Annotated in this window: 41 protein-coding genes (1 of these 41 only partly in view); 30 read left to right on the top strand and 11 right to left on the bottom strand. The window is 35.3% G+C overall.

Going from position 1 to position 49,622, the window contains the following annotated elements; genetic code table 11:
- Nucleotides 1–145: 145 nt before the first annotated feature.
- From Q4500_RS12750 to Q4500_RS12740, 3 genes are all read left to right on the top strand, one after another.
- The gene (locus Q4500_RS12750) at nucleotides 146–883 is read left to right on the top strand and encodes an SDR family NAD(P)-dependent oxidoreductase (RefSeq protein WP_303600028.1); all 738 of its coding nucleotides are present in this window, start codon (nucleotides 146–148) and stop codon (nucleotides 881–883) included.
- Nucleotides 884–887: 4 nt separating this feature from the next.
- A complete protein-coding gene (locus tag Q4500_RS12745; protein WP_303600027.1) occupies nucleotides 888–1,352 on the top strand; it encodes a MaoC family dehydratase in 465 nt (154 codons plus the stop codon).
- 73 nt (nucleotides 1,353–1,425) lie between these two features.
- On the top strand, nucleotides 1,426–3,246 hold the full coding sequence (locus Q4500_RS12740; protein ID WP_303600026.1) for a long-chain fatty acid--CoA ligase: 1,821 nt from the start codon (nucleotides 1,426–1,428) through the stop codon (nucleotides 3,244–3,246).
- 149 nt (nucleotides 3,247–3,395) lie between these two features.
- Here Q4500_RS12740 and Q4500_RS12735 read toward each other — a convergent pair whose 3' ends face one another.
- Complete coding sequence (locus tag Q4500_RS12735) at nucleotides 3,396–3,872, bottom strand: nucleoside deaminase (RefSeq protein ID WP_303600025.1); 477 nt, start codon at nucleotides 3,870–3,872, stop codon at nucleotides 3,396–3,398.
- Nucleotides 3,873–4,112: 240 nt separating this feature from the next.
- Between Q4500_RS12735 and Q4500_RS12730 the strand changes: the two genes are divergently transcribed.
- The 6 genes from Q4500_RS12730 (at nucleotide 4,113) to Q4500_RS12705 (ending at nucleotide 11,000) form a co-directional block, all read left to right on the top strand.
- A complete protein-coding gene (locus Q4500_RS12730) occupies nucleotides 4,113–5,726 on the top strand; it encodes a glutamate synthase-related protein (RefSeq protein WP_303600024.1) in 1,614 nt (537 codons plus the stop codon).
- A gap of 12 nt (nucleotides 5,727–5,738) precedes the next feature.
- Entirely contained in the window at nucleotides 5,739–6,473 is a 735-nt protein-coding gene (locus Q4500_RS12725) for a hypothetical protein (protein ID WP_303600023.1), read from the top strand.
- A gap of 86 nt (nucleotides 6,474–6,559) precedes the next feature.
- A complete protein-coding gene (locus Q4500_RS12720) occupies nucleotides 6,560–7,132 on the top strand; it encodes an NAD(P)H-hydrate epimerase (RefSeq protein ID WP_303600022.1) in 573 nt (190 codons plus the stop codon).
- 18 nt (nucleotides 7,133–7,150) lie between these two features.
- Entirely contained in the window at nucleotides 7,151–9,100 is a 1,950-nt protein-coding gene (locus Q4500_RS12715) for a thiamine pyrophosphate-dependent enzyme (RefSeq protein ID WP_303600021.1), read from the top strand.
- A 10-nt stretch (nucleotides 9,101–9,110) separates the two neighbouring features.
- Nucleotides 9,111–10,352 (top strand): sodium:proton antiporter, encoded by a 1,242-nt coding sequence (locus tag Q4500_RS12710; RefSeq protein ID WP_303600020.1) that lies wholly within the window; start codon nucleotides 9,111–9,113, stop codon nucleotides 10,350–10,352.
- A 9-nt stretch (nucleotides 10,353–10,361) separates the two neighbouring features.
- Nucleotides 10,362–11,000 (top strand): Pycsar system effector family protein, encoded by a 639-nt coding sequence (locus Q4500_RS12705; RefSeq protein ID WP_303600019.1) that lies wholly within the window; start codon nucleotides 10,362–10,364, stop codon nucleotides 10,998–11,000.
- A gap of 2 nt (nucleotides 11,001–11,002) precedes the next feature.
- Here the strand turns inward: Q4500_RS12705 and Q4500_RS12700 are convergent, their stop codons facing one another.
- Entirely contained in the window at nucleotides 11,003–11,362 is a 360-nt protein-coding gene (locus Q4500_RS12700) for a hypothetical protein (RefSeq protein ID WP_303600034.1), read from the bottom strand.
- A 1,029-nt stretch (nucleotides 11,363–12,391) separates the two neighbouring features.
- On the opposite strand from Q4500_RS12700, the gene Q4500_RS12695 reads away from it, so the two are divergent.
- Nucleotides 12,392–13,666, top strand: a complete 1,275-nt coding sequence (locus tag Q4500_RS12695) for a ribonucleotide-diphosphate reductase subunit beta (RefSeq protein ID WP_303600018.1) — start codon at nucleotides 12,392–12,394, stop codon at nucleotides 13,664–13,666.
- Nucleotides 13,667–15,463 carry a ribonucleoside-diphosphate reductase subunit alpha gene (locus Q4500_RS12690; RefSeq protein WP_303600017.1) on the top strand — a complete coding sequence of 599 codons (1,797 nt, stop codon included), beginning with the start codon at nucleotides 13,667–13,669 and terminating at the stop codon, nucleotides 15,461–15,463.
- Nucleotides 15,464–15,675: 212 nt separating this feature from the next.
- Here the strand turns inward: Q4500_RS12690 and Q4500_RS12685 are convergent, their stop codons facing one another.
- The 5 genes from Q4500_RS12685 to pta form a co-directional block, all read right to left on the bottom strand.
- On the bottom strand, nucleotides 15,676–15,939 hold the full coding sequence (locus Q4500_RS12685; RefSeq protein WP_303600016.1) for a hypothetical protein: 264 nt from the start codon (nucleotides 15,937–15,939) through the stop codon (nucleotides 15,676–15,678).
- Between the two features lie 2 nt (nucleotides 15,940–15,941).
- Nucleotides 15,942–16,286 carry a phage holin family protein gene (locus tag Q4500_RS12680; protein WP_303600015.1) on the bottom strand — a complete coding sequence of 115 codons (345 nt, stop codon included), beginning with the start codon at nucleotides 16,284–16,286 and terminating at the stop codon, nucleotides 15,942–15,944.
- A 5-nt stretch (nucleotides 16,287–16,291) separates the two neighbouring features.
- Nucleotides 16,292–16,621 (bottom strand): YtxH domain-containing protein, encoded by a 330-nt coding sequence (locus Q4500_RS12675; protein ID WP_282050528.1) that lies wholly within the window; start codon nucleotides 16,619–16,621, stop codon nucleotides 16,292–16,294.
- A 128-nt stretch (nucleotides 16,622–16,749) separates the two neighbouring features.
- A complete protein-coding gene (locus Q4500_RS12670) occupies nucleotides 16,750–17,934 on the bottom strand; it encodes an acetate/propionate family kinase (RefSeq protein ID WP_303600014.1) in 1,185 nt (394 codons plus the stop codon).
- Nucleotides 17,935–17,944: 10 nt separating this feature from the next.
- The gene (pta, locus tag Q4500_RS12665; protein ID WP_303600013.1) at nucleotides 17,945–20,038 is read right to left on the bottom strand and encodes a phosphate acetyltransferase; all 2,094 of its coding nucleotides are present in this window, start codon (nucleotides 20,036–20,038) and stop codon (nucleotides 17,945–17,947) included.
- 294 nt (nucleotides 20,039–20,332) lie between these two features.
- Between pta and Q4500_RS12660 the strand changes: the two genes are divergently transcribed.
- The 10 genes from Q4500_RS12660 to mqo all read left to right on the top strand — a co-directional run bounded on the left by Q4500_RS12660 (nucleotide 20,333) and on the right by mqo (nucleotide 32,848).
- A complete protein-coding gene (locus Q4500_RS12660; RefSeq protein WP_303600012.1) occupies nucleotides 20,333–21,100 on the top strand; it encodes a TIGR00730 family Rossman fold protein in 768 nt (255 codons plus the stop codon).
- A 58-nt stretch (nucleotides 21,101–21,158) separates the two neighbouring features.
- Entirely contained in the window at nucleotides 21,159–22,109 is a 951-nt protein-coding gene (locus tag Q4500_RS12655; protein ID WP_303600011.1) for a L,D-transpeptidase, read from the top strand.
- A 127-nt stretch (nucleotides 22,110–22,236) separates the two neighbouring features.
- Nucleotides 22,237–22,599 (top strand): hypothetical protein, encoded by a 363-nt coding sequence (locus Q4500_RS12650; protein ID WP_303600010.1) that lies wholly within the window; start codon nucleotides 22,237–22,239, stop codon nucleotides 22,597–22,599.
- A 77-nt stretch (nucleotides 22,600–22,676) separates the two neighbouring features.
- The gene (locus tag Q4500_RS12645; protein WP_303600009.1) at nucleotides 22,677–27,014 is read left to right on the top strand and encodes a CusA/CzcA family heavy metal efflux RND transporter; all 4,338 of its coding nucleotides are present in this window, start codon (nucleotides 22,677–22,679) and stop codon (nucleotides 27,012–27,014) included.
- A gap of 47 nt (nucleotides 27,015–27,061) precedes the next feature.
- Nucleotides 27,062–28,168: an efflux RND transporter periplasmic adaptor subunit gene (locus Q4500_RS12640; RefSeq protein WP_303600008.1), complete on the top strand. Its 1,107-nt coding sequence runs from the start codon at nucleotides 27,062–27,064 to the stop codon at nucleotides 28,166–28,168.
- A 73-nt stretch (nucleotides 28,169–28,241) separates the two neighbouring features.
- Nucleotides 28,242–28,682, top strand: coding sequence for a thioredoxin family protein (locus Q4500_RS12635; protein ID WP_303600007.1), 441 nt, complete (start codon nucleotides 28,242–28,244; stop codon nucleotides 28,680–28,682).
- Between the two features lie 43 nt (nucleotides 28,683–28,725).
- On the top strand, nucleotides 28,726–29,664 hold the full coding sequence (locus Q4500_RS12630) for an FAD:protein FMN transferase (protein WP_303600033.1): 939 nt from the start codon (nucleotides 28,726–28,728) through the stop codon (nucleotides 29,662–29,664).
- Nucleotides 29,661–29,873, top strand: coding sequence for a DUF4266 domain-containing protein (locus Q4500_RS12625; protein WP_303600006.1), 213 nt, complete (start codon nucleotides 29,661–29,663; stop codon nucleotides 29,871–29,873). The genes Q4500_RS12630 and Q4500_RS12625 overlap by 4 nt, the downstream gene beginning before the upstream one ends.
- Nucleotides 29,874–29,896: 23 nt before the next feature.
- Nucleotides 29,897–31,222: a DUF3570 domain-containing protein gene (locus Q4500_RS12620; protein ID WP_303600005.1), complete on the top strand. Its 1,326-nt coding sequence runs from the start codon at nucleotides 29,897–29,899 to the stop codon at nucleotides 31,220–31,222.
- Between the two features lie 150 nt (nucleotides 31,223–31,372).
- The gene (gene mqo / locus Q4500_RS12615) at nucleotides 31,373–32,848 is read left to right on the top strand and encodes a malate dehydrogenase (quinone) (RefSeq protein ID WP_303600004.1); all 1,476 of its coding nucleotides are present in this window, start codon (nucleotides 31,373–31,375) and stop codon (nucleotides 32,846–32,848) included.
- A 313-nt stretch (nucleotides 32,849–33,161) separates the two neighbouring features.
- On the opposite strand, the gene Q4500_RS12610 is transcribed toward mqo, so the two are convergent.
- The 3 genes from Q4500_RS12610 to Q4500_RS12600 form a co-directional block, all read right to left on the bottom strand.
- Nucleotides 33,162–35,366 (bottom strand): xanthine dehydrogenase family protein molybdopterin-binding subunit, encoded by a 2,205-nt coding sequence (locus tag Q4500_RS12610; protein ID WP_303600003.1) that lies wholly within the window; start codon nucleotides 35,364–35,366, stop codon nucleotides 33,162–33,164.
- A gap of 46 nt (nucleotides 35,367–35,412) precedes the next feature.
- Nucleotides 35,413–35,877, bottom strand: a complete 465-nt coding sequence (locus Q4500_RS12605; RefSeq protein ID WP_282050515.1) for a (2Fe-2S)-binding protein — start codon at nucleotides 35,875–35,877, stop codon at nucleotides 35,413–35,415.
- A 284-nt stretch (nucleotides 35,878–36,161) separates the two neighbouring features.
- Nucleotides 36,162–36,614 (bottom strand): PA2169 family four-helix-bundle protein, encoded by a 453-nt coding sequence (locus Q4500_RS12600; RefSeq protein ID WP_303600002.1) that lies wholly within the window; start codon nucleotides 36,612–36,614, stop codon nucleotides 36,162–36,164.
- A gap of 239 nt (nucleotides 36,615–36,853) precedes the next feature.
- Between Q4500_RS12600 and Q4500_RS12595 the strand changes: the two genes are divergently transcribed.
- The 7 genes from Q4500_RS12595 (at nucleotide 36,854) to Q4500_RS12565 (ending at nucleotide 45,769) form a co-directional block, all read left to right on the top strand.
- The gene (locus Q4500_RS12595; protein WP_282050508.1) at nucleotides 36,854–36,997 is read left to right on the top strand and encodes a hypothetical protein; all 144 of its coding nucleotides are present in this window, start codon (nucleotides 36,854–36,856) and stop codon (nucleotides 36,995–36,997) included.
- Between the two features lie 155 nt (nucleotides 36,998–37,152).
- Complete coding sequence (locus tag Q4500_RS12590) at nucleotides 37,153–38,379, top strand: cell envelope biogenesis protein OmpA (RefSeq protein ID WP_303600001.1); 1,227 nt, start codon at nucleotides 37,153–37,155, stop codon at nucleotides 38,377–38,379.
- Between the two features lie 66 nt (nucleotides 38,380–38,445).
- Complete coding sequence (locus Q4500_RS12585) at nucleotides 38,446–40,221, top strand: type IX secretion system membrane protein PorP/SprF (RefSeq protein ID WP_303600000.1); 1,776 nt, start codon at nucleotides 38,446–38,448, stop codon at nucleotides 40,219–40,221.
- A gap of 682 nt (nucleotides 40,222–40,903) precedes the next feature.
- Complete coding sequence (locus tag Q4500_RS12580) at nucleotides 40,904–41,545, top strand: response regulator transcription factor (protein WP_303599999.1); 642 nt, start codon at nucleotides 40,904–40,906, stop codon at nucleotides 41,543–41,545.
- Nucleotides 41,546–41,779: 234 nt separating this feature from the next.
- Nucleotides 41,780–43,267: a xylulokinase gene (locus tag Q4500_RS12575; RefSeq protein ID WP_303599998.1), complete on the top strand. Its 1,488-nt coding sequence runs from the start codon at nucleotides 41,780–41,782 to the stop codon at nucleotides 43,265–43,267.
- Between the two features lies 1 nt (nucleotide 43,268).
- A complete protein-coding gene (xylA, locus tag Q4500_RS12570) occupies nucleotides 43,269–44,594 on the top strand; it encodes a xylose isomerase (protein WP_303600032.1) in 1,326 nt (441 codons plus the stop codon).
- Nucleotides 44,595–44,752: 158 nt separating this feature from the next.
- Nucleotides 44,753–45,769 (top strand): LacI family DNA-binding transcriptional regulator, encoded by a 1,017-nt coding sequence (locus tag Q4500_RS12565; RefSeq protein ID WP_367275148.1) that lies wholly within the window; start codon nucleotides 44,753–44,755, stop codon nucleotides 45,767–45,769.
- Between the two features lies 1 nt (nucleotide 45,770).
- On the opposite strand, the gene Q4500_RS12560 is transcribed toward Q4500_RS12565, so the two are convergent.
- Nucleotides 45,771–47,144, bottom strand: a complete 1,374-nt coding sequence (locus Q4500_RS12560) for a Gfo/Idh/MocA family protein (protein WP_303599997.1) — start codon at nucleotides 47,142–47,144, stop codon at nucleotides 45,771–45,773.
- A 143-nt stretch (nucleotides 47,145–47,287) separates the two neighbouring features.
- On the opposite strand from Q4500_RS12560, the gene Q4500_RS12555 reads away from it, so the two are divergent.
- Nucleotides 47,288–48,667 carry a sialate O-acetylesterase gene (locus Q4500_RS12555; protein WP_303599996.1) on the top strand — a complete coding sequence of 460 codons (1,380 nt, stop codon included), beginning with the start codon at nucleotides 47,288–47,290 and terminating at the stop codon, nucleotides 48,665–48,667.
- Between the two features lie 130 nt (nucleotides 48,668–48,797).
- On the top strand, nucleotides 48,798–49,622 hold the 5' portion of the coding sequence (locus Q4500_RS12550; protein ID WP_299323835.1) for a GMC family oxidoreductase. Its footprint extends 897 nt past the window's final position; 825 of the gene's 1,722 nt are visible here — the first part of the coding sequence; it begins with the start codon at nucleotides 48,798–48,800; the stop codon falls past the right edge of the window.

The raw sequence follows: 49,622 nt of genomic DNA, 5'->3' as shown, positions 1-49,622 counted from the left end.
TTATATTCTAAAATTATCTAACTAATATCAATAATATACTAACAACAACCAACAACCAACAACCAACAACCAACAACCAACAACCAACAACCAACACCTGTGCTGAGCGAAGCCGAAGTAACCAACAACTAAAACTAAAAATAAAATGAGATTAGAAAATAAAGTAGCAGTAGTAACTGGTGGATCGAGAGGAATAGGTCAAGCTATTTCCGAATTATTTGCTAAAGAAGGCGCAACGGTAATCATAGTAGATCTTTTACCAGAAGGTCAAGAAGTTGCCGACGGAATCAATACGAATGGAGGAAAAGCAGAATTTCATTCCGTTTCCGTAACAGATAAAGCTGCGATAGAAACCTTGTTCGCATCGATAAATGAGAAACATGGTAAGCTAGATATTTTAATAAATAATGCGGGAATCACCAGAGATAGAACCCTTGAAAAAATGAGCGAAGCAGAATTTGATTCTGTTGTTGAGGTGAACTTAAAAGGAGTCTTTTTATGTACACAGGCAGCAGCTGTGTATATGAAAGCGAACAAATATGGAAGAATTGTTAGTGCTGCTTCAAATGTAGGCTTACGAGGTAATTTTGGACAAACAAATTATGCGGCTACTAAGGCCGGCGTTATTGCCATGGCAAAAACATGGACTATGGAACTTGGTAAATACGGTATAACAGCCAATGCTATTGCACCAGGTTTTACAATGACTAATATGGTAGATAAGATTCCGAAAGAGCATTTCGCAGCAATAGAGGCTAGTATCCCTTTAAAAACAGTAGCGCAACCTATTGATATTGCCTATGGTTATTTGTATTTGGCATCAGATGAAGCGCGTTTTGTTTCGGGTATTTGTTTAACAATCGACGGCGGAACTTCAAGATAAAATTATGGCAAAGTTAGAAATCGAAAATTTTGAAGAATTTAAAAAGGTAGAAGGGAAACAGCTTCCAGATGGCGATTGGATGACTGTTACCCAAGACATGATCAATGATTTTGCTAAAGCCACGGGAGATTTTCAATGGATTCATGTAGACGTTGAAAAAGCAAAAAAACATTCACCCTTCAAAAAACCGGTAGCTCATGGTTTTATGTCGGTATCATTACTTTCAAAAATGTTAGAAGGCTCAATTCATGTAAAATCGGCACAAATGGGCGTAAACTATGGCTTGAATAAAGTCCGTTTTCCTAGTCCGGTATTAGTAGATAGCCGACTTCGATTAGTGGGAAGTATTTCAAATATCGAAACTTATGGCGACACTGGGTTAAAGGTGACATGGAACTGTACAATAGATATAGAAGGCTCAGAAAAACCGGCATGTGTTGCTGAGTTTTTGAGCCTAATGTTCGAATAACCTTTTACAATGGGTTTCTCAAGAGATACCTTTTGTAATTATTAAATGATTAACTTAAACAAAATAACAAACAATGACTAGACTGTTCGATCTTCTGTACCATCAACTAGAAAATCATCCACTTGAGAAATCGTTAAGTGGTCGAGATTTAAAAGGAAATTGGCAATCATATAGTTCGCAGGCGGTAGTTGAGGCAGCTGAGCAAGCCGCTTCGGGTTTGTTAAGTTTAGGTTTACAGCCAGGTGATAAGGTCGGTATTGTGGTGTACAAAAACAGACCTGAGTTTGTAATCATGGATTTTGCTATACAGCTTGCAGGTATGGTAAGCGTTCCTTTATACCCAACTATTAGCGTAGGTGAGTATGAGTACATATTAAATGAGTCAGAAGTAAAAGCAGCGTTTTGTGGAACTGGCGATTTATTTGATAAATTAACAGAAACCCAAAATAAGGTAAACAGCTTAAAACATATTTTTACTTTTGATGAACATTCAAAAGGAACATTTTGGAAAATTATTTTTGATTCAAAACATACCGATAGAATTTCGGAAATAAAAAAAGGTATAGAAGGGCAAGATTTAGCCACTATTATTTATACTTCGGGTACCACAGGAAACCCAAAAGGGGTAATGCTGACACATAACAATATCATGCATGTGGTAAGGGAAACAGAGCCCCATATGGCGGCAAAAACAGGAGATCAGGTATTAAGTTTTTTACCGATCTGTCATATTTTTGAAAGAGCCGTTCTGTTCGTCTACATTCTAAAAAGTACGAATGTATTTTTTGCAGGAACCGATAATTTAAGTGGCCCAGAAGGTGATTTGGCATTTGTAAAACCAGTCACTTTTGCAACGGTACCTAGATTGCTTGAAAAAATATATGAAGCCATTTATAACAAAGGATTATCGCTTGAGGGAACAAAGAAAAAACTGTTTTTTTGGGCATTGGCATTAACTGATGAATGGGAGCCAAATCAAAAATTATCTTTTGTAAAAAAAATTAAATGGAAAATTGCCGACAAGCTTATTTTTAGCAAATGGCGAGAAGCTATGGGCGGTAATATAAATGCAATTGTTACTGGTGCAGCTCCCTGTCCTGTAAAAATTATGCGAGTTTTCTGCGCAGCGGGAATCCCGATTCGTGAAGGTTATGGACTAACCGAAACATCGCCAACGTTGACTGTAAATACTATGGAAATTGATGGGGTAATGTTAGGTACAGCAGGACCAATTATAGACGGAGTTTACATATTGATCGATACAGAAAGTGGAGATTATCAAGAAGGTGAAGGTGAAATTTTAGCTCACGGACCAAATGTAATGTTGGGTTACTATAAAAAGCCAGAAGTTAATGCAGAGGTTTTTTGTGAAATAGACAATAAACGATGGTTTCGAACGGGTGATATTGGTAAGTTGGTAAAAGGTCCTACAGGTCGTGAATATCTAAAGATTACGGATAGAAAAAAAGAGTTATTAAAAACTTCTGGTGGTAAATATGTTGCTCCGGCTCCTATAGAAAACAGATTGCGAGAAGAGTTTTTGGTAGAGCAAATGATGGTAATTGGTGATAAGCAAAAATTCGTTTCGGCATTAATTGTACCTGCTGAAGAGGCACTTAGAAACTATTGCGGTAAAAAGGATATTTCTTGGACCAGTTTAGAAGAAATTATTCAACATAAAAAAGTAATAAAAAAGTATCAAAAAATAATTAACAAATATAATCCGGAGTTTAGTCACGTAGAGCAAATAAAGAAGTTTAAGCTTATTTCGACTCCATGGCTACCAGTTCATGAAAATGGTTCAGCTGCAGAGTTAACGCCTACACTAAAATTAAAGCGTAGAGTTATTAGAGAAAAGTTTCAAAAAGAAATAGCTGAAATTTATTCAGAATAGTGTGCTATAAACTTTGTTCTAAATGTTGAAATAAAGTTTATGGTTAATACCTTTTGGTTGACATGTAGCTAGAAGCAAAAAAAAGAGAGAAAAACGAACATTGTTTTTCTCTCTTTTTTAAAATAGACACATAATAATCTATAATTTATCTAATACCTCGTTTTATCATTTTTAGAAGCCCAGTTATTAAAAACTTCTACAGCTTCTTCTTGTAGCATTTGTTTAAAGTGAATTTGTCTGTCATGCATACCAACTTCTAATTCATCGTAAATAAATTGGTCATCAAAATCAATCGCCTTTGCATCTGCTTTATCGCAACCGTAATATACAGCTTTAGGTCTAGCCCAATAAATAGCGCCAAAGCACATAGGGCATGGCTCACAAGAGGTGTAGATAATACAATCAGTAAGCTGAAAATCATTCAATTTTTTACAGGCATCTCTAATGACTACCATTTCTGCATGAGCCGTAGGGTCGTTTGTTGAAGTTACCTTGTTATGGCCTTCGGCAATAATTTCTCCGTCTTTGACAACTACGGCACCAAATGGTCCCCCAGCATTTGAGTTCATTCCTTTTACAGCCATTTCAATAGCTCTACGCATAAAAAACTCGTGATCATTCTTCATATATTCTTTTTATTTTTTAGATAATTGGGATGTAAAATTACGGTTTTTGAAGGCATTTAGACTGTTTTGTATAAATCATCTTATTTTGATTTTCTCATAAATCTTGGTAGCTTGAAAGAAATCATTACTATTCACGACAAATATTTGACAATTAAGTCATTTCATTTATGACATAGCTTCTTGTTATTATAGTTGTGCAAAACAATGTTTTTGACTTAAATAATCATAAACCAATCTCCCATGAAAAAACCAATCGCAATTGCCCAAGTAGACACATTAGAAAACAAAAAGCCAGAACACGCTTTAGTTAATGGTTTAGATTTAGTAATCGTAAAGTTCGATGAAGACATTTCAGTACTTTACGGTCGTTGTTTGCACAGAGGCGCTTTAATGTCTGACGGGCATATAGATGGTCATAATCTTATTTGTGGTCTTCACGGTTGGGATTATAGAATAGATACCGGTGTTTCAGAATATAATAATGCAGAGGTACTTCATAAATTCACTACTAAAATAGAAGACGGAAGTCTTTTTGTAGATGAAGAAGAGATAGATGCCTATTTAGTAGATAGTCCGCAACCTTTTAATAGAGACGCTTATTTAGGTGCTTATGCAGATACGCACCCTGAAGAAACGGAACCCTACACCGGCTATATCAAAGAATTGGCAACAAACGGATTGAAAAATCTAGGTCACCATGGTGCTTCGGCTTCGATGGGAGTAGATAGAAATACGTTACCTAAATGGAGCGATATTCAGTTTTTACCAGCACAATTAGCAAGCAGACCTTTGTTAGATGAAGATGCAGTGGCAACCAAAGTTGTAATAGGACCTAAAGCTAAAAAGCCCCTACATTTAGATATTCCTTTGTTTGTGAGTGATATGAGTTTTGGTGCTTTATCACGCGAAGCAAAAATCGCGTTGTCTAAAGGAGCAGAACTAGCAGGTACAGGTATTTGCTCAGGAGAAGGCGGCATGTTACCACATGAGCAAGAAAATAACAGCAAGTATTTTTATGAATTGGCTTCGGCTAAATTCGGATTTTCCTGGGATAAATTGGATAAGGTACAAGCCTTTCATTTTAAAGGCGGGCAAGGAGCTAAAACAGGAACAGGCGGACATTTACCAGGTGTTAAGGTGAGTAAAGAAATTGCTGAGGTTAGAGGATTAAAAGAAGGGGAGACGGCAATATCACCAGCAACTTTTCCAGATTTTCACGGTGTGGATGATTTTAAGTCCTTCGCTGCTCAAGTAAGACAACGCACAGGCGGTATTCCGATCGGATTCAAAATTGCTGCCAGTCATATAGAAAAAGATATTCAGTTTGCACTTGATGTAGGTGTCGATTATATCATTTTAGATGGTAGAGGAGGCGGAACAGGTTCTGCACCTACCATATTAAGAGATAATATCAATGTACCAACAATACCTGCTTTGGCAAGAGCAAGAAAGTATTTAGATAAAGTTGGTGCTTCAGATGTCACCTTGGTTATTACCGGAGGTTTACGAGTTGCCGAAGATTTTGGTAAAGCCCTTATGTTAGGTGCCGATGCTATTGCCGTATCAAACTCGGCTTTACAGGCTATTGGCTGTTTGGGTATGCGTGCTTGCGGTAGTAATAACTGTCCGGTTGGTATTGCAACTCAAAAAAAATCGTTACGTAGTAGATTAATAATAGATTCTTCGGCAAAACAATTGCATAACTATTTTGATGCTACAAATAACCTTATTAAAGTTATTGCAAGAGCTTGTGGTCATGATGATGTCTCTAAATTTAATTTTGATGACCTATCTACTTTCAATCATGATATGCATCGTTTAACAGGAATTAATTATGGTGGTGTTAACCCCTAAAACAAAATAAAGATGGAAAAAATGATGCATTTAGCGGCACAATATTTAGCTGCAGCAGGAATAAGTTTTGTAGAGAAGAAAGCAGATGATAGTCACACTAATCTTGGTTGGTCAACTGATAAACAACGTTTAGAAACACACCCATTATCATCAAACGGAGATGTACTTGCTTTAAACTATACTACGTTTTCATTAGAATGGATTTCACCTAAGAACAATGCTTCCTTTCCATTAGATGGTAAAACCCATCAACAAGTGTTGAAATGGCTAACAAGTTCTGCGGATGCATTTTTGGGTAAGAAGTATACCTATGATTTTCATTACGAGCTACCATATTCAATTTATAATTCTTTCACTTTTAAACTAAATGCCTCAAAATTAAAAGAGCTTGCAGATTTGAGAACTTTGGCGCAATCTAGTTTAGAACAAACACTTAACAAAACGGGTTTGGCGTCTAGCATTCGAGTTTGGCCACATCATTTTGATTCTGGAGCATATGCAAATTTAGCGGATACTATTACCGTGGGTCTTGGGCTGGCAATACCTGATGATGTAGTAAGGGAGCATTATTTTTATATCAGCGGATACAAAGGTCATAACGGTTTAGATACTTCTAAGTTTGATTCTCTTTCATTAGGTGAATGGAAAAACGACGGATTTAAAGGAGCAGTTTTACCTGCTACAAAAATTAATGAAGAACAAGTGGTACAGTTTTTCACGGAAGCTATCAATACCTATAAAAAGTAAATATGCAGGTAACCAGTCTTTCATTAGAAGCCTTTAAAGAGATGGATTATTGGGCGGTTGAAAAATACAACCTGTCCATTGAATAGATGATGGAAAATGCGGGGCTTCAACTAGCAAGATTAATCGCCAAAAAGGCAACTGAGACCTCTGTTATCACTATTGGCGTTGGTAATGGAAACAATGGCGGTGGCGGTTTAGTAGCTGCTCGCAGACTTGCTGCTTGGGGGTTTAAAGTGAATTTAGACTTGGTAGTTCCTATTGCCAAAGACCTCCCAAAAGCACAATTAGAAAGAGCGTTGTTATTTGGAGCTAAAGAAGGTATTCCAGAAACAACGGATATTTGGGTAGATGCCTATTTAGGATTCTCTCAAAGATTACCGTTGTCAGATGCATTTGTAAAAAGTATTGCATTAGCAAACGCATCAACGGCATTTAGAATATCATTGGATATTCCCGTTGGTATTTCTAAAGATGGTGAATTGTCAGGGTTTAAAGCGAACCAAGTAATGACCTTGGCAGCTCCTAAAATTCTTTTAGAAAAATTACCAAACGGAGTAGAAGTATTTATGGCTGATTTAGGAATTCCAAAATCGGTTTATGAGCATTTCAATATTCAAATGCCTGATTTTAAAGAATACCAATTGATAAAAATAAAATAACCAGAAAAACCCGACCCCATGGAAAAGAAAGTAGTGTGGCATAAAGTGTTAGATAATAAAAAGAGATTGGCAGAAGGTCGTGTAATGACCGTTACTGCTGCTCATAAAGGTATTTGTTTAACACATTTTAAAGGCAAATTTTCTGCTCTAGATAATAAGTGTCCACATCAAGGCGGTCCTTTAGGCGAAGGTTCTATTGAAAACGGATTGTTACGTTGCCCGTGGCACGGTTGGGATTTTGACCCTTGTACCGGTGTGCCGCCAGGTGGTTTTGATGATGGTATAGAAACTTTTCCAACAAAAGAAGAGGACGATGAAATTTTTGTGGGTATTGAAGAGGAAGAGAAGCACGCAGAAACTATTTCTGATGTGATGATAGAAACCATGATAAATTGGGGCGTTGATACCGGTTTTGGTATGGTTGGTCACTCAAACCTAGGGGTTGCCGATGCCATGATGCGTCAAGAAGAAAAAGGAAATTTCAGGTTTTTCGGAATACGTCATGAAGGCGCTGCAGCATTTGCGGCATCTGCTTATGGTAAACTAATGGGGAAACCCGCAGTTTGCTTTGGTATTGCAGGTCCGGGTTCTACCAATATGTTCACAGGTATGTGGGATGCTAAAGTAGACCGTTCACCAATGCTGGCTATTTCTGGTCAGGTAAATACACAAGTACTGGGAACAGGTGCTTTTCAAGAGGTAGATTTGGTAGGTGCTTTTCAAACCGTAGCCAATTTTAACCATAGTGTACAACAAAACTCTAAGCATAGTGAGTTAATGAGCTTGGCTATTAAAAGCGCATTGATAAATAGAGATGTATCTCATATTACTTTCCCAGATGAGGTTGCGTTTATGCCAAAGCCAGAGAACGAAGAGGCACAGACTCCAGAAGATAGAATTACACCTTTTAATATTTCACCACCAAGACAAATGGTAGCGAAAGCAGTAGGTATGATTACAGATTCAGAACGACCTGCAATAATCGTAGGGCATGGCGCTCGTTTTCAAATGGATGCTATAATCGCATTTGCAGAAAAATTAAACTGTCCGGTAATCACCACCTTTAAAGGAAAAGGACAAATTTCTGACCATCATGAATTAGGTTGTGGAGTACTAGGAAGAAGCGGAACGCCCATAGCTTCATGGTTTATGAACGAGAGTGATTTATTGATTGTTTTTGGAGCATCGTTTTCTAATCATACAGGTATTACGCCTAAAAAACCTATTATACAGGTAGATTATGACCCAGCAGCTTTAAGTAAATTTCATAAAGTTGATGCTGCCCTATGGGGAGAGATTTCTGAAACCTTGACCATTATTGAAGAACAAACCGAAGGAAAAATAAATACGGTAGATAGACGCCCAGAAATTGCAAAACGATGGGAGATATGGCAAGAAGAAAAAGCAAGTAGGTTACAAGATGAAAGTACGGTTGGTCTAAGTTCAATTGCAGTATTTGATGCAATGAACAAAGTAGTGCCAGACAATGCGGTTATTGCCGTAGATGTTGGTAACAACACCTATTCTTTTGGTCGTTATTTTGAGCCGAAAAATCAATCTGTATTGATGTCGGGTTACTTGGGTTCTATAGGTTTTGCATTACCTGCAGCAATGGGCGCTTGGGCTGCTCAAGGCAACGAAAGACCTATTTGGTCGGTCTCAGGTGATGGTGGCTTTGGTCAGTATTTAGGTGAGATGATGACTTTGGTGAAATACAATATGAACATTAAGCATGTGCTTTTAAACAACTCGGAAATCGGTAAAATTTCAAAGGAACAAAAAGCGGCTGAATTGAATGTTTGGAAAACTTCTTTACACAATGCTAATTTTTCAAAATATGCTGAGAATTGTGGGGCACTTGGTATTAGAGTTACCAAAATAGAAGAATTAATATCTGCTTTAGAAAAACTAAAAGCACATGATGGTCCGGCATTACTGGAAATAATCACTGACGCTAGTTTGATTTAAATAAGAAAACATGTTTCAATCATTTAGTATCATATTCTTAATTGCCGCCTTTTTTAGTTACGTTAACTATAAGTGGTTAAAGTTGCCATCAACCATTGGGTTAATGATTTTAGCTTTGTCAACGGTCATTTTAATTACATTGACTCAAAATATATTTCCTGCATTTTATCTTTACTTCTGCGATGTGGTAATCAATACAGATTTTAGAAGTCTGTTAATGGACGGTATGTTGAGTTTCTTGCTTTTTGCTGGATCTTTACATGTTAATATAGATGACCTAAAAAAAGTACGGAAATCCATACTATTGTTTGCAACGTTCGGGGTGCTTATTTCTACCACTATTGTCGGGTTTTTAACCTATTATCTTGCTCAATCTTTAAGTATAGAATTACCTCTTATACATGCTTTGCTTTTTGGAGCATTAATTTCGCCAACAGACCCCATAGCGGTAATGTCAATTTTGAAAAAGGCAAATATTCAGAAAAGTTTGGGAGTAAAAATTGAAGGCGAATCATTGTTTAATGATGGTATTGGTGTTGTAGTATTTTCTGGTTTGTTGATTGTAGCACGCTTAGATGAAAATAGCAATGAATCCGTAAGTAGTGCAATTGGCGAGCTATTTTTAATGGAAGCCGTTGGTGGAATTGTCTACGGTTTGATTTTAGGTTATATAGGATATAGAGTTATTAAATCTATTAATGAAAATCCGCAATTAGCGGTTTTAATAAGTTTAGCCATTGTCATAGGCGGTTATGCAATAGCTTCGTTACTTCATGTATCTGGACCTTTAGCTATGGTGGTATCAGGAATGGTCATCGGAAATAAAATTAATATAGCATCAAATAAAGGAATGACCCGGAAAATGCTGAATGAGATTTGGGAAGTTCTAGATGACGTGTTCAATGCTATTCTATTTGTTCTAATAGGGTTGTCAATACATCTTCTTAAATTTGATTCGTTATATCTTACATTAGGCTTTTTGTCTGTATTGGTGGTACTTTTGGCTCGTTTTATATCGGTATTATTACCGTATAGCCTACTTAAACATGAAGAAAGTAAACCTATAAAAACAGTAGTAATTTTAACTTGGGGAGGCTTGCGCGGTGGTATATCAATAGCGCTGGCACTTAGTTTATCAGAAGACCTTTCTGCAGAAATTATATTATACATAACCTATGTTGTTGTAATGGTGTCGGTACTTGTGCAAGGATTAAGTGTTGGTAAAGTAGCAAAGAAAATATATAGCGAGTAAAATTATTTAATGATGGACGAATCAGAAAAAGTAATAAAAAAGCAGGGAAAAGCGATTGATAAACAATTGATTGCCGAATTGGGTATTGATAAAGAGAAACTAAAAGAACTGAAGAAGAAACTTTCAAAAGTTGAACCTCGTTCAGAACGTGGTGCAGAAACTTTGTTTCGTTTGGTATCTAAAAATCAGTATACTTTGAATGCGATGATCGATAGAAAATCGAACATTCTTATTTCCATCAACGCACTTATTCTATCTATAATCCTGGGAACCGTATTAAGTCAGTTAGATAAAGATCCACATCTTATATATCCGGCAATTATAATGCTTGGTACTAATCTTATATCTATTGCATATGCAGTATTTGCTACTAGACCAGAACTTACGCATGGAGATAGGAGTACCAATAACCTTTTGTTCTATGGTAATTTTAATACTATGAATGAAGAAGAGTACACAGAAGAGCTTACAGGTCTAATGTACAAAGGAGACGAACTTTATAAGACCATTGCAAGAGATACGTTTCACTTAGGGAAGACAATTGATAGAAAGTTTAAACTTCTTAGAACTTCTTTTCATGTTTTCTTAGTAGGTATTATTTTGGCAGTGGTAGGATTTATAGCTTGCCATATCATGTTTGCTATGTAATCTTAATTTAATGGTACAGCGTTCGTTTTAATTCTAAAACAACGCTCTTCTCCTAAGAAAAGCGGATTTCCATGCTTTTCAGACCAAAATCCGTCTAGAACATCTTTACTGAGGCACTGGTAAACAGCAACACCTTTGTAAATATTAAGGTCTTCGCCTTCATAACTAAAGTTTATAACCAGAATATTATTCTTGAAGAACCCGGTACCAGTTTGTTCTTGGTTGGTTCCAATACTCCAATTGGCAGTTATTCTGGTATTATCATCTAAAGACAAAATCAGTTTTCCTTTGTAAGAATGTTGTTCGGCATCTTGGTTGCTTCCTAAGATATTATATTCTCCAACTAAATCTTCAATGGTCATATATGCTGTTTCCTTTTTCAAAAGTATTAAATATTAAATGGATTTATTTTCTGATTCTGTTTACAAAATGAATGGCATAACCTTAGTTTACAGTATATACTATCATCATGGCAATTTTAAGAATACACAATCAAAGTAAAAGCTTCAATTAATTTTGATGATAGTTATACTGGTAGTAGTTTATTATTTGAAGGAAATGACGATGCTGATATTCCTTTAGATTAAAATATAAAATTTAAAGTAGTCGTAAAAACAAAAGGACACATTTGGTTAGAAGTATATTGCCAGTTATCTAATAGTGAATTATCGCTGATATCTACAAAAGAAACAAAGCTATCAACATCTACATTTAAAGTTCAAACTTTTTCTCACTAAAATGGACTGAAGTATATGTTCGTTTTACTTCTAATTCTGAAAAAATACATCATAATTTGTACTATGTAAGTGCTAAAAGTGAAAAGGTTTGGCTAGGCAAAACTCCTTCACAAGATTTTTATATTTTGAACATTCTTACAAAAAACAGCATAATTAATTTAGAAGTGCAATCAGAAATTTTTGGAGGAGCAAAAGGTAGAATCATCCGGAAAAAGGCGTATCTGTCACAGTAGCTAAAGTTGTTGTTTAAGTAAAAAACATAATGTTGAGGTTGATGTCAATTTTGCTAAATAATTGAAGAAAAACTACTTAGCGATACATAAAATTAAATAGAAAAAATACCTCAAGGTTGATAGTATATTATTTTTATAATTTACCTATGAGAAACTTCGTAAAAAATATTTTACAAAAGTTTTAGCTGAAGTATTTCTTTAAGGGTATTTCACTTCTGTATTCATATAATTTATTTTAAATACTTGTTTTTTAGTTAGTTATAGGTTTATTCTAAAGGGGTTTTTAACAGGTTGTTTTGATCTGAAAATGAAATTGTTGATAACCCTGTTAAAAGCTTAAAGGGGTATATGTAAAATTAAGGTGATTAATTTTCGACCTTTACATCTCTCTTATTAACCAGATCATTAACTTTATATTAACATGAAAATCACAGAAGTCATTAAAAGGGATTTTGCAACAAAACCCTTTCATTTGCACAAGATAACAAATGCCATTTTAAAGGCTATGACAGCTGTTGAACATGGTGGACCCAGTGAAGCTGAAATTATCTCTAATAATGTTCATTTAGCACTATTAGAAAGAAAGCAAGCTGATGCCAATTATATTCCTACAGTAGAGGAGGTACAAGATTTCGTTGAGAATAAATTAATGGAAGGCGGTTACTTCGATGTAGCTAAGGGGTACATTCTTTACAGAAATGAACAAGCGCAAAGAAGAAAGTCTAATGTCTTCGAAAAACGTGTAAATCTTAAGCCATATGAATACCCTGCATTGTATGATTATGTATCAGCAATAAGACATTCATATTGGATCCATACGGAATTTAACTTTACAAGTGATATTCAGGATTTTAAAACTGGGTTGACCGATATTGAGAGAAATGCAATAAAGAATACCATGTTGGCAATTTCTCAAATAGAGGTTGCTGTTAAAAGTTTTTGGGGAGATATCTATCACAAGATGCCAAAACCAGAAATAGGTTCTGTAGGTGCAACTTTTGCAGAAAGTGAAGTAAGACATCATGATGCATATTCACACTTATTAGAAATATTAGGTTTAAACGAAGAGTTTAAAAACTTGAAGAAGAAACCTGTAATAATGAAGAGAGTTCATTATTTAGAGACGGCTCTTAAAAATTCTAAGAGTGAGGATAATCAAGAATATGCAGAGTCGGTTTTATTGTTCTCTTTATTTATAGAACATGTGTCTTTGTTTTCTCAGTTTCTGATTATCATGGCTTTTAACAAGCATAAGAATATGTTTAAAGGTATCTCTAATGTTGTGGAGGCTACTTCTAAAGAAGAGCAGATTCATGGCGATTTTGGTATCGATATTATAAATATTATTAAAGACGAAAATCCTACATGGTTCAATAAAGAATTTCACAGTACTGTACAAGAAATGTGTAAAGAGGCATTCTTATCGGAAAGTGATATTATAGATTGGATTTTTGAAGCCGGTGAAATTGATTTCTTACCTAAGAAACTAGTAAAAGAATTCATTAAAAAGAGATTTAACGATTCTATCGAAAGTATTGGAATCGAAAAAATATTCGACGTTGACGAAGAGTTACTATCGCAAACAGAATGGTTCGATGATGAAATTATCGGAACCAAACACGGCGATTTCTTCGTAAAACGCTCTATCAACTATAGCAAAAGAACACAAAGTATAACCAGTGACGACTTATTTTAAATGAACGATTCAAAAATTAATTTAGAGACTAGCATTCAAGAAGAAGTAAAATTGAATGGTTCAGATGAACTTGTACAAGCTAGAAAAGAAGCCCTTGATAGCTTAAAGAAAGACAAAGAAGAAGGTTTTAAGTGGTTAAATGAAGATAGCCGTAACTTTTTAGGTTCTGGCTATTTAACTCCGGGAGTATCAGCAGAAACACGTATTCGTGAAATTGCAGATAGAGCTGAGAAAATATTGGGCATGCCTGGTTTTTCAGACAAGTTCTACGGTTACATGAGCGAAGGTTTTTACTCATTAGCATCGCCAGTTTGGTCTAATTTCGGGAAAGAAAGAGGATTGCCAATTAGTTGTTTTGGATCTAATATATCTGATGACATGGGTAACATTTTGTATACCCAGTCAGAAGTAGGTATGATGTCTAAATTAGGTGGTGGTACATCTGGTTACTTTGGTAACATTAGACATAGAGGAGCAGACGTTAAGAATAATGGTAAAGCTTCAGGAGCGGTACATATTATGCAACTTTTCGAATCTATGGTAGATGTAGTAAGCCAAGGTTCTGTTCGTCGTGGTCGTTTTTCTCCGTATTTACCTGTTGAGCATGCAGATATTAAAGAATTCTTAGAAATAGGTACCGAAGGTAACCCTATTCAAGAATTAACTCATGGTGTTACCGTTACCAACGAGTGGATGCAAGAAATGGTAGATGGCGATAATGAAAAACGTTCTATTTGGGCAAAAGTATTACAAAGAAGAGGTGAAATGGGGTACCCATATATCTTCTTTAAAGACAATGCCAACAACGGTGCTTCTGATGTGTATAAAGAAAAAGGACACAAAATTCATGCAAGTAACCTTTGTACAGAAATCATGTTACCATCAAGTGACGAATGGTCGTTTGTATGTGTATTATCTTCTGTTAATGTTCTTCATTATGATAAATGGAAAGATACCGATGCTGTTGAAACAATGGTATTCTTTTTAGATGCTGTTATTACTGAGTTCTGTGAAAAATTAGAAGCATACCGTGATTCTGAAAGTCGCGAAGATCGTCAAACGTTCATGTTTATGGAGCGTGCTTATAACTTCGCAAAAGACAACCGTGCTTTAGGTTTAGGTGTTTTAGGATGGCATTCATTACTACAATCAAAAATGTTGCCTTTTAACAGTCAAGAAGCATACAACTTGAATAGTGAAATATTCAAAACTATTAAAGAAAAGTCATACAGTGCTTCAGAAGAGTTAGCCGATAAATTTGGTGAGCCTGCAGTATTGAAAGGTTATGGTAGAAGAAATGCAACGTTGAATGCAATTGCACCAACAACATCTTCTGCGTTTATTTTAGGTCAAGTATCTCAAGGTATTGAGCCAATATGGTCTAATACTTATGTGAAAGATATCGCTAAGGTGAAAACTACGATTAGAAATCCTTTCTTAGTTGAGCTTTTAGAGGAAAAAGGAATGAATACAACAGCTGTATGGCACAGTATTCGTGATTTTGACGGATCTGTACAGCATTTAGACTTCCTTTCAGACTTAGAGAAAGACGTATTTAAAACATATTCTGAAATTGACCAGATGGATATTATCTATCAGGCAGCGAACAGACAAAATCATATTGACCAAGGTCAGTCGGTAAATATTATTGTTCACCCAGATATGCCAGTTAAAGAAATCAATAAGATTCACGTAACTGCATGGAAATTAGGTTTGAAGTCATTATACTACCAACATAGTATGAACGCTGCACAAAAATTCAAGCAAAAGAAAGATTGTGCTAGTTGTGAGGCTTAAGTCTTTTATGAACTAGAATAGTATTAAGATTTAAATCTGGTGTTTTAGCAAGCAAATAATGATTGTTTAAAGTACCAGATTTTTTTTATGGCAAAATGGTTTACTTTACGAACATGTAGATATAAAGAGATTATACCCGTAGGTAGTTAAATTGAATAATTAAAACAAGACAACTCCTACCAATAAACTGCTATGTGAGCTTTAAACAAACTTTAAGAACGGTCTCTATTTCTAGATTTACGTTTACTCTTTATAAAATCAAGTAGTTTACCAGAAAGGAAAGTGATTATTAAGCTTTTAATAGTCCCTTTTTGACTAAAAGTAGCTCCTAATCCCTGTCTTAGTTGATGTGGTACTAAATCTGTTTTAGCGCTATTAAATTGTAACTTAATGCTTTCTTGGGCGATTAGACGTTGAAGATTAAGAACTTTCAAGCGTTCATCTATTTCTTCAAAAGAATGGTATTGCGTGCTCATAATCAGTCAAAATAATATTTAGATAATTTTTTAAGTACAGGTTTGTTTAGTTGCTCTCTAAATATATAGAGCATAACTGCTATCAGAATATAAAACCCAGCTACGATAATAAAACCAATGAAGTAACTATTCATTAGTTCAGACAACCATAAACAGGCTGCGAATGAAAGAAATAATAATGCAAACAGACTACTGATACCTATTAAAAAAAGCTTTAATATGCCGGTAGCATTTTTTGACAAGACTTTGAAAATTTTAAGTCTATAGTATTCGTCACTATGTTCTAAATATGACCCCATTTCGGTTTTTAGCCCCATGAGGTCATTTTTTAATTCTTCAAAAGCCATAGTTGCTATTTATGTAGTTGAGCGTTTTGTGCTTTTAATTCTTCTAATTTTTGTTCTAACTTATCAATGATATCATCTGCCTTGTAACTCATCGTTGAAATTGCCTCGTCTAATTTTCTATCAAAAGCATCTTTTTGTTCATTAGCAGTTTTTGTTAGCTCATCTTTTGCGTGAGAAACTCTTTCAGCTATATCATGACTAGTGTCTTCAACTTTTCTTTTGATTCTATGGCGTGTTTCAATTCCTTTATCAGGTGCGTATAAAATTCCAATTCCGGCACCAATAGCAGCTCCAGTTAATATCGCCAATAAAGTATTTCCATTATCGTTTTGCATAATATTGAATTTAATATTTCAATATAAATTTAAACATTTAAAAATGCCTGACATATGATTTAAATCATATGCAAAAATTATACTAGCGTAAATAGAAAAACAAAACTGCGATTACATTTCACTGAAAATTAGTGAAGTAACTCATAGACCTGCTTTGCAATTTCTAATTCTTCATTTGTAGGGATGACTAAAATTTTAACCTTAGATTCTGGGGTATTTACTTCTCTAATATTTTTTGATCTTAGTTCGTTTTTTGAATCATCTAATTCAAAATTAAAATATTCCATATCCTTACAAACTAATTGACGCATAAGGCTAGAATTTTCACCAATACCTGCAGTAAATATAATGGCATCAAGTCCGTTCATTGTCGCGGTATATGTTCCGATATATTTCTTGATACGATAAGCATTCATTTCTAAAGCTAAAATACAGTTAGCATTACCATTGCTAGCTTCCTCTTCAATATCACGTAGGTCATTAGAGCTGGTAAGACCAAGCATACCACTTTTTTTGTTTAGTAATTCGTTGACATCATCTAAGCTATATCCTAAGGTATTCACCATATAATAAATGATAGAGTGATCAATATCTCCACTTCTGGTACCCATTATAAGTCCGTTCGAAGGAGCGAAGCCCATACTATGGTCAATACTTTTTCCGTCTTTAATTGCGGTAATACTACACCCGTTGCCTAAGTGAATAGAAATTAGTTTTGTGTTTTCTTTATGCAGATACTCATTTGCTTTTTCAGAAACATATTTATGACTAGTACCATGAAATCCGTATGCTTGAATTCCGTCTTTCTCATATAATTCATTAGGAATAGCATATTTTTTAGCTTTAACAGGAACAGTACCGTGAAAGGCGGTATCAAAAACCACCACTTGTTTTGCTGTAGTAAAGATTTCTTCTGCCATAACGATACCTTGCAAATTAGCAGGGTTGTGTAAAGGAGCTAAACTAGAGAGCATTTTAATCTTACTCTTAACCTCTTCGTTAATTAAAGTGGTTTCTGTATAATCGCTACCGCCATGAACAACGCGATGCCCTATAGCATCAATTTCTTCGGTACTTTTTAGTATACCAATTTCAGCATCTAATAAGAGTGAGGTAATTCGTTCTAGACCGGCTTTATGGTTTGCAATTTCATAAATTTTTTCAACCTTATTGTTATCGGTTTTATAGTTGGATATGGCATCTGTACTACCAATACGCTCTATGGAGCCAACGCAAATAACTTTGGTGGAAGGCATTTCTAAAAGTTGATATTTTATAGAAGAACTGCCGGAATTGATAATTAAAATATTCATGAAAATTGGTTTAAAATCCTTCTGCTTGAATAGCAGTTATTATTACGGTATTAAAAATATCATCTACGGTACAGCCACGGCTTAAATCGTTAACAGGTTTGTTTAAACCCTGTAACATTGGTCCGATAGCCAAAGCACCAGTTTCACGTTGAACAGCTTTGTATGTGTTGTTACCGGTATTTAAATCAGGAAATATAAACACGCTAGCTTGCCCTGCAACTTCAGAATCCGGCAATTTACTGAGTCCGACTTTAGCATCTACCGCAGCGTCATATTGAATAGGACCTTCAACTTTAAGATCGGGTCTTTTTTCTTTAATAATTTCCGTCGCTTTTCTAACTCTGTCAACATCTTCACCCACACCAGAAGCACCTGATGAATAAGATAGCATGGCTATTTTTGGCTCAATACCAAAGGCAGCACTTGTAGCAGCAGATGAAATAGCAATTTCAGATAACTGCTCAGAATTAGGGTTAGGGTTTATGGCACAATCTCCAAAAACGGTAACCCTGTTTGGTAGGCACATAAAAAATATAGAGGATACTATAGAAACGCCAGGTTTTGTTTTAATGAACTGAAGTGCTGGTCTAATGGTATGTTGAGTAGTATGTATAGCACCCGATACCATACCGTCGGCATGACCTTTATGTACCATCATAGTACCAAAATATGATACATCTTCCATTAAATCTTGGGCCATTGCCAAGTTTACATTTTTATGTTTACGCAATTCAAATAGGGTAGTGGCGTAATCTAAAAAACGGTCAGATGCAGTTGGATCTATAATATTGATATCATTGGTGTCTAAATCGATATCTAATTCTTTAATTTTAGAAATAATCTGTTCCTTATTTCCTAAAAGAGTAATAGAAACAGCATCGGCATCGATCAGTTTTTTGGTCGCCAATAAAATACGTTCATCTAAACCTTCGGGTAAAACGATATGCTTCTTCGAAGATTTAGCCTTTTGAAGAAGGTTATATTGAAACATTCTAGGGGTTATACCTTTCGCTTTAAACGTAATTAGCTTTTCAGCCAATTCTTCGGTAGGTACATACTTCTCGAAATCTTGAATAGATGTTTGTATTTTTTCAGTGTTTTCGGCGTAAATACGTGGTCTAATAGTACCTATTTTATTGGTGACATAGAAAGTTCCTCTGGCAACCGATAGAATAGGAATAATATCAGAAAGACCTTCTATTAACTTAATAATAGAATCTTCGGGAATAAGACCACCAGTTAAAACAATACCAGAAAGACTAGGGTAATTTGTTGATATATTCGCCTGTAGTGCTCCTAATATAATATCTGCACGATCACCAGGTGTTATAACAAGACTATCGCTTTTTAAATGCGTCAGGTAATTACGTAACTGCATAGCGCCAACGCTAAAACTACCGACTTGGTTGTTTATATAATCTTCGCCAAAAAGAACTTTAGCATCTAGCTCTAGAGCAATCTCTTTCAATGTTGGGCTACCTAAAACATTATTTACGGGTATAGTACCTACCAAAATATCATCAGGCAGTTTTTCTTTTAATCCGTTAGAAACAATAGTAATATTTTCTGGTTGTACCTTGTTGGCTACAATAAGCAGTACCTCAACACCTTTCTCTTTAAAAGAGTCGTAAGCCATGTAAAGGTTGCCAACTAACTCATCTAAGGTTTTATTCTTTCCGCTTGCGAGAATTACAGCCGGTATACCTAAATTTTTAGCAATAAGCACGTTTATATCCCACTCAATAATTGCACCTTCTCCAGAAAAATCGGTTCCTTCCACTAAAACAAAATCGAATTTATTTTCAATGGTTTTATACTTGTGTATAATATGCCCTACAATTTCGTCGTCTTTGTCCTGGTTCTTTAATTGAACCACTTGGCTACGCGTATATGCATAAGCCTCTTCTGGTTTCATATCAACATTAAAGTAGCTGAGAACAGTATCAATGTGGTTATCAGTTTTACCATTGCACACATCGTCGATAATAGGTCTGAAATAGCCTACTTTGGCAGTTCTACCTAAAAGTAGTTGCATAAGACCTAATGAGACAATAGATTTTCCACTATTGGGTTCTGTAGTAACAATATATATAGCTTTACTCACGTGTAAAAGGGATTAGTGTTTAACAAATTTATAGGATTCTTTACGGATTAGGGCTTACAATGTGAAAATCTGACACTTTAGGTTAAAGTTGATAATTCTAAAGTTGTATTTGAAGTCATGGTTTCTATGGTTTTAATAATACAAGAAGCTTAAGCATCGCATTTGAAGTGTCAAAAATAGCTAGGATACTCATGCTTAAAAATGACTTATCTCATATTATAAACATGAGATAAGTCATTTTCACCTTTGTCGGTAACAACTACATTTGGTTCTATTAAAAATTCAGATTACCAAATGCCGAACGAAACAAAAACAAGTACTAATTCTTTCTTTTTAAGTGAAGAACGTTCTTTTCTTGACGGACCACGAAGTCGGTTTAAAGAATTGTGGTTTACGTTTAAGGTACAGTATCAGTTTATTAGGGCGTTTAGAAAACTACATTTTATTGGTCCGTGTGTTACCGTATTTGGATCTGCCCGTTTTAAAGAAGATAATCCATATTATAAACAAGCAGAGGAAGTAGGTAAAGCTTTATCTGAAATGGGCTTTACGGTAATGACAGGTGGCGGACCCGGTATTATGGAGGCAGCAAATAAAGGAGCTTACCTAAATAATGGATATTCAATAGGATGCAATATAATACTGCCGCATGAGCAAAAACCGAATCTGTATTTACATAAATGGATAAATATTCCCTATTTCTTTATTAGAAAATTTTTACTACTCAAGTACTCCTTCGCATTTGTTGTATTGCCTGGTGGCATTGGTACCTTAGATGAGCTTTTTGAAGCAGTCACCTTAATACAGACAAAAATGATTCAAGATTTTCCGGTAGTCATTTTCGGAAAAGAATATCATAAAGAGTTATATCATCAAATACAAACGATGGCAGAAAATGAAAGTATATCTAAAAAGGATATGGACTTAATGTTCTTGACCGATTCTGTTGATGAAATGAAAGAACATTTAAAAGAACATGCCGTCAAAAGATTTAAACTTATTAAAAAACCAATGCGAACCAAGTGGTGGTTTGGCGAGAAAAAGTCAGTTAGAACTACTTAAAAGCACTCTCTAAAATCTCAATATTAAATTTTCAGGAATTATCAAATAAGAATACCACATGCTTAAAATCAATAGTATAAAAATAGTTTTATTCATTTTCACCACAGTAATGTTTATTTCTTGCCAGTCTAAGAAACAGACAGATATTGGAGCTTTACAGATAGATAGTACAGCAGTACTAATACCCCCTAAAGAAGTGGCAAAAAAGTTTGAGAGCGTAAAAATTTCGAAGAATATTAAGGTTGCCAGCTATTTTCAATTCATGGATTCTGTAGTGAGCAAATATGATACACTAGTGCCATATGCGCTATCTGAACATTTATTGGTACGTAATAACCCGTGGATTATTGATACTTTGGCGAATACAGATTATTATAGAGTGATGGCGCGTGATTCTTTTGTTTATGACCAAAAGCAAATGATTGTTTTGCCAAAAGGTAGCGAGTTGATGTTGCCAGATTCAATTACAGCTTGTAGAATACTGGAAGATTTTTTAGCTACCCAAATTGACGTTAATATACCAGAATATAAATTACGTATATATCAAGATTCTGTTTTATTAGAAACATTTCCGGTGAGAGTGGGGCAGTATCGAGAACGGTATTTAAAGTTTGGCGATCGGGTAACAGATTTAAGAACAAAAACAGGCAAGGGTACGATAGTAAGGCATGAAAAGCATCCAGATTTTTATAATCCGGTAAATGGAAAACGTTTTTATGTAACCAGAAGAGATGATGGTAAAACCACTATGATGCCTCAAATACCATGGATCGAAACTGAGATAAATAATATTAGAAATGGACAGATGATTCATCCAACTACAAATCCTAAAACACTAGGCAAGGCATATTCAAATGGCTGTATTGGTCTTGGTGAAGGCGATGCTTGGCGGGTATATTATTATGCCCCATTAGGCACAAAACTTAAAATTAGGTATGATTTAAAAACGTATGATGAGGGTATGGTTATTTCAGTACTTAGAGATGTATATCACTTAACTGATGATTAATAAAATGGAAGTGTTTTAAAGCTAAATCCGATTTAGTTTAAACTGAATTTAAATAATATGAATTAATAATTTTATTAATTTTACTAACGTGAACAAACTGTTTTCCATATTGTTATCATCGCTCATCATGCTGCAAAGCTTTGGTGTGCATTATGATGATATTGTTCAGTTAGATGAATTGATTGAGCACGCTCAATTTCATAGTGAGCAATATGGCGATAATGTAATTGTTTTTCTATCTAAGCATTATGGTGAGTTAAAGGCAGACCATCAACGTGATCATCAAGAGGAAAAGAAAGATCACGAAAAATTACCTTTTAATCATAGTGGTGCATCGCATATTTCTGTTGCCGATGTCATTTTCAGCACGTACAAATCAGAATTAAACGAAGTAGAATTTTCAGATTATACAGACGCAAATTTCTATTATCAAGCACCATCTTCTTCATTACACTCACAAGGCATTTTACAGCCGCCCCGCATTTCATAATACAATCGATTTTTTAATTTTTTAGTTCAAATTCATGTTTATGAATTTGAGCGATTCACGTTGATTTATATGAAAAGATGCTATCACATATTATTAATTTCAGTTTAAAGAATAAGCTCATTATTCTTTTGTTTACGGTATTCATTATTGGGTATGGGCTATTTGCACTTTCACAAATACCTATTGGGGCAGTGCCAGATGTCACCAATAATCAGGTGCAGGTAATTACGACATCACGTAATTTATCTACGCAAGATATGGAGCAATTCATAACATATCCCGTAGAACTTGAAATGGCAAACTTACCTGGAGTCAAAGAAATTCGCTCGGTATCTAAATTTGGTTTGTCTGTGGTCACCATCGTTTTTGACGATGATTTAGGTACGTATTTGCCGAGACAACTTATAGCAGAGAAAATAGCTTCGGCTTCAGAGAAAATTCCAGCCGGTTTTGGTACGCCACAAATGGGACCGATAACTACAGGGTTAGGTGAAATCTACCAATATGTTTTAGAAGTAGAACCAGAATACAAAAATGAATATACCAAGACCGAACTGCGAACCATACAAGATTGGATAGTAAAACGCCAATTGTCTGGTATACCCGGTGTGGTTGAGGTAAACACCTGGGGCGGATTTCTAAAACAATACGAAGTTGCTATAAATACCCAAAAACTAAATGCCATGAACATTACTGCTAGTGATGTTTTTAAAGCGCTGGAAACTAACAATAGTGTTTCGGGTGGCAGTTATATCGAAAAGGTGAATCAGGCTTTCTTTATTAGAGGAGAAGGGTTGGTTTCATCTCTTGAAGATATTCGAAATATTGTAATTAGCACTAAAGATGGATTACCAATTTATATTAAAGATGTCGCTACCGTTGACTTCGGTAGCGCAGTTCGTTTTGGTGCTATTACTGGTAATGGCGAAGGTGAGAAGGTATTGGGCCAGGTAATGATGTTGAAAGATGCGAACTCTAAAAAAGTGATTGAAGCGGTAAAAGAACGCGTGGCCGAAATTTCAACTTCGTTACCAAAAGGCGTTTATATTAATCCGTTTTTAGAAAGAAGCGAGCTTATTGCAAAAACTACATTTACGGTAAGCGAGAATTTAATACTAGGGTGTTTAATTGTCATTTTTGTAGTGGTATTACTGCTGGGTAATTTTAGGTCAGGTTTAGTAGTCGCATCTGTAATTCCTTTGTGTTTGTTATTCGCATTATCACTCATGTACATATTTGGTGTCGATGCTAATTTAATGAGCTTAGGTGCTATAGATTTCGGTATTATTATAGATGGCGCCGTAATTATTGTAGAATTTATAGCCTTTGAAATCACAAGAAAGCAACAGGAGATTAATAGTTTGCACAAAACAGAACAGCAGCAGCTAAAAGATGAAATAACTTTCAACGGAGCTTCTAAAATGATGAATTCTGCCATTTTTGGGCAGTTGATTATATTAATTGTTTTTATTCCCATTCTATCTTTAAGCGGAGTAGAAGGTAAAATGTTCAAGCCTATGGCATTGACTTTTAGTTTCGCATTAATTGGTGCAATGATATTGTGTTTTACTTATGTACCCGTAGCTGCATCGATATTCTTAAAACCGTCAAAAGAGTCAGATAAAAACATATCTGTTCGTTTAATGAAATGGTTGAATAAGAAGTATGAACCTATTATAAATTGGGCTTTGCAGAGCAAGAAATTGGTTTTAGGAATTGCGGCGATACTACTTATAGGCGCTACTATTTTATACACTACCATGGGCGGGGAGTTTGTGCCCACTTTAGATGAAGGTGATTTTGTTATTCAACCGGTTTTAAAAACAGGAACTTCATTAAGTAAAACCGTAGAGATAACTACCGAGATTGAGAAGATTTTACTCGAGAATTTCCCAGAGGTTCAGCAGGTAGTCACTAGAATTGGAGCTGCCGAAGTACCCACCGATCCCATGTCTATGGAAGAAAGTGATGTCATCATCAAGTTGGCACCGAAAGGGGAGTGGACAAGTGCCAAATCTAAAGATGAGCTTGCAGATAAATTCAAAGAGGCATTAGTCATTATTCCGGGTATGGAAGTAGAGTTCACTCAGCCCATAGAGATGCGTTTTAATGAACTAATTACAGGTGTTCGTGCAGATATTGCTATAAAGATATTCGGTCCTGATTTAGATGTATTAGCTAAAAAAGGAAATGAAATCGGAGCATTGATTAAAGACGTTGAAGGAGCTGCAGATATTAGCGTAGAGAAAATAGCGGGATTACCTGAAATGAGTGTTGATTATGACCGCGCTAAAATTGCCCGCTTCGGATTAAATATTCGAGAACTGAACGATTTGGTCTCTATGGGATTTGCCGGTAAAACTGCCGGTAATGTTTTTGAAGGAGAAAAGCGGTTCGATTTAGTCGTGCGATTAGATAAAGCAAAACGACAAGATATAGATGACCTTAAAAACCTATATGTTGATTTGCCCGATGGAGGAAAGATTCCTTTAAGCGAGCTGGCAGATATCACGTATAAAATAGGTGCTGCAAAAATATCAAGAGATGATACCAAGAGACGAACGGTAGTGGGAGTGAATGTTCGTAACCGAGATTTACAATCGGTTGTAGATGATGTTCAAAAATTAATTAATGAAAATGTAAAATTACCAGCAGGGTATACCATTACCTATGGTGGTCAATTTGAAAATTTACAAAGTGCCCGAGACCGGTTATTAGTGGCAGTACCTATAGCACTTGTACTCATTTTTGTATTGCTATACTTCGCATTTAAGTCGGTAAAAGAAGCCCTAATGATTTACTCGGCAATTCCGCTGGCAGCAGTTGGTGGAGTATTGTTATTATGGATGAGAGGCTTACCGTTCAGTATTTCTGCAGGGGTAGGTTTCATAGCATTGTTCGGTATTGCAGTATTAAACGGTATCGTTTTGATAGAGCATTTTAAAGAGTTAAAAAAGTATTCTTTTGAGAGTTTAGACGATTTAATAAAGCAAGGTACAAAAGACCGTTTACGAGCGGTATTATTAACAGCATCTGCTGCAGCACTTGGTTTCTTGCCCATGGCAATTTCTACAAATGCAGGAGCAGAAGTTCAACGACCTTTAGCAAGCGTTGTAATAGGTGGGTTGTTTACGGCAACCATATTAACCTTGGTGGTGTTACCGGTGTTGTATTCCATTTTTGATAAACATGAAAATTCAAGAAAGCCAATACCAAAAACAACTTTACAAAATGGTATTGCTTTTATAGCATTGCTTATATCCATTGGTGTATCGGCACAAGAATCAAATAGTCAGAATCTTGATGAATTAATTCCTCTAGCTATAGAAAATAACATGGGTTTAAAAGCTGGTCGACTAAAAGTTGATGAATCTGAAGCATTGATCAATAGCGCACTTATGTTCAATAAAACCCATGTGTATTATGAATATGATGAGAATAACCTTGCCATCAATGATGTACCGTTAAAAGTATTTGGTGTTCAGCAAGATTTTCGTTTTCCGACTGCCTATTTTTCGGAAAAGAAAGTCAATAAGGTGAAAACTACTTTGGTGCAAAGTGAATATGATATTCAGCGTAAGGCACTAACTAGAGATGTTACCAGAGGTTATTACGACTATCAAATTGCAAGAGAAAAAGTTAGGGTTTATAAAAGGCTAGATAGTTTGTATGCCAATTTTTCAAAGGTAGCAGCTAGAAGGTTTGAACTAGGGGGAACCAATTATTTAGAGAAAATAACCGCAGCCTCTAAACAACGAAAAATCAACCTGGACTATCAGCAAGCTATACAGGAAAAGTTTGCTGCGTATTCCAATTTACTGCAATTAATTCAGGTAAAGGATAGTTTGGTTATTTCTCAAGAAATGAATTTAAAAATTGACATTAAAGATGTAAAGGTAGATGCTTCTCCTGAGTCTGTGTACTATGAGAATAATATGCAACTAATTGCCGCAGCCCGTAAACTAGAAAAACAGCAACTATTACCAGATATTAGTTTAGCCTATTTTCAAGGTACAAACTCAAAATTGAACGAAAATCTTTTGGGTTATCAACTTGGCCTAAAAATTCCGCTAATATTCAGTGGTAATGCCTCTAGAATCAAGGCGTCTAAAATTGCTAAAGAAAGAGCGGTAGCTGAGTCCGTTGCATATAAAATCCAGATAAAATCGAAGCAAGAAATCTTAGAGCAGCAAATCCTTCAAATTCAAAATTCACTGAATTACTATGAGAACGAAGGTACAGAGCTATCAGATGAAATATTGAAGACCGCAACCATCAGTTTTAGAAATGGTGAAATTGATTTCTTTCAATATATACAAAGTTTAGAAAGTGCCTATGATATAAAATTGGGCTATTTAGATAAGTTAAAAGCGTATAACGAAACCGCTACAGACATTAATTTCTTAACATTATAAATAAGGGCATCATGCAAAAATATAAATTCAAAATAATAATGCTTTTCATGTTCATCATAATTTCAAGTTGTGGGGACAAGGCAAATAAATTAAACGAGAATGGCACATCTGAAGTACAAACAGATGACCGAATTCAAATTACGCAAGCACAATTCGACCAGAATAAAATGGAGATTGCTAGTATGACTGAGAGTGATTTTCCGGTAATGGTAGCGACCTCTGGTATGATAGATGTGCCCCCAGAAAATAGGGCAGTGGTGAGTGCTACAATGGGTGGTTATATTAAAACTACACCTTTGTTAATTGGGGATAAAGTACGTAAAGGGCAGTTGTTGGTTACTATTGAGAATCCGGAGTTTGTATCCTTACAACAACAATACATGGAGGTCAATGGGCAGCTGGGTTATTTGAAGTCAGAGTACGAACGTCAGCAAACCATGGTAACCGAAAATATAACATCTCAGAAAAGCTTTTTAAAAGCAGAGAGTGATTATAAAACTGGGGTAGCAAAGTACAACGGACTACGAAAGCAACTAAGCATGTTGAATATATCACCAGAACAAGTAGAAAAAGGAAATATAAGTTCGGTAGCCACCATTTATGCACCTATTGAAGGTAGTATTACAAGCGTAAATGTTTCAAAAGGTACATATGTTTCTCCCGCAACTTCAATTATGGAAATCATTAATAATGACCATATTCATTTAGAACTTTCGGTTTTCGAAAAAGATATTATGAAAGTAAAAAAAGATCAGGAAGTCGTATTTAGAATACCAGAAGCTTCAAAAGAGGAATATATGGCAGAAGTTCATTTGGTAGGTACCTCTATAGGTAAAAATAGAACGATAAAGGTTCATGCACATATAGAAAATGAAGATGAAGCTAACTTTCTAACTGGTATGTTCGTAGAGGCGAATATTATTACAGAAACCTCGAAACAAATGTCGCTTCCATCAGTGGCTATTGCAGTGGTTGAAAACGAATCGTTTGTACTACTTTTAGAAGAGAAAAAAGGAAATACGTATTATTTTAAGCAAGTACCTGTCAAGATCTTAGGTAGTTATAAAAATAAAACCTCGTTCAGTAATTCATCGACTTTTAAACAAGATGCACAATTTTTGGCAAAAGGTGCGTTTAGCCTGATAGGAGCGTAACTTTAATATAGTAGTAAAAAGAAAGTTATTGATGGAATAGTTGACTTAATAAAGGTTAGTTTAATAAATAGATATGAAAAAATATATAGTGTTTCTGTTATTTACGGTAATTAGTGTTGGTACAATAACAGCGCAAGACTGGAATACAGATTTTACAACAGCTAAAGAGCTTGCCGAAACTAATGATCTGCCAATAATACTAGTTTTTCAAGGTTCAGATTGGTGTGCACCTTGTATTAAATTAGATAGGGCAATATGGTCTACAAATGAGTTTAAAGACTATGCAAAAGAGCATTATGTAATGTTACAGGCAGATTTTCCTCGTAGAAAAAAGAATGCGTTGCCAGAGGAGCAATTGAATAAAAATAAGGTATTGGCTGAAAATTATAACAGACAGGGGATTTTTCCCTTTGTTGTGGTTATGAATGCCAATGGTGAAGTTTATGGTGAAACCAGTTACAAGAAACTGACACCGAAAGAGTACATAGAAGAATTAAATTCATTTATAAAATAGATTGAAGAAACTAACTCTCATAGTATTATTTTTTTCTGTTGGTATGCTGTATGCTCAGGAGCCTTATAAGCGTACCATTAAATTAATGGGTAGCCGTTTTGATATTACTGTAGTGGCTAAAGATCCTGTTGAAGGAAATGTGTTTATTGACATGGCTATCAGTGAAATAACAAGAATAGAAAAGCTGATTTCTTCTTGGGATATAAACTCGCAGACATCAAAAATTAATAGAAATGCTGGCATTAAGCCAGTGCAAGTTAATATAGAATTATTCAATTTAATACAACGTGGAATAGGTATTTCTAAGCTGACCGATGGGGCTTTTGATATTAGTTATGCCTCGATGGATAAAATTTGGAAGTTCGATGGCAGCATGATCTTTATGCCTTCAGAAGAGTCCATTAAAGCGTCTGTAGTTAAAGTAGGCTATCATAATATAATTTTAGATAAAGAGAACCATACCGTTTTTCTGAAGTTAGCCGGAATGAGAATCGGTTTCGGAGCCATTGGCAAAGGCTACGCTGCAGATAAGGCAAAAGATTTGTTGAAATCTAAAGGAGTAGTTGCAGGTATAATAAATGCATCTGGCGACATGAATACCTGGGGAAAACAACCAGATGGAAAAGAATGGAAGGTAGCTATTACCAATCCTATGGATAAGAACAAGGTTTTTGCTTTGTTACCTATAACCAAAGGGGCAGTAGTAACATCTGGCAATTACGAGAAGTATGTGAATTTTAATGATGTAAGATATACCCATATAATTGATCCTAGAAGTGGTTATCCGGCAACGGGTATTATTAGTGTTACGGTATTTGCTCCTAAAGCAGAATTAGCAGATGCTTTGGCAACATCGGTATTTGTTATGGGCATTGAGGTCGGCTTAAATAGAATAGAACAACTGCCACAGGTAGAATGTATTATTATAGACGATAAAGGAAATATTATCACATCAAAGAATATAGAAATAGAAAAGTCATGATGAAGAAGATTTTAATTTTTGCCTTGATAGCAGCTTCTTTCAGTAGCTGTACAGTGTTGAAGGAGTACGAGAAAATAAATATTAATGATCCAGATATGGTTTTGCAAGATAAAAAGGTAGACCGCAATTTAACAACGGCTCATTCCTACAGAGAAGCTGCTGCAGGTGCAAACGGAGGAAAAACCGGTGGAGGTTGCGGCTGTAATTAATATTGAATTCAATTATTTACAAAATGAAAATATTCAAAATAACAGTTTCTATAGCTGCCTTATTCGTGTTCACGATAGATTATGCCCAGCAAACGCAAGACTCTGTAAAGACCTATAAAAAACGTGTTTTAGAAACTACCGAGGTAGATTTTTTAACAAGTTATTATTCACAAGATGGTGATAATGCTGCGGTAAGCGGAGGTTTAGGTACTGAAGAGTTAACCGATTTTACGGGTACGTTCTTAGTTGCGATTCCTTTAAACGATGACGATATTCTTACCATAGATGCTGGTGTTTCGGCATATACATCTGCTTCTTCTAGTAATGTAGATCCTTTTGATGGTGGCCAGCCAGCAGATCCATTTGTAGCAAGTTCTGGAGCTTCTAGTTCAGATACATGGGCAAGTATATCTAGTTCTTATAGTCATAGTTCAGACGATAGAAATACTATAGTTTCAGGTAAACTATCCGCCTCTAGAGAATATGATTACACCTCTTTAGGTTTCGGTGGCGGATTAACAAAATTATTCAATGAAAAGAATACTGAGGTTAGTGTAAATGCTAGTGTTTATTTAGATTCGTGGACGGCCATTTATCCTAGAGAATTAAGACCTTTTGTTAGCGGAGGAAATGGTTTGTCTAATGGTTTTTTTGATGATAAAACAATCACCGGAAATGCAAACTATAGTCCTATTTTTGATGAGTTTTCAGACGAAAAAAGAAATTCCTACGCCCTAGGATTCGGATTTTCTCAAATTCTAAGTAAAAACCTGCAAGGGTCATTGGCATTAGATTTTATTAAGCAAGATGGCTTGTTATCTACTCCGTTTCAACGTGTTTATTTTAGTGATATAGCAGATTCGTTTATTGAAAACTTTCAGTTGGCAGACGCAATAGAACAGTTACCAAATAGACGATTTAAGGTAGCTGCAGGCGGTCGTTTAAATTGGTATATCAATGAAACATTTGTCGTTAGAAGCTTTTATCGATATTACTACGATGATTGGGGTATAAACTCACATACGGCAAGTGTAGAGGTGCCTATTAAGCTTACCGATAAGTTTACAATTTATCCATCTTATAGATATTATCAACAATCGGCAGCAGATTATTTCTTTGGTTATGAAGAAGCACTTTCTACTGATACGTTTTATACCTCAGATTATGATTTGTCGAAATATTCGGCAAACCAATTTGGTTTGGGAGTCTCCTACACAGATATTTTTACAAAAATGAATATTTGGAAACTCGGACTTAAAAGTATTGATTTAAAGTTCTATAAATATGATAGGGATACAACCTTTAGCTCTAGTATCGTCACCGCAGGGTTTAAGTTTGTGATGGATTAAAATTTATGATACTTGATATACAAAAAAAGCTGGTCTATAGACCAGCTTTTTGTTTTTATGATATGGTTTTAATTTTGGCATCGTTCAGAATTAACCAAAAGAAATAGCTAACTTTTCAAGCGTATAAAGCAGTACTAAAATTTGATTTTGATGGAATTGAGAAAAGAATACGACCTTATTTGTGTAGGTGCAGGTATCATGAGTGCAACGTTAGCATTATTGGTAAAACAGTTAAAGCCAGATCTTAATGTGCTGATCGTTGAACGATTAGATAAAGTGGCACAAGAAAGTTCTGCAGCTTGGAACAATGCTGGCACAGGTCATTCTGCCTTATGTGAACTGAATTATACCCCAGAAGATGAAGATGGTCATGTGAATATTAAAAAGGCAATAGACATTTGTACACAATTTGAAACCTCTAAACAGTATTGGTCTTTTTTAGTGAACGAGGGACTTATAAAAGATCCAAAATCATTTATTACTCCAGTGCCACATCACAGTTGGGTAAAAGGGAAAGACAATGTCGACTACCTTGAAAATCGATATCAAGCTTTTAAAGGGCATTTTATGTTTGATACCATCGAGTTTACCAGAGCAGCAGATAAAATGGAGGAGTGGTTTCCGTTGATGATGCATGGCAGAACTGAAGATGAGGTTATGGCAGCTTCCAGAATTAATAGAGGAACAGAAATGAATTATGGTTCTTTAACCGAGCAATTATTCGATATTCTAGAAAAAGTGTATAATACTAAAGTGTTGTTCAATACCGAAGTAGAAGATATTGATCCCGATCATGATGTAGAATGGTTGGTGAAAATGGAAAATATAAATACAGGAGTCAAGAATACTGTAGATTCCGAGCATGTCTTTATAGGTGCTGGGGGAGGTAGTTTGTTATTATTACAAAAAGTAGAGATAGAAGAAAAGGATGGTTATGGTGGTTTCCCGGTAAGCGGGGAGTGGCTGGTATGTAAAAATCCAGATATAATTAATCAGCATAATGCGAAGGTATACAGTAAAGCAGGTATTGGTGATCCACCAATGTCGGTACCACATTTAGATACTAGGTTTATTAATGGTAAAAGAGAATTGTTATTCGGTCCGTTTGCAGGGTTTAGTCCCAAGTTTTTAAAAGAAGGTTCATATTTAGATTTATTAAAATCTATCAATTTTGAAAATATACCTTCTATGTGGGGTGTGTTTTGGCACAATTTACCGCTAACGAAATATTTGGTAGAACAAGTAGCCATGAGTTTTGAAGATAGAATGGATTCATTACGAGTATTTCTTAAAGATGCCAAAAGCGAAGATTGGGAGATAATGGTTGCCGGTCAACGTGTACAGACGATTAAGAAAGATGAGTTTGAAGGTGGTTCGTTAGAATTTGGTACACAATTGGTAAGTAGTAAAGATGGTAAAATTACTTGTTTGTTGGGCGCATCGCCAGGTGCTTCTACATCGGTAAAGATTATGTTAGATGTACTCGAAAAGGCATTTCCTGAAATAATGGAGTCTGAGTTTGGTAAACAACAGTTAAACGAAATGGTACCTTTTTATAAAAAAGAAGTAACCGAAGATTTGTTCAACAATGAACTTGCCCGAGTAACGAATGTTTTAGATTTATAAAAGAATGTTTTATTTAAGATAAAGATTATACTTAATAACATTAAATTAATTCAATATTAAGGTTGTATTTGCATTTTTCTAGTTTAGTGTAGAAATTACGAATCATTAGCAATTAGATTTGTGGCAGCTTATATTTTTAGTTTAAATAATAAATTAAAAGATGCTAACGATAAAACCATTCTAACCATTAACAATGATTCAATAGGTTATTTCATGGTGGTTTTGAAATTTAAAATATAACATCCCTTCCAAATAATTAAAAACGCCTAAATCTAAAATTTAGGCGTTTTTATTTTGAATCAGCATAAGAATGTTAGCCAATTACCGATTTTTCAGTAATAAATGGTTGATTGTAATATCTTTTACCAGTTGCTTTATATAATGCATTTGCCAATGCACCCATAATTGGAGGTAAAGAAGGCTCTCCTAAACCAGTAGGATCTATTCCATTATCTACAAAAAAAGTTTCAATTTCTTTCGGTGCTTCTTTATGTCGTATTAAGCGATAGGTATCAAAATTCTTATGTTGAGGTTTACCATCTTCAAAAGTCATTTCGCTATAGGTAGCGTGACCGATGCCATCAATGATTCCGCCTTCAATTTGATTTTTTGCAGCCATAGGGTTAATGACAATTCCGCAATCTACGGCACACCATACTTTAGTGACCTTTGGTGATTTTGTATCGGTTGCTAAGTCTAAAACTTGCGCAACATAAGAGTTGTGGCAGTAATAAGCCGAAACACCTCTTGCGGCTCCGTTTCTCTGACTTCCGTCCCAACCAGCTTTATCTCTCACTAATTTAAGAACACCTGCATAACGCACTGGGTCGTAATCGTTCTTTTCAGGTTCACCAACAGGGTTTTTGATAGCTCTGTCAAATAACTCTAATCTAAATTCTATTGGGTCTTTACCAGCAGCTTCTGCAACTTCATCTAAAAATGCTTGTTCGGCACCGGCAATAAAGTTAGAGCGTGGCGCACGCCAAGCACCTGTGGTTACATTTGTTTCTAAACTGAATTTTTCAGCTAAGTAATTATCTACAGCACCTGCCGGAAATCTATTTTCAAAAAGTAAATCATCATTAGATCCTGCACCTTTAACATGCCAGGCAATTAAATTACCTTCTTTGTTTAAACCTGCTTTATATTTTACTTTATAGGTAGGACGGTAGGTACCTTGGGTCATATCATCTTCACGCGTATACACCAATTTTATAGGTGCTTTCATGTGTTGAGAAATTACCGCAGCTTCCACACCGAAAGTTCCATATAGACGACGACCAAATCCGCCACCCATACGGCTCATTTTAATATCAATTTTTTCAACTGGCATACCTAATCTAGAAGCCAGTGTCTTTTCTAAAAACTCAGGAGTTTGTATTGGTCCATTGAACAAAGCTCTTTCAGCAGTAACATCTGCATAAAAGTTCATTGGCTCCATCGTATTGTGTGCTAAAAAAGGAGCACTATATGTGCGTTCTATAACCTTATCTGCTTTTTTAAATGCACTAGCTACATTACCATCTTTACGAGCTGGCTGTTTAGAAGAAGTATTCAATAATTTAGTCAATGCTTCATCATGCCCTTCTGTACTTTCTAAAGCCGTTGATTCTTCCCATTCCACATTCAATGCCTTTTTTGCCTGCATACATTGCCAAGTGCTCTCACCAACAATGGCAACAAGCTTATCAATAGAACCGGCATCAGACCATTGTTTCTCCGTATCATCTTTATATACATCAATAGGGAAAACATCTTTAATACCTGGCATAGATTTTACAGTATCTGCATTCATCGATTTATAGGTCAGGCCGAACGCAGGCGGATGAACGATCATGGCGATCATCATTCCTTCTTCTTGAATATCAATACCGAATAAAGGTTTACCAGTTATAATATTTGGACCATCAACATTTCGTCTATCCGTTCCAATAATATCAAAATCATTTGTTTCTTTAAGTTTCACCTCTTCAGGTACAGGCATTGTAGCTGCTTTTGAAGCCATATCACCAAATCCGGCTGAGTTGTTTGATGCGGTATGACCTATAACACCTGCATCAACCGTAATTTCAGAAGCATCAACCTGCCATGCATCTGCAGCTGCGGCAACTAGCATATGTCTAGCAGTAGCACCTGCCATTCTTAATCCAGACCAACCAACTCGAATAGATTGACTACCACCTGCCAGTTGTCTTTGAAAAATATCGGTATTTAAAGGCGCTTGTTCAACGATTACATTTTTCCAATCTACACCAAGTTCATCTGCGACAATCATGGGCATAGAGGTCTTTACATTTTGTCCTATTTCTGGGTTAGGCGACATAATAGTTACCATACCGTTATCGCCAATTTTAAGAAAGCTATTAATATCGAACCATTCTTTAGGTATATTACTTACTTGCTCAGGAGTTGGTTTACATGAAGCTAGCCAACTGAATCCTAAAATCATACCGCCACCGGCAAGCGAACCGCTTTTTAAAAAAGAACGTCTGTTATATGTTGTTTTAATAAGTGTCATTTGTATTTTTTTTGAAGGTTAAAATCCCAAAATTGTGGGGTTATAATTACGCGTTAGAAATACTTGAAGCATTTTTAATTGCTTTCTTAATTCGCGTATATGTACCACAACGACAGATATTACCGTTCATAGCATCTTCAATTTCAGTATCAGTAGGATTAGGATTTCGCTTTAAGAATGCGCTAGCATTCATAATTTGACCTGCTTGACAATATCCGCATTGGTACACATCTTCTTCTAACCAAGCCTTTTGAACAGGATGATCTCCGTTTTCAGAAAGTCCCTCAATAGTTGTAATTGATTGTTCGCCTACAGCAGAAACTGGCAGTTGACAAGAGCGCACTGCATTATCGCCTAAATGAACGGTACATGCACCACATTGTGCAATACCACAACCAAATTTTGTACCTACCAATTTTAAATGATCTCGTAATACCCAAAGCATTGGTGTAGTGGGATCTACATCTACTTCTTGAGTTTTTCCATTAACTTTTAAACTGAAATTTGCCATTCGTTTTTCCTATTTGTTTGAGTCCTTTGAAATTAGGAATTTTTTTAGAGTAAACGGAAGCAATGAATCATAAATTATCATAAAATTAATATGAAAGCTAATTTTGATATAATGTTGGGTCAACTGAAGTAATTGTAAAGTTAATGTATATTAAAAGACCATAATTTTTTCTATTTTATTTGAGCATTTTTATTCATGTGTTAAATTTCGATATTTGTATTTAATTAGACATAAAAAAAAGCCCTTGCAATTTGCAAGGGCTTTTTACTTTATAAATATATCTACTATCTGTGATGTTCTAAGATTTCAGTAGTTTCTAAATCATTCTGCAAAAAATATTTTTGCGCTCTAATAATTTCTTTTAAGCGGTGTGTCATCATAACTTCTGCAAGTGCATTATCATAATCATTAATTGCTGCTTTATCGCCTCTAACAGCTTCTTCTAACATTGCTTCGTCATTATCTTCTGCGAAAAATGCTTTTACATCCATCCAAGTTCTGTGTAAAGTACCAGCTGCGCTTCCTTCAATTTCTACGCTACCTAAATCTAGTTCTGGCACCGCTGCTCTAAGTTCTCTTAAGAATTGCATGCGATCAATAACTTTTTTCTCAAAGTAACTTTTGATTCCTACTTCTTTTGAATTTTCAGATGCTTTTTCAAAACCTTTAATGGCATCTTCATTTTTACTTACCAAGTCTTTTAAATGGTCTTCAATTTTTGCTATATCAGTATTCATATTTTAAATTTTATAAGGCGGTTAAGCCTTTGATTAAATAAATTTTATAGTACTAAGGTACAAGCATTACATCAGTAAGCTTAGCTATAAAAAATAGTAGTTTTGCTCTATTCAATAATCTGTAAACTACTGTAATCATTAGTGTTTGTTATACTTGTTAGCATATATTTTCTACGGATAGAGTTAAGTTTAAATAAGCTTAAATACTATTTTAGAGGGTAACAATTAAAAAGAAGATTATGGGATTATCACCACTATTTGGAGTAGCGAAATTATTAGTAAGAAGTAGAAAATTGAAAATGGCAGCGGTAGGCTTACAGTTGGCATATTTAGGTTATACCTACATTTCAGATAAAAGAAAAAATAAACAGGTTCAAAAATAATTTAATTGTCTATTTAAATAATTGATTATAAGTGTATTATGGTAATTTATCGATTGTATGGTTCATTAAATTTTTAAAAACCTATGAATTTTTATTAATAATCAATTGAATGAGTTACAAGACCTTTGGAGTATTAATCCCCAAAATCTAGTAACATGAACAATTCAATTAAAATCAGCCTTTTGTTTGCTTGTATGGCAACCATGGGCTATGGCCAAGATTTGGCCTACAATGACAACGGTACAAGTTTTCAACAAAGAAAGGTTGAAGAAGTAACTAACCGTACAGAAAATTATAATCAACTAAAGACACTTGGTTTTTCTGATGCAGAAATCTTTGAAGATTTAGGTAATGCCAATTTCCTGACCAAAAAATATGCAAATGCATTATACTGGTACGGTAGATTGATGGAAATCTCTGCAGATGGTACTTTAAAAAGAAGCTATCAGAAAAGATTTGACCACGCAGTTTCTCAATTAGGTAAAGAAGTTCAGAATGAGTTAGCAGATGAAAACTGGACGGAGTTAGTTAAAGACGATTACAAAATGACACGAACAGTTGTGCCATCTCGTCTTACCACTAATAATAGAAGAAATTTTTTACCTTGGGATGATCAAGGTACCACTAAAGAGTTTGCGTCAAACAATGCAGCTCCAGTAAAAACTACTGGTGAGTATGCCCCACCGGTAGCATTGACAAATGGTGGTAACACTGCCTACTACAGTAAAACAACATACCGAAAACCTACAACAGGTATGTTCTCAAAAAAGAAAGAAATACACAAAATTTACAAAGCCGATAAAGTTGGTGGTAAGTGGCAAAAAATTACCGAAGTGGCTGTATGCCCTGGTGATTACTCTGCAAAGCATCCGGCAATTTCGCCAGACGGTAGTCGATTATTCTTTGCATCTAATATGCCAGGTAGTTTTGGCGAATATGATATATATGTAGCAACAATTCAAAAAAACGGAATGTTAGGTCAGGCAAAAAACTTGGGTTCGAAAGTAAATACAGCGAAGAATGACGTTCTCCCTAATCCTGTTTCAAATGGTAGTTTAGTATTCGCATCAGACGGTAGAGATGGTTATGGAGGCTTAGATGTCTATATGGTAGAAGTTGGTCAACGTAGTGTAGGTCTTGCCGTAAACATGGGCAACACCATAAATAGTTCTTATGACGAGTACTCGGTAAATCTTTTACAAAGCGATGGTTCTGGTTATGTAGTTTCTAACAGAATGGAACAAGGTAAGCATACACAAAATGTAGCTTTCAATTTAAGTGATAAGCCTATAAATGATAAAGATAGAGACGATCGCTTCTTAGAAGCTTTTAACTCAGATAGACGAACACAGTATTCAAGTTCTGTTTTCGAAGATGAATAACCACCCATTATTCATTTCCCCCAATTCATTTGACAAATTCAATTCTAATCATTTAAATCAATCGTTATGGAAAGTCCTTATAAAATCAATAGTTTTCTTATTGCTTTATTCTTATTGGCTCTTGTCCAAACAGTAAAAGGTCAAGAAACCAATGCAAATTTAGGATCAAGCAGTACGTACCACAACCAATTATTCTTCAATAGGTTTTTTATAAACCCAACGTTCTCTTTGGTACGTGAGAACAAATCATATTTAAACATTCTACATAGAAATCAATATGCAACCTTCGATGATAATAGTCAAAACTATTTTCTAGGGTTTAGCAACAAATTAAATGACCATACTGCTGTAGGTATTGGTGTTTACAGTCAATGGTCTGGTGTAGTTCAGGAATTTGGATTCAATGCCAACTACGCATCATCAGTACGATTGGGAGAGAAATCTGTTTTAACCTTTGGTACGAACGTTACCTATTTTAATCAAGGTTTAGATAAAAACAGGATTGTCGTTGGTGAAGAAGATCCTCAATTGGCAGATGCAAGAAAAGAAAGTAAAATTGCCATTCAACCAGGTATGAACTTGTCGTTAGGTAAGTTCGATTTCGGATTCTACGCAGAAGACCTTTTTAAATACAATCAAACAACGAACGAATTTTTAACCGAATTGTCTACAAAAAGTGTAAAGGCTTCGGTACAGTATACACACTCATTCGAACATTCAAGAGGACTTTTTACAGATGCTCGCTTAATGCCAATGGCGCAAGTGGGTCAGAACTATGATGGTAGTTTATATTACTTTGGATCGTTATTATTAGACATGCCAAACTACGGTTGGTTACAAACAACGGTAGACGAGGAGTATGGAGTAGCCGCAGGTGTTGGTTTTAACCTAAGTGATAAAATGTCTTTAGGATATTTAATGGAGAAAGACTTATCAAGTGAAGATGCCAATTTAGGATGGAATCATGAAATCACTTTAGCTTACAAATTTAAAGATGATGATTTGGCGATATCAGTAGCAGATAACTCATCAGATAATCAAATAGATAATATAGTACGTAATTATGAAGAGCAGATAGCTCATTTAATTGAAGAACGCGATAGCGCTAGAAAATCGGGTCGTAAGAGACAAGATGCATCTTCTAATACTACTTCTACGGCTTCAGAAAGTAGTTTAGCATATGAGAACAAGATTATTTTAGATGAGTTGATTCTACGTCAAGATTCTATAGAAATTGAAAGAATAGCAGCATTTGAAGAACGATTTGAATTAATTGTTAGAATGTTACGTAATGATATTGATACAACGATTAAGAGCTCTTTACAAGACTTTAGTGTAGAGGAAAACACATCTTATGCATCTAATGATCTAAATAATGATGCTATTGACTTTTTAACAGAGCCTGCTAATGCTTTTGTTGCCGAAACTACAAAATCAACAGTCGCAACAACATCTTCTTCAAGAAGAGCGAATTTTAAAGAATTTCCATCTTCAAGAGATAATTTTAAAGAGTTACCGGTTAAAATGATGGTAGATGCTAATGTTATCGATATGAATTCTGGTTACTATGTAATTGCAAATGTATACAGCCAAACAAAGTATATGAATGCATTTATGAAAGATTTACGTGAGAAAGGATTAGATCCTAAACAATTTTACAATAAAGAAAACGGTCTGTACTATGTGTACTTAGCAGATTACGATTATAAGAACGATGCACAAATGGCAGCAAGTACAGATTTAAATGGAAAATACAATAAAGAGAAATGGATCATGCAAGTAAGCGAAACAACGGCTACAGCATCAAATACTTTTGAAGATGATGATATAAGTATAGAGTAATATTTTAAAATCTATAAACCGTTACGGTTATATGGTTGATTTGAATTGTCAATAAAAGGAGGGGTTGTTGTCCGGGGGGATAACTGGGTTCCCTCCTTTATTTTTTGGTTTACAATTGTGGTGATTCTCGGTTTTAACTTTATGTTAACTATCGATGAATTACCTTATTTTTTATTAAAAGTTGGTATTTTAACGAAAATTCTTATGTTTTCAACGGGTATATTGTATTAATATATATATTTCAATCAGCAATAAGATTCAAACCCAATTGTATAACCCCAAATCCCCCCACAACCATGAATGTATTTTACCTACTAAATTCCGGCTTCAAAACACATTTTATTCTTCACAAGATTTCTATCATTTTAGAGCTCCGAAATCTCATTAACTCAAAGTTTGGCAAACGCCTCAGTTTTCAGAATTGACTCACTAGCGGTAATCCGTTTTTTGATTTAATTTTTACTAAACAATTGCGAAGTACAATCTAAATATTTTGATTGTTCTGTAAGGCATCCCTTGTCATTATATATGTAAAAGTGAATGTATAGCATATACTATTAGTTCATAATACATGTCTATTGTTTAGTTATTCAATCCTTGTAAAAGTTGATTGAAATTACGCAAAACTAACTGTAGTTATTGTTCTTTTTTAGAATGATAGCTTCAAAAAACTATGGAGATTATGAAAAATTCAAGCATTAGAATAATAGTATTAGAAAAAGATACCTCATTACATTCTGTATATAAAAATCACTTCGAGGAAATTAATGGTTATGAAGTGGTAGGCAGCTATACATCTGCCAAAGATGCCATTAAAGATTATAAGTTTACCAAACCTCATATAGTACTTTCAGAAATTGAATTGGATGATATGAATGGGGTAGATGCCATTAAACTTTTCAAGAAAAAAGACTGGGAAGTAAAAATCATCATGTTCAGTGAAATCAATGATTTTGACATTATTAAAAATGCATTCAAGAAAGGAGCAAATGGTTATTTAACAAAACCATTGACCTTAGATAAATTAGAACATGCATTACGTAGTATGGAGAAAGAAGGTGCAGCGATGAGCAATGATATTGTTAAGAAGATTATTAATAACTTTCATAGAAAGACATTTGCCTTTTTCTCTGAAAGAGAAAATCAAATTGTAGACTTTTTATGTCAAGGAGCTACTTATAAAATGATTGCGCAAAAGTTATTTGTAACTCCCAGTGCCGTAAATTTCCATATACAGAATATCTATTTAAAGTTAGATGTAAACTCTAAATCAGAAGCGCTTTCAAAGTTAGAGCAGCTTCAAAATCAGTTAGAACAGTATTAAAGTGCTTTTTGTTAAGTATTGATTTCTAGAGTAGTGCGAAAACCTTTTCGAAAATAAAGTGTTTTTTAAAATAGATTTAAATAACTGATAATCAAATTATTATAAAATATTATTGAGGTCGTTATATTTCTGAAAATTCTATTTACGATAATATTTCGTAGTACAAATATTGAATGGTCAGTATAGTAACTATTTTTGGTTTAACTTATTACAGCAAACCAATTTATACTATTTATGTACCATTTAGGATTAGATATCGGAAGTTCATCTATTAAGATTGCTTTGGTAAATGCTTCAACAGGAAAAAGTGTTGGAGTAATTACAGAGCCAGAGACAGAAATGTCAATGGAGGCTGTAAAAAACGGTTGGGCAGAACAAAGTCCAGAAGATTGGTGGCGCTACGTTTGTAGTGGTATCGACAAATTATGTGTACAAGAAAGTATTGGTAAATCTGATATTTCAGGCATCGGTATATCATATCAAATGCACGGTCTAGTGCTTATTGATAAAGAAGGTAATTCTCTAAGAAAATCTATAATTTGGTGCGATAGTAGGGCAGTAGGCATTGGTCAACAAGCCTATGAAGAAATAGGTGCAGAAACCTGTGATACCCATCTATTAAATTCACCTTCAAATTTTACGGCATCTAAGCTAAAATGGGTCAAAGAAAATGAGCCAGAAATTTACGCACAGATTTATAAGACGATGCTTCCCGGAGATTATATCGCTTATAAATTATCTGGAGTAGTAAATACGACCGTATCTGGTCTATCAGAAGGTATTTTTTGGGATTTCAAAAAGGATGCAATTGCTGATTTGGTATTAGATCAATACGGATTGGATAAAGAAATGATTCCCGATATCGTAGATACTTTTTCAGTACAATCTAAAGTAAATGAAAAAGGGGCAACTGAAAGCGGATTATCAACGGGTACACCCATATTATATAGAGCAGGCGATCAGCCAAATAACGCATTGACATTAAATGTTTTTAACCCTGGTGAAGTTGCGGCTACTGGTGGTACCTCTGGTGTTGTGTATGCCGTGACAGATAACCTTTCTGTGAAAGAAAGTTCACGAGTAAACAACTTTGCACACGTAAATTATTCACCTGGTAAACCAGCCAGAATTGGTAAACTACTTTGTATTAACGGAGCGGGTATTCAATATAGATGGTTATTGAATAATCTTAATGTTGAATCTTACGAAGAGATGAATACATTGGCAAATGAAGTACCAATTGGTTCAGATGGTGTCACAATGATTCCGTTCGGTAACGGAGCCGAAAGAATGTTGAAAAGTAAAGATGTAGGTACAAGAATTCTTAACCTAAATTTAAATAATCACGGTAAAGGTCATTTGTGTCGTTCTGCATTAGAAGGCATTGCTTTTTCGTTTGTCTACGGAATGGAAATAATGGAGTCAGACGGTATAAAAGTTAATGTTATGCGTGCCGGTAACGACAATCTTTTTCGTTCAGAAATATTTTCGAATACAGTGGCAACCTTAATAGGTTATGACATTGAAATTTATGATACTACTGGGGCAATTGGCGCGGCAAGAGCAGCGAATCTTCACAAAGGCGATTTTGAGGCATTCGGTAAGGCAATTTTAGATAATGATTACGTAATGACTTTTAGTCCTAAGAAAGATAAGAAAGCATACCAAGACGCATATGCAGTTTGGAAAAAAGAATTAGAATTAATATTGAACAACTTATAAAATCAACATAATGGCAAATAAGGAATATTTTAAAGGAATAGACAAAATTAAATTTGAAGGAAAGGAATCTGACAATCCGCTAGCCTTTAAATATTATAATCCGGATCAAGTAGTGGCAGGTAAAACCATGCGTGATCACTTTAAGTTTTCAACGGCGTACTGGCATACCTTCTGTGGTCAAGGTTCAGATCCATTTGGTCCCGGTACACAGAGTTTTGAGTGGGATAAATCTTCAGATGCAATACAAGCAGCAAAAGACAAGGCAGATGCCGCTTTTGAATTCTTTGATAAAATAGGATTTGATTACTACTGTTTTCATGATTTCGATTTAATTCAAGAAGGGTCAACATTTGCAGAATCTGAAAAAAGATTAGCAACGATTACTGACTACTTAAAAGAAAAACAAAAAGAATCTGGTAAGAAATTACTTTGGGGTACAGCAAACTGTTTCTCAAACCCAAGATATATGAACGGGGCTTCTACCAATCCTGATTTTAATGTATTGGCAAGAGCAGGTGGTCAAATTAAATTGGCTTTAGATGCTACCATTGCTTTAGGAGGTGAAAATTATGTTTTCTGGGGAGGTAGAGAAGGTTATATGTCTTTGTTGAACACAGATTTAGGTCGCGAAGTCGATCACATGGGTCAGTTTTTGACTATGGCAAGAGATTATGCTCGTAGCCAAGGATTTAAAGGAAGCTTCTTTATTGAGCCAAAACCAATGGAGCCTATGAAACATCAATACGATTTTGACAGTGCTACCGCAATAGGGTTCTTAAAAGAGTACGGCTTAGAGAACGATTTTAAAATGAACATCGAAGTGAACCATGCAACGTTGGCGCAGCATACTTTTCAGCATGAAATTGCTGTAGCAGCAAAAGCGGGAATGTTAGGTAGTTTAGATGCCAATAGAGGTGATTACCAAAATGGATGGGATACCGATCAGTTCCCAAATAACATTCAAGAAACAACAGAAGCAATGTTGGTATTTTTGGCTGCTGGTGGATTACAAGGTGGTGGAGTAAACTTTGATGCTAAAATAAGAAGAAATAGTACGGACTTAGAAGACGTGTTCCACGCACATATTGGTGGTGCTGATACTTTTGCAAGAGCATTGATCACTGCAGATAGAATTATTGAATCATCTTCATATAACAAGTTACGTGAAAACAGATACAGTTCTTTTGACTCAGGTAAGGGAAAAGATTTTGAAAACGGTAAGTTAAATATGAAAGATCTTTACAATATCGCCAAAGAAAATGGCGAGTTAGAATTACAGAGTGGTAAGCAAGAATTGTTTGAGAACATCATCAATCAATACATATAAATTGTATCTCGCCAACTCTAACCAATAATCATTGGTAATTTTGGTTATGGTATTTATAAAATATGAAAATAACTGTCCCTTGGTTTACCATTAGGGACAGTTTGCTTTTACGAATTATTTAAATGTCAATTTAAATCTGTTCTTTTGTAGTATTAATTATGAAAAAAGTAACTCTAAAAGATATAGCTGGGCATTTTGGTGTTTCTATCTCTACCGTTTCTAAAGCGATAAATGATAGTCACGAAATTAGTAATGACCTAAAGATAAAGATTCAGGCATACGCTAAAGAGAAACATTATAAGCCTAACCGGCTAGCACTTAATTTATTGAATAAGAGCACCAAGACTATTGGTGTAATCGTGCCCAATATTTTAAACTACTTTTTTGTTCAGGTGCTATACGGAATTGAAAAAGTGGCAAATGAAAGTGGCTATAATATTATTAGTTGTATTAGCAACGAATCTAAAGCCAAAGAAACAAAAACACTTGAATTTTTTGATGCAGGTACTGTAGATGGTGTTATCATGTCTTTAGCAGAAGAAAGCCAGAATGAAGACACGCATGAAGCATTAATAGATGTTATTAATAATGATATTCCTGTAGTACTTTTTGATAGGGTTTCAGAAAACGTGCAATGCGATAAAGTCGTTGTTGACGATTTAGAGGCAGGCTATAAAATAACCAAGCACTTAATAAATATTGGCTGTAAAAATATAGCGGTAGTTAACCCTATATCAAGTTCAAGCGTTGGTAAATTAAGACTTTTAGGATATAAAAAAGCATTAGAGGAATTAGATATTCCGTTTGATCCTAAGTTGGTTATCAATCTAACGATTAAAGATGATTTAGATTTATTGATGTCCTTTTTACTGAATTATAAGACGATAGATGGAATTATAGGTATAGATGAACTAATTGCTGTTCAAGTCTTAGAAGTGGTAAAGGCAAGAGGATATAATGTACCAAATGATATTTCGATCATTGGTTTTACAAACGGACAGTTATCTAAATACGTAACTCCGTCACTGACAATGGTAAGTCAGCATGGTAAATATATAGGGGAGCAAACAGCTAAATTGTTGATTAACAGAATTAAAAACCCTGGGTTACCTTACGAGACTAAGGTTGTGAAAACCAGCTTGTTGGTAAGAGATTCCACCAAAAAATTACAATAATTTACACCGTATCTGGGTGTGGGTGCACCCATTGACCACGATAATTGCGGTGCAATAATGCAGTAGCTTCTGGGTCGTTTATGACCGTTCTACTTTGTGGATCATACACTAAAGGTCTTTTTAAATCCATCGATAAATTAGCTAAAATACAGCTAGCGGTAGAAATGTGTCCGTTTTCAATATCAGCAACAGGCTTGGTATTGTTTTGTATAGCATTCAAAAAATCTATCATATGCTTACGAGTAGCGGGTGCGGCATGTAATTCAATGTCTTTTTCAGATAAGTCTTCAGGATATTTCTCTTTCTCATAAACAACATCGTAACGAATAGATTCACTACCATCTACGGGTACAAATTCAGCTTTCATGACATCACCCTTTAGAACACCTTTTGATCCATATATTTTAAAAGCCCAAGGGTAATCAGCATCATCTGGGTTTCCCCATGTTCTGTGTTGCCAATTGCAATTATGATAGTCATACTCGAATACGGCAGATTGTGTGTCAGATATGTTCGATTTTCCATCCTTCTGAACAAATATTCCACCTTCAGAAGTTATACGTTTGGGCCATCCTAAATCAAGCATCCAACGAACGGTATCTAGCATGTGTACACACATATCACCTGTAATTCCGTTTCCATATTCTCGAAATGTACGCCACCATCTTTTATGAGGCAGACCATCGTAAGGTCTCATAGGTGCGGGACCTGTCCACATTTCATAATCAAAGAAATCGGGCACTTCTTGCTCTGGCGGATTTCCATTGGCACGCATATGGTAATAGCAACTCATATCTACGTGACCGATAGTTCCAAGCAAACCCTTATCAATAATTTGTTTTTTAGCGGCTACGAGATGCGGCGTACTTTTTCGCTGTGTACCTACTTGAACCACTTTGTTATATTTACTAGCAGCAGCGACCATTGCCTCGCCTTCCATAACGTCAACGCTAATCGGTTTTTGAACATAAACGTGAGCTCCAGATTTTAGTGCTGCGATGCAGGTTAAGGCATGCCAATGATCGGGTGTGCCTATAAGTACAATATCTAGACTATTGTTTTCTAGCATGGTTCTATAGTCAGTGTAGAGCTTAGGTTTCTTTTTATTTTTTTGACGTTCAGAAACTAGTTGCGCAGCAGTATTAAGTTGATTATCATCAACATCACAAAGTGCTACAACTTCAATGTTAGCAACTTGAATAAGACGCAATAAATCGCCAGTACCATACCAACCAGTACCAATAAGTGCTACTTTTTTCGGTTTTTCAGTAGCGAAAAATTCGAATCCGAAGGCGGGTAAAGAAGTAAATAGTAAAGATGCCGAAGCACCTTTAATAAAATTTCGTCTTTTAATGGATTGGGGTTGGCTAGACATGGTAAGTTGATTTTTAGTAGCTTATGAATATCATAAATATAAGAGACAATATGAAAAATCCTTTAAAAATAACATTCAATGATTGTGAATTTGCTAATATGAGGCATATTTAGGTATATTTAAATCAAAATTTTATAACTACAATGAATTTACGTTTTATCCTGATTATGTTATGCCTTTTGGTAACAACTTTTGCCAAGGCTGAAATTACACTGCCTAAGATATTTTCAAATGAAATGGTATTGCAACGTGAGACCGATGTGTTGTTGTATGGTTGGGCAGATCCTAATGAAGAATTTACGATTTATACAAGTTGGAACGATGAGACCGTTGCCGTCAAAACAGGCAATAAAGCAAAATGGGAGATTACAGTAAAAACACCCAAAGCAGGCGGACCATTTCAAATAATCTTTAAGGGTGGTAAAAACGAAATAACCTTAAAAGATGTTTTGATAGGTGAGGTATGGCTTTGCTCTGGGCAAAGTAATATGGAATGGAGTGCAAACAGTAAAATCGCGAATAGAGATTTTGAAGTCGAGAATGCCAATTATCCAAATATCCGATTGTTCACGGTTGCGAAGAGAACAGCTAAATATCCTCAAGAAGATGTAGCGGGAACTTGGGTAGCTTGTTCACCTGAAACCATGCAAGATTTTAGTGCTGTCGCCTATTTCTTTGCGAGAAAAGTTCAAAAAGAATTAAATATTCCCATCGGATTAATAGATAATGCATGGGGTGCATCAAGTGCTGAGGTTTGGACACCAGACGCTGTTTTCAAAGCACATCCCGAATTGGTCGAAGCTCACAAAAAGGTCGAGACTAATAAATGGGTGACGGTAGAGAAATCTACTCTGTATAATGGCATGATAGCACCTTTGACCAAGTTTAAAATTGCAGGTACACTTTGGTATCAAGGCGAAGCCAATACAGCAAACGCAGAAAGCTACCATGAACTTTTTAGTAAAATGATTACTTCTTGGCGAACAGAATGGAATGACGATTTTCCGTTTTACTATGTACAAATAGCTCCGTTTAAATATGACCAAGAGTTTGCGGGTGGTATGGTACGCGACCAGCAACGAAGAACTTTGGCGTTGAAAAATACAGGTATGGCTATGACGAGTGATATCTGTACGACCGAAAACATTCATCCTTTAAACAAACAAGATGTAGGTTTGCGATTAGCGAATATTGCACTTAAAAATGAGTACGGATTATTACAAGGTCAAGATGTCTATGGTCCATTGTATGATTCTTTTGAAGTAGACGGCAATCAGTTAAAAGTGAACTTCAGCAACGCTGACGGATTATATAATAAAGAAAAGAAAGTAACACTTTTTGAAATTTCAAATGCTGCGGGAGAATGGTTTTCTGCGAGGGCAAAACTGAAGAATAATGAAGTAGTAGTAAGCTCAAAAGAAGTGAAGAATCCGAAAGGGGTTAGATATGCTTTTAAAAGTACAGACATAGGTACTTTGTTCAATGCGGCAGGTTTGCCTGCTTCTACCTTTGTAAGTGAATAACAAAATTGCCCAAAACGGACAATTGTGCTTAAAAGATATCCGTCCGTCCAGTAACGATGGTTATTCAGCTAAAAACAAGGTGCTTATTTTAATAAAGAATTAAATTGTAATCAATAACTAATTTCAAATTATGCAGATAAAGGAATCCTCAGAAATCTTTGATGTAATCATCGTAGGTTCAGGAGCTGGTGGTGGTATGGCTACCAAACAATTGGCAGATGCAGGTTTAAATGTAGCAGTTGTAGAAGCGGGTCCATTTTTTGACCCAGCTGATCCAAAGACCATGACGCAATTAAAACAACCATATGATTCTCCAAGAAGAGGAGCAGGTACAGATAGAGCTTTTGGTGAATGGGATATGTCATGGGGAGATTGGGAAGTAGAAGGAGAGCCATATACACATGCAGAAGGAACTGAATTTAAATGGTGGCGTGCAAGAATGCTCGGAGGACGAACTAATCACTGGGGACGTATTTCTTTACGTTTCGGACCAAAAGATTTTAAAGGAAAAACCCGTGATGGTCATGGCGATGACTGGCCAATAGGATACGAAGATGTTAAACCATATTACGATAAATTAGACAAATTAATTGGTGTATTTGGCACCAATGAAGGTAGAGAAAACGATCCTGACGGATTCTTTCTTCCTCCCCCGAAACCAAGATTGCACGAATTATTTTATATCAATGGCGCAAAGAAGTCTAACATACCGGTAATTCCGGGGAGACTTTCAATGTTGACCAAAAGAATTAATGAAGATCGTGGCGTTTGTTTCTATTGCGGACAATGCGGTAGATCATGTCAAATATATGCCGATTTCTCAGCAGGTAGTTGTTTGATCTTTCCGGCTCAAAAGAGTGGCGGTCAAGTGAAATTATTTGTGAATTCAATGGTACGTGAGGTTCTTACCAATGAAGAAGGTAAAGCAACAGGTGTATCTTACATCAACAAAGAA

Origin of the sequence: Maribacter sp. 1_MG-2023, from assembly GCF_030547005.1 — a bacterium.
In the GTDB taxonomy this organism is placed as follows: domain Bacteria; phylum Bacteroidota; class Bacteroidia; order Flavobacteriales; family Flavobacteriaceae; genus Maribacter.
This window is presented reverse-complemented; position numbering and strand designations above follow the sequence as displayed.

Bases quoted from the DNA above. Each gene is read 5' to 3' on its own strand.
- Q4500_RS12750 (WP_303600028.1), top strand. From the start codon at position 146: ATGAGATTAGAAAATAAAGTAGCAGTAGTAACTGGTGGATCGAGAGGA.
- Q4500_RS12745 (WP_303600027.1), top strand. From the start codon at position 888: ATGGCAAAGTTAGAAATCGAAAATTTTGAAGAATTTAAAAAGGTAGAA.
- Q4500_RS12740 (WP_303600026.1), top strand. From the start codon at position 1,426: ATGACTAGACTGTTCGATCTTCTGTACCATCAACTAGAAAATCATCCA.
- Q4500_RS12735 (WP_303600025.1), bottom strand. From the start codon at position 3,872: ATGAAGAATGATCACGAGTTTTTTATGCGTAGAGCTATTGAAATGGCT.
- Q4500_RS12730 (WP_303600024.1), top strand. From the start codon at position 4,113: ATGAAAAAACCAATCGCAATTGCCCAAGTAGACACATTAGAAAACAAA.
- Q4500_RS12725 (WP_303600023.1), top strand. From the start codon at position 5,739: ATGGAAAAAATGATGCATTTAGCGGCACAATATTTAGCTGCAGCAGGA.
- Q4500_RS12720 (WP_303600022.1), top strand. From the start codon at position 6,560: ATGATGGAAAATGCGGGGCTTCAACTAGCAAGATTAATCGCCAAAAAG.
- Q4500_RS12715 (WP_303600021.1), top strand. From the start codon at position 7,151: ATGGAAAAGAAAGTAGTGTGGCATAAAGTGTTAGATAATAAAAAGAGA.
- Q4500_RS12710 (WP_303600020.1), top strand. From the start codon at position 9,111: ATGTTTCAATCATTTAGTATCATATTCTTAATTGCCGCCTTTTTTAGT.
- Q4500_RS12705 (WP_303600019.1), top strand. From the start codon at position 10,362: ATGATGGACGAATCAGAAAAAGTAATAAAAAAGCAGGGAAAAGCGATT.
- Q4500_RS12700 (WP_303600034.1), bottom strand. From the start codon at position 11,362: ATGACCATTGAAGATTTAGTTGGAGAATATAATATCTTAGGAAGCAAC.
- Q4500_RS12695 (WP_303600018.1), top strand. From the start codon at position 12,392: ATGAAAATCACAGAAGTCATTAAAAGGGATTTTGCAACAAAACCCTTT.
- Q4500_RS12690 (WP_303600017.1), top strand. From the start codon at position 13,667: ATGAACGATTCAAAAATTAATTTAGAGACTAGCATTCAAGAAGAAGTA.
- Q4500_RS12685 (WP_303600016.1), bottom strand. From the start codon at position 15,939: ATGAGCACGCAATACCATTCTTTTGAAGAAATAGATGAACGCTTGAAA.
- Q4500_RS12680 (WP_303600015.1), bottom strand. From the start codon at position 16,286: ATGGCTTTTGAAGAATTAAAAAATGACCTCATGGGGCTAAAAACCGAA.
- Q4500_RS12675 (WP_282050528.1), bottom strand. From the start codon at position 16,621: ATGCAAAACGATAATGGAAATACTTTATTGGCGATATTAACTGGAGCT.
- Q4500_RS12670 (WP_303600014.1), bottom strand. From the start codon at position 17,934: ATGAATATTTTAATTATCAATTCCGGCAGTTCTTCTATAAAATATCAA.
- Q4500_RS12660 (WP_303600012.1), top strand. From the start codon at position 20,333: ATGCCGAACGAAACAAAAACAAGTACTAATTCTTTCTTTTTAAGTGAA.
- Q4500_RS12655 (WP_303600011.1), top strand. From the start codon at position 21,159: ATGCTTAAAATCAATAGTATAAAAATAGTTTTATTCATTTTCACCACA.
- Q4500_RS12650 (WP_303600010.1), top strand. From the start codon at position 22,237: ATGCTGCAAAGCTTTGGTGTGCATTATGATGATATTGTTCAGTTAGAT.
- Q4500_RS12645 (WP_303600009.1), top strand. From the start codon at position 22,677: ATGCTATCACATATTATTAATTTCAGTTTAAAGAATAAGCTCATTATT.
- Q4500_RS12640 (WP_303600008.1), top strand. From the start codon at position 27,062: ATGTTCATCATAATTTCAAGTTGTGGGGACAAGGCAAATAAATTAAAC.
- Q4500_RS12635 (WP_303600007.1), top strand. From the start codon at position 28,242: ATGAAAAAATATATAGTGTTTCTGTTATTTACGGTAATTAGTGTTGGT.
- Q4500_RS12630 (WP_303600033.1), top strand. From the start codon at position 28,726: ATGCTGTATGCTCAGGAGCCTTATAAGCGTACCATTAAATTAATGGGT.
- Q4500_RS12625 (WP_303600006.1), top strand. From the start codon at position 29,661: ATGATGAAGAAGATTTTAATTTTTGCCTTGATAGCAGCTTCTTTCAGT.
- Q4500_RS12620 (WP_303600005.1), top strand. From the start codon at position 29,897: ATGAAAATATTCAAAATAACAGTTTCTATAGCTGCCTTATTCGTGTTC.
- mqo (WP_303600004.1), top strand. From the start codon at position 31,373: ATGGAATTGAGAAAAGAATACGACCTTATTTGTGTAGGTGCAGGTATC.
- Q4500_RS12610 (WP_303600003.1), bottom strand. From the start codon at position 35,366: ATGACACTTATTAAAACAACATATAACAGACGTTCTTTTTTAAAAAGC.
- Q4500_RS12605 (WP_282050515.1), bottom strand. From the start codon at position 35,877: ATGGCAAATTTCAGTTTAAAAGTTAATGGAAAAACTCAAGAAGTAGAT.
- Q4500_RS12600 (WP_303600002.1), bottom strand. From the start codon at position 36,614: ATGAATACTGATATAGCAAAAATTGAAGACCATTTAAAAGACTTGGTA.
- Q4500_RS12595 (WP_282050508.1), top strand. From the start codon at position 36,854: ATGGGATTATCACCACTATTTGGAGTAGCGAAATTATTAGTAAGAAGT.
- Q4500_RS12590 (WP_303600001.1), top strand. From the start codon at position 37,153: ATGAACAATTCAATTAAAATCAGCCTTTTGTTTGCTTGTATGGCAACC.
- Q4500_RS12585 (WP_303600000.1), top strand. From the start codon at position 38,446: ATGGAAAGTCCTTATAAAATCAATAGTTTTCTTATTGCTTTATTCTTA.
- Q4500_RS12580 (WP_303599999.1), top strand. From the start codon at position 40,904: ATGAAAAATTCAAGCATTAGAATAATAGTATTAGAAAAAGATACCTCA.
- Q4500_RS12575 (WP_303599998.1), top strand. From the start codon at position 41,780: ATGTACCATTTAGGATTAGATATCGGAAGTTCATCTATTAAGATTGCT.
- Q4500_RS12565 (WP_367275148.1), top strand. From the start codon at position 44,753: ATGAAAAAAGTAACTCTAAAAGATATAGCTGGGCATTTTGGTGTTTCT.
- Q4500_RS12560 (WP_303599997.1), bottom strand. From the start codon at position 47,144: ATGTCTAGCCAACCCCAATCCATTAAAAGACGAAATTTTATTAAAGGT.
- Q4500_RS12555 (WP_303599996.1), top strand. From the start codon at position 47,288: ATGAATTTACGTTTTATCCTGATTATGTTATGCCTTTTGGTAACAACT.